The 54,640-nt window shown below is 66.4% G+C and carries 59 protein-coding genes and 1 tRNA gene (2 of these 60 cut by a window edge); 23 read left to right on the top strand and 37 right to left on the bottom strand.

From position 1 onward, the window contains the following. Nucleotides 1-663 carry the 3' portion of a Y-family DNA polymerase gene (locus tag KUL97_RS02910; RefSeq protein WP_217795451.1) on the top strand. It extends 615 nt beyond the left edge of the window, so only the last 663 of its 1,278 coding nucleotides appear in the window; its start codon lies beyond the left edge, outside the window; the stop codon is at nt 661-663. A gap of 3 nt (nt 664-666) precedes the next feature. On the opposite strand, the gene KUL97_RS02905 is transcribed toward KUL97_RS02910, so the two are convergent. After that, on the bottom strand, nt 667-951 hold the full coding sequence (locus tag KUL97_RS02905) for a hypothetical protein (RefSeq protein ID WP_254896095.1): 285 nt from the start codon (nt 949-951) through the stop codon (nt 667-669). Between the two features lie 34 nt (nt 952-985). Then, the gene (gene dnaG, locus KUL97_RS02900; protein WP_217795450.1) at nt 986-3,097 is read right to left on the bottom strand and encodes a DNA primase; all 2,112 of its coding nucleotides are present in this window, start codon (nt 3,095-3,097) and stop codon (nt 986-988) included. Between the two features lie 46 nt (nt 3,098-3,143). Between dnaG and KUL97_RS02895 the strand changes: the two genes are divergently transcribed. Beyond that, a complete protein-coding gene (locus tag KUL97_RS02895) occupies nt 3,144-4,016 on the top strand; it encodes a DMT family transporter (protein WP_217795449.1) in 873 nt (290 codons plus the stop codon). Here KUL97_RS02895 and KUL97_RS02890 read toward each other — a convergent pair. After that, the gene (locus KUL97_RS02890) at nt 3,991-4,446 is read right to left on the bottom strand and encodes a hypothetical protein (protein ID WP_217795448.1); all 456 of its coding nucleotides are present in this window, start codon (nt 4,444-4,446) and stop codon (nt 3,991-3,993) included. The two genes, KUL97_RS02895 and KUL97_RS02890, sit on opposite strands and share 26 nt — an antisense overlap. Nucleotides 4,447-4,468: 22 nt before the next feature. Here KUL97_RS02890 and ruvA point away from each other — a divergent pair, with 22 nt between their 5' ends. The 3 genes from ruvA to KUL97_RS02875 all read left to right on the top strand — a co-directional run bounded on the left by ruvA (nt 4,469) and on the right by KUL97_RS02875 (nt 5,876). After that, nucleotides 4,469-5,131: a Holliday junction branch migration protein RuvA gene (ruvA, locus tag KUL97_RS02885; protein WP_217795447.1), complete on the top strand. Its 663-nt coding sequence runs from the start codon at nt 4,469-4,471 to the stop codon at nt 5,129-5,131. Between the two features lie 61 nt (nt 5,132-5,192). Beyond that, nucleotides 5,193-5,462: a 30S ribosomal protein S15 gene (gene rpsO, locus KUL97_RS02880; RefSeq protein WP_010307963.1), complete on the top strand. Its 270-nt coding sequence runs from the start codon at nt 5,193-5,195 to the stop codon at nt 5,460-5,462. Between the two features lie 3 nt (nt 5,463-5,465). Next, nucleotides 5,466-5,876: a PAM68 family protein gene (locus KUL97_RS02875; protein WP_217795446.1), complete on the top strand. Its 411-nt coding sequence runs from the start codon at nt 5,466-5,468 to the stop codon at nt 5,874-5,876. Here KUL97_RS02875 and KUL97_RS02870 read toward each other — a convergent pair. The 9 genes from KUL97_RS02870 to KUL97_RS02830 form a co-directional block, all read right to left on the bottom strand. Beyond that, complete coding sequence (locus KUL97_RS02870) at nt 5,851-9,387, bottom strand: DNA polymerase III subunit alpha (RefSeq protein ID WP_217795445.1); 3,537 nt, start codon at nt 9,385-9,387, stop codon at nt 5,851-5,853. The genes KUL97_RS02875 and KUL97_RS02870 overlap by 26 nt on opposite strands. A 102-nt stretch (nt 9,388-9,489) precedes the next feature. After that, a complete protein-coding gene (gatA, locus tag KUL97_RS02865) occupies nt 9,490-10,950 on the bottom strand; it encodes an Asp-tRNA(Asn)/Glu-tRNA(Gln) amidotransferase subunit GatA (RefSeq protein ID WP_217795444.1) in 1,461 nt (486 codons plus the stop codon). A gap of 32 nt (nt 10,951-10,982) precedes the next feature. Next, a complete protein-coding gene (locus tag KUL97_RS02860; RefSeq protein ID WP_010307950.1) occupies nt 10,983-11,225 on the bottom strand; it encodes a DUF1816 domain-containing protein in 243 nt (80 codons plus the stop codon). Between the two features lie 52 nt (nt 11,226-11,277). After that, nucleotides 11,278-12,837 carry a 23S rRNA (guanosine(2251)-2'-O)-methyltransferase RlmB gene (rlmB, locus tag KUL97_RS02855; RefSeq protein WP_217795443.1) on the bottom strand — a complete coding sequence of 520 codons (1,560 nt, stop codon included), beginning with the start codon at nt 12,835-12,837 and terminating at the stop codon, nt 11,278-11,280. Next, the gene (locus KUL97_RS02850) at nt 12,834-13,205 is read right to left on the bottom strand and encodes a ribonuclease III domain-containing protein (protein WP_254896143.1); all 372 of its coding nucleotides are present in this window, start codon (nt 13,203-13,205) and stop codon (nt 12,834-12,836) included. Before KUL97_RS02850 ends, rlmB begins: the two co-directional genes overlap by 4 nt. Nucleotides 13,206-13,254: 49 nt before the next feature. Further along, nucleotides 13,255-13,602: an STAS domain-containing protein gene (locus tag KUL97_RS02845; RefSeq protein WP_217795442.1), complete on the bottom strand. Its 348-nt coding sequence runs from the start codon at nt 13,600-13,602 to the stop codon at nt 13,255-13,257. Between the two features lie 134 nt (nt 13,603-13,736). Then, nucleotides 13,737-14,879 carry a glutamine-hydrolyzing carbamoyl-phosphate synthase small subunit gene (gene carA / locus KUL97_RS02840; protein WP_217795441.1) on the bottom strand — a complete coding sequence of 381 codons (1,143 nt, stop codon included), beginning with the start codon at nt 14,877-14,879 and terminating at the stop codon, nt 13,737-13,739. 30 nt (nt 14,880-14,909) lie between these two features. Next, nucleotides 14,910-15,944 (bottom strand): anthranilate phosphoribosyltransferase, encoded by a 1,035-nt coding sequence (gene trpD, locus KUL97_RS02835; protein ID WP_217795440.1) that lies wholly within the window; start codon nt 15,942-15,944, stop codon nt 14,910-14,912. A 37-nt stretch (nt 15,945-15,981) separates the two neighbouring features. Further along, nucleotides 15,982-16,305: a DUF3288 family protein gene (locus KUL97_RS02830; protein WP_217795439.1), complete on the bottom strand. Its 324-nt coding sequence runs from the start codon at nt 16,303-16,305 to the stop codon at nt 15,982-15,984. 53 nt (nt 16,306-16,358) lie between these two features. Here KUL97_RS02830 and KUL97_RS02825 point away from each other — a divergent pair, with 53 nt between their 5' ends. The 7 genes from KUL97_RS02825 to KUL97_RS02795 all read left to right on the top strand — a co-directional run bounded on the left by KUL97_RS02825 (nt 16,359) and on the right by KUL97_RS02795 (nt 20,285). Next, complete coding sequence (locus tag KUL97_RS02825; RefSeq protein ID WP_217795438.1) at nt 16,359-18,125, top strand: ABC transporter ATP-binding protein; 1,767 nt, start codon at nt 16,359-16,361, stop codon at nt 18,123-18,125. Nucleotides 18,126-18,227: 102 nt separating this feature from the next. Then, nucleotides 18,228-18,482: a hypothetical protein gene (locus KUL97_RS02820; protein ID WP_217795437.1), complete on the top strand. Its 255-nt coding sequence runs from the start codon at nt 18,228-18,230 to the stop codon at nt 18,480-18,482. Between the two features lie 84 nt (nt 18,483-18,566). Beyond that, nucleotides 18,567-19,277 carry a peptide-methionine (S)-S-oxide reductase MsrA gene (gene msrA / locus KUL97_RS02815; RefSeq protein WP_217795518.1) on the top strand — a complete coding sequence of 237 codons (711 nt, stop codon included), beginning with the start codon at nt 18,567-18,569 and terminating at the stop codon, nt 19,275-19,277. A 7-nt stretch (nt 19,278-19,284) separates the two neighbouring features. Continuing rightward, entirely contained in the window at nt 19,285-19,575 is a 291-nt protein-coding gene (locus tag KUL97_RS02810; protein WP_217795436.1) for a hypothetical protein, read from the top strand. A 7-nt stretch (nt 19,576-19,582) separates the two neighbouring features. Beyond that, nucleotides 19,583-19,789: a hypothetical protein gene (locus KUL97_RS02805; protein WP_217795435.1), complete on the top strand. Its 207-nt coding sequence runs from the start codon at nt 19,583-19,585 to the stop codon at nt 19,787-19,789. Between the two features lie 47 nt (nt 19,790-19,836). After that, on the top strand, nt 19,837-20,196 hold the full coding sequence (locus KUL97_RS02800; RefSeq protein ID WP_217795434.1) for a Rho termination factor N-terminal domain-containing protein: 360 nt from the start codon (nt 19,837-19,839) through the stop codon (nt 20,194-20,196). A 15-nt stretch (nt 20,197-20,211) separates the two neighbouring features. Beyond that, nucleotides 20,212-20,285, top strand: a tRNA-Pro gene (locus KUL97_RS02795). 66 nt (nt 20,286-20,351) lie between these two features. On the opposite strand, the gene KUL97_RS02790 is transcribed toward KUL97_RS02795, so the two are convergent. Next, on the bottom strand, nt 20,352-20,603 hold the full coding sequence (locus tag KUL97_RS02790; protein ID WP_010307907.1) for a hypothetical protein: 252 nt from the start codon (nt 20,601-20,603) through the stop codon (nt 20,352-20,354). Nucleotides 20,604-20,707: 104 nt separating this feature from the next. Then, on the bottom strand, nt 20,708-21,616 hold the full coding sequence (locus KUL97_RS02785; RefSeq protein ID WP_217795433.1) for a 3'-5' exonuclease: 909 nt from the start codon (nt 21,614-21,616) through the stop codon (nt 20,708-20,710). A 78-nt stretch (nt 21,617-21,694) separates the two neighbouring features. On the opposite strand from KUL97_RS02785, the gene KUL97_RS02780 reads away from it, so the two are divergent. Beyond that, a complete protein-coding gene (locus tag KUL97_RS02780; RefSeq protein ID WP_217795432.1) occupies nt 21,695-22,159 on the top strand; it encodes a peroxiredoxin in 465 nt (154 codons plus the stop codon). Continuing rightward, nucleotides 22,156-22,881 (top strand): DUF1350 family protein, encoded by a 726-nt coding sequence (locus tag KUL97_RS02775; protein WP_217795431.1) that lies wholly within the window; start codon nt 22,156-22,158, stop codon nt 22,879-22,881. Before KUL97_RS02780 ends, KUL97_RS02775 begins: the two co-directional genes overlap by 4 nt. Here the strand turns inward: KUL97_RS02775 and acs are convergent, their stop codons facing one another. Beyond that, nucleotides 22,882-24,876: an acetate--CoA ligase gene (gene acs, locus KUL97_RS02770; RefSeq protein WP_217795430.1), complete on the bottom strand. Its 1,995-nt coding sequence runs from the start codon at nt 24,874-24,876 to the stop codon at nt 22,882-22,884. It lies immediately after the preceding gene. Between the two features lie 110 nt (nt 24,877-24,986). Between acs and KUL97_RS02765 the strand changes: the two genes are divergently transcribed. After that, entirely contained in the window at nt 24,987-25,661 is a 675-nt protein-coding gene (locus KUL97_RS02765; protein ID WP_217795429.1) for an HAD family phosphatase, read from the top strand. On the opposite strand, the gene sds is transcribed toward KUL97_RS02765, so the two are convergent. Genes sds through KUL97_RS02740 form a run of 5 tightly spaced genes read right to left on the bottom strand, consistent with a single transcriptional unit; the run spans nt 25,655 to nt 30,232 of the window. Beyond that, on the bottom strand, nt 25,655-26,626 hold the full coding sequence (gene sds, locus KUL97_RS02760; RefSeq protein WP_217795428.1) for a solanesyl diphosphate synthase: 972 nt from the start codon (nt 26,624-26,626) through the stop codon (nt 25,655-25,657). The two genes, KUL97_RS02765 and sds, sit on opposite strands and share 7 nt — an antisense overlap. 51 nt (nt 26,627-26,677) lie before the next feature. Continuing rightward, entirely contained in the window at nt 26,678-27,496 is an 819-nt protein-coding gene (gene murI, locus KUL97_RS02755) for a glutamate racemase (protein ID WP_217795427.1), read from the bottom strand. After that, nucleotides 27,493-28,569, bottom strand: a complete 1,077-nt coding sequence (locus tag KUL97_RS02750) for an N-acetylmuramoyl-L-alanine amidase (RefSeq protein WP_217795517.1) — start codon at nt 28,567-28,569, stop codon at nt 27,493-27,495. Before KUL97_RS02750 ends, murI begins: the two co-directional genes overlap by 4 nt. Nucleotides 28,570-28,608: 39 nt before the next feature. Further along, nucleotides 28,609-29,427 carry a carbon-nitrogen hydrolase family protein gene (locus KUL97_RS02745; protein WP_217795426.1) on the bottom strand — a complete coding sequence of 273 codons (819 nt, stop codon included), beginning with the start codon at nt 29,425-29,427 and terminating at the stop codon, nt 28,609-28,611. 49 nt (nt 29,428-29,476) lie between these two features. Continuing rightward, a complete protein-coding gene (locus KUL97_RS02740) occupies nt 29,477-30,232 on the bottom strand; it encodes a 2-phosphosulfolactate phosphatase family protein (RefSeq protein ID WP_217795425.1) in 756 nt (251 codons plus the stop codon). 60 nt (nt 30,233-30,292) lie between these two features. On the opposite strand from KUL97_RS02740, the gene KUL97_RS02735 reads away from it, so the two are divergent. Genes KUL97_RS02735 through glmU form a run of 5 tightly spaced genes read left to right on the top strand, consistent with a single transcriptional unit; the run spans nt 30,293 to nt 35,884 of the window. Next, entirely contained in the window at nt 30,293-31,837 is a 1,545-nt protein-coding gene (locus KUL97_RS02735) for a UbiD family decarboxylase (protein ID WP_217795424.1), read from the top strand. Continuing rightward, a complete protein-coding gene (locus tag KUL97_RS02730; protein WP_217795423.1) occupies nt 31,834-32,280 on the top strand; it encodes an Rrf2 family transcriptional regulator in 447 nt (148 codons plus the stop codon). Before KUL97_RS02735 ends, KUL97_RS02730 begins: the two co-directional genes overlap by 4 nt. Nucleotides 32,281-32,318: 38 nt before the next feature. After that, nucleotides 32,319-33,626, top strand: coding sequence for a 3-phosphoshikimate 1-carboxyvinyltransferase (gene aroA, locus KUL97_RS02725; protein WP_217795422.1), 1,308 nt, complete (start codon nt 32,319-32,321; stop codon nt 33,624-33,626). After that, nucleotides 33,607-34,506: a tRNA (5-methylaminomethyl-2-thiouridine)(34)-methyltransferase MnmD gene (locus KUL97_RS02720; RefSeq protein ID WP_217795421.1), complete on the top strand. Its 900-nt coding sequence runs from the start codon at nt 33,607-33,609 to the stop codon at nt 34,504-34,506. The genes aroA and KUL97_RS02720 overlap by 20 nt, the downstream gene beginning before the upstream one ends. Nucleotides 34,507-34,534: 28 nt before the next feature. Beyond that, entirely contained in the window at nt 34,535-35,884 is a 1,350-nt protein-coding gene (glmU, locus tag KUL97_RS02715; RefSeq protein WP_217795420.1) for a bifunctional UDP-N-acetylglucosamine diphosphorylase/glucosamine-1-phosphate N-acetyltransferase GlmU, read from the top strand. On the opposite strand, the gene KUL97_RS02710 is transcribed toward glmU, so the two are convergent. The 7 genes from KUL97_RS02710 to menD form a co-directional block, all read right to left on the bottom strand. Then, nucleotides 35,881-36,528: a Coq4 family protein gene (locus KUL97_RS02710; protein WP_217795419.1), complete on the bottom strand. Its 648-nt coding sequence runs from the start codon at nt 36,526-36,528 to the stop codon at nt 35,881-35,883. The genes glmU and KUL97_RS02710 overlap by 4 nt on opposite strands. A gap of 10 nt (nt 36,529-36,538) precedes the next feature. Next, nucleotides 36,539-37,903 carry a UDP-N-acetylmuramoyl-tripeptide--D-alanyl-D-alanine ligase gene (gene murF, locus KUL97_RS02705; protein WP_217795418.1) on the bottom strand — a complete coding sequence of 455 codons (1,365 nt, stop codon included), beginning with the start codon at nt 37,901-37,903 and terminating at the stop codon, nt 36,539-36,541. A 4-nt stretch (nt 37,904-37,907) separates the two neighbouring features. Further along, nucleotides 37,908-38,738, bottom strand: coding sequence for a hypothetical protein (locus tag KUL97_RS02700; RefSeq protein WP_217795417.1), 831 nt, complete (start codon nt 38,736-38,738; stop codon nt 37,908-37,910). A gap of 9 nt (nt 38,739-38,747) precedes the next feature. Next, complete coding sequence (gene glgA / locus KUL97_RS02695) at nt 38,748-40,286, bottom strand: glycogen synthase GlgA (RefSeq protein ID WP_217795516.1); 1,539 nt, start codon at nt 40,284-40,286, stop codon at nt 38,748-38,750. Nucleotides 40,287-40,327: 41 nt separating this feature from the next. Continuing rightward, on the bottom strand, nt 40,328-40,906 hold the full coding sequence (locus tag KUL97_RS02690; RefSeq protein ID WP_217795515.1) for a L,D-transpeptidase: 579 nt from the start codon (nt 40,904-40,906) through the stop codon (nt 40,328-40,330). Nucleotides 40,907-40,991: 85 nt separating this feature from the next. Further along, nucleotides 40,992-41,852 (bottom strand): 1,4-dihydroxy-2-naphthoyl-CoA synthase, encoded by an 861-nt coding sequence (gene menB / locus KUL97_RS02685; RefSeq protein WP_217795416.1) that lies wholly within the window; start codon nt 41,850-41,852, stop codon nt 40,992-40,994. Continuing rightward, on the bottom strand, nt 41,852-43,648 hold the full coding sequence (gene menD, locus KUL97_RS02680) for a 2-succinyl-5-enolpyruvyl-6-hydroxy-3-cyclohexene-1-carboxylic-acid synthase (protein WP_368656067.1): 1,797 nt from the start codon (nt 43,646-43,648) through the stop codon (nt 41,852-41,854). The genes menB and menD overlap by 1 nt, the downstream gene beginning before the upstream one ends. A 48-nt stretch (nt 43,649-43,696) precedes the next feature. Here menD and lepB point away from each other — a divergent pair, with 48 nt between their 5' ends. Together lepB and KUL97_RS02670 are read left to right on the top strand one after the other, a co-directional pair. Further along, entirely contained in the window at nt 43,697-44,299 is a 603-nt protein-coding gene (lepB, locus tag KUL97_RS02675) for a signal peptidase I (protein WP_217795415.1), read from the top strand. A gap of 29 nt (nt 44,300-44,328) precedes the next feature. Continuing rightward, on the top strand, nt 44,329-44,670 hold the full coding sequence (locus KUL97_RS02670) for a DUF760 domain-containing protein (protein WP_217795414.1): 342 nt from the start codon (nt 44,329-44,331) through the stop codon (nt 44,668-44,670). On the opposite strand, the gene KUL97_RS02665 is transcribed toward KUL97_RS02670, so the two are convergent. From KUL97_RS02665 to KUL97_RS02635, 7 genes are all read right to left on the bottom strand, one after another. Next, a complete protein-coding gene (locus KUL97_RS02665) occupies nt 44,671-45,840 on the bottom strand; it encodes a DUF4336 domain-containing protein (RefSeq protein ID WP_217795413.1) in 1,170 nt (389 codons plus the stop codon). Nucleotides 45,841-45,863: 23 nt separating this feature from the next. Beyond that, nucleotides 45,864-47,192 carry a lipase family protein gene (locus tag KUL97_RS02660; RefSeq protein ID WP_217795412.1) on the bottom strand — a complete coding sequence of 443 codons (1,329 nt, stop codon included), beginning with the start codon at nt 47,190-47,192 and terminating at the stop codon, nt 45,864-45,866. A 123-nt stretch (nt 47,193-47,315) separates the two neighbouring features. Beyond that, nucleotides 47,316-48,152 carry a metal ABC transporter permease gene (locus KUL97_RS02655; protein ID WP_217795411.1) on the bottom strand — a complete coding sequence of 279 codons (837 nt, stop codon included), beginning with the start codon at nt 48,150-48,152 and terminating at the stop codon, nt 47,316-47,318. Further along, nucleotides 48,149-48,901: a metal ABC transporter ATP-binding protein gene (locus KUL97_RS02650; protein ID WP_217795410.1), complete on the bottom strand. Its 753-nt coding sequence runs from the start codon at nt 48,899-48,901 to the stop codon at nt 48,149-48,151. The genes KUL97_RS02655 and KUL97_RS02650 overlap by 4 nt, the downstream gene beginning before the upstream one ends. Continuing rightward, complete coding sequence (locus KUL97_RS02645; protein WP_217795513.1) at nt 48,898-49,797, bottom strand: metal ABC transporter substrate-binding protein; 900 nt, start codon at nt 49,795-49,797, stop codon at nt 48,898-48,900. The genes KUL97_RS02650 and KUL97_RS02645 overlap by 4 nt, the downstream gene beginning before the upstream one ends. A 466-nt stretch (nt 49,798-50,263) precedes the next feature. After that, nucleotides 50,264-51,472, bottom strand: a complete 1,209-nt coding sequence (locus KUL97_RS02640) for a glycosyltransferase family 2 protein (RefSeq protein WP_217795512.1) — start codon at nt 51,470-51,472, stop codon at nt 50,264-50,266. A gap of 5 nt (nt 51,473-51,477) precedes the next feature. After that, the gene (locus KUL97_RS02635; protein WP_217795409.1) at nt 51,478-51,699 is read right to left on the bottom strand and encodes a hypothetical protein; all 222 of its coding nucleotides are present in this window, start codon (nt 51,697-51,699) and stop codon (nt 51,478-51,480) included. 45 nt (nt 51,700-51,744) lie between these two features. Between KUL97_RS02635 and KUL97_RS02630 the strand changes: the two genes are divergently transcribed. Continuing rightward, nucleotides 51,745-52,425: an SDR family oxidoreductase gene (locus KUL97_RS02630; protein WP_217795408.1), complete on the top strand. Its 681-nt coding sequence runs from the start codon at nt 51,745-51,747 to the stop codon at nt 52,423-52,425. Between the two features lie 106 nt (nt 52,426-52,531). On the opposite strand, the gene KUL97_RS02625 is transcribed toward KUL97_RS02630, so the two are convergent. The 3 genes from KUL97_RS02625 to KUL97_RS02615 form a co-directional block, all read right to left on the bottom strand. Next, nucleotides 52,532-53,203 carry an alpha/beta family hydrolase gene (locus KUL97_RS02625; RefSeq protein WP_217795407.1) on the bottom strand — a complete coding sequence of 224 codons (672 nt, stop codon included), beginning with the start codon at nt 53,201-53,203 and terminating at the stop codon, nt 52,532-52,534. Nucleotides 53,204-53,273: 70 nt separating this feature from the next. After that, nucleotides 53,274-54,350 (bottom strand): photosystem II q(b) protein, encoded by a 1,077-nt coding sequence (gene psbA, locus KUL97_RS02620; RefSeq protein WP_010307766.1) that lies wholly within the window; start codon nt 54,348-54,350, stop codon nt 53,274-53,276. Nucleotides 54,351-54,494: 144 nt separating this feature from the next. Then, nucleotides 54,495-54,640 carry the 3' end of a YcjF family protein gene (locus KUL97_RS02615; RefSeq protein ID WP_217795406.1) on the bottom strand. The gene runs 1,183 nt beyond the window's last position, so the window shows 146 of its 1,329 coding nt (coding positions 1,184-1,329); its start codon lies beyond the right edge, outside the window — the gene reads right to left on this strand; the stop codon is at nt 54,495-54,497.

The following is a 54,640-nucleotide window of genomic DNA, read 5'->3' as shown; positions in this document are numbered from 1 at the left end:
CAGCTGCGCGACATGGCCAGCGGCGAGCTGCGGGCCAAGGCTGGCGTGGTGGGCCTGCGGCTCCAGCTGGAGCTGCAGGGGGTGAGCTGCCTGCCCCTGGAGCAGGGGCCGAGCGCCAAGCGCGAAACCTGCGTGAGCCGCAGCTTCAGCCGGGCGATCGTCAGCGAAGACGAACTGCGCCAGGCCGTCGCCACCTACGTGGTGCGAGCTGCCGAGAAACTGCGCCGCCAGCAGCAGTGCAGCGGCCGGCTCACGGTGTTTGCCCGCACCAGCCCCTTCAGCCCCGGCTTCTACAGCCAGGCCGCCAGCACCGCCCTGGCGGTGGCCAGCAACGACACCGCCGCCCTGCTGCAGGCCGCCCTGCCGCTGGTGGCGGTGATCTACCGGCCCCACAAACGCTTTGCCAAAGCCGGGGTGCTGCTGCAGGAGCTGCAAAGCCAGGACCAGCTGCAACACCACCTGCTGGCACCGCTGCCGGAGCCGGAACAGCAGCGACGAGCGGCCCTGATGCAGAGCATCGATGGGCTCAATCGCCGCTACGGCCGAGGCACGGTGCAGTGGGCCGCCTGCGGCCTTGCACCCGGCTGGATGATGCGGCGCGAACAGCTCTCGCGCGCCGCCACCACCCGGCTCAACGATCTGCCCACGGCCTGGGCTCGCTAACGATCAAGGCTGCCCGTATTTCTGCAAGCTCTGCTTGCTGCAGAAGGTTTTGGCCTGTTCGATCGTCTGGCGCTTACCCACCTGCTCCACCACGCAGTTGCAGGTGTCAGCCACCATGCCGTCGGGCGGTGTTTTGCCAGCCTTCTGGAAGTCGTCGGCCATGGCCTCCGAGCACTTCTTGAAGATGATCTGGTCGATCATGCTGGCCTGGGCAGGAGCGGCCAGGACGGAGGCAGCGCTGGCAACCAGGCAGGCGCCGATCAAGCGGCGGATGGGGAAAGAAGGCATCCCTGTGTCTTACCAGAGCTGAGGCGCCAGACGCTCAGGCTGTGAGCGAATCCGCTTGCTCCTGCAGCACATCTTCAAAGCCAGCGCGGCGCTGCTGATCGAGGTGGGCGATGTGCTGGCGCTCGTTGTAATAGAGCTCCTGAAAGCGCAGAGCATCGCCGTTGAGATCGGCGAACATCGCCTCGATGCGCGCTTCCATATCCAGGGCGACGGGCTGCAGCGGCTGATCGGCAGCTGGCTCCGCTGGGGCGGCCTGGCCCTCCTCCAACAGGCGGGCGATGCAACGCTCCAGGGTTTCGAGGCGCTGGGAGCTCCAGGCATTGAGCAGGTGGCGGCAGCGCTTGAGGCTGCGCTGCCGCTCCAGCGACGCCGTGGCCCCCCGCAACTGCAACAGGGGGTTGGCCAACGCAAGGCGCTGCACATCGGTGGGCTCGAGCAGCGGCGTGAGCCGGGTGAGCAGATCCGACGGGCTCTCGGCATCGCTCAGCAACAGCTGATCGGAGAGCAACCGCGGCAGCTCCAGATCCGCCAGCTCCATCCCGGGATCGCTGCCTCGGTTGATCGCCTCCAGCCGACCCACGCCGAGGTTGTCCTCCTCGAGGGAGCTGATCGCCGCCCAGAGCTGGCGGTGGTGGGCGAGGGCGAAATCATCGAGCTCGCGGCGGCGCAGTTCGGCGCGGATCGTGCCCCGGTGCGTGGGGCAGTGCAGATACAGCCGCAAGAGCTCGGCTTCGGCCCGCTCCCGCAGGCCCGCCTCACCGGGCTGCTCCCAGCGCTGGGAGCGGCCGTGCCAGCGCTGGCCTTTCACCTGCTGGCGCAGGTCGTCTTCAAGCTGCAGGGCCAGGCGTGCCTGTCCGCCGCTGAGCCGCTCGGCCACCTGTTGGAGGTAGCGGGAGCGCACGGCGCTGGCGGGCAGCTTGCCCAGCAGCACCACCAGCTCGCTCACCGACTGCTGGAACTGATCGGAGCGGGCCAGGTCACGGCCCTCCAGCACCTGATCGATCTGCCAATCGAGCCAAAGCGGTGCCTGATCCAGCAGGGAGCGGTACTCGCCGGCGCCGTGCTCCTTGAGGAACTCGTCGGGGTCTTTACCGGCAGGCAGATGCAGCACCCGCAGCTCCAGCTGACCCTGCAGCGCCAGCTGCTCCACCTCACCGATGGCCCGCTGGGCGGCGCGCACCCCGGCGCGATCGGTGTCGAAGTTGAGGATCAGGCGCTTGCCATCGCAGCAGCGGCAGAGCTGGGTGATCTGCTGGCTGCTAAGAGCCGTGCCAAGGGCCGCCACGGCGTTGGTGATGCCGGCGGCGTGCAGGGCAATCACATCGAAATAACCCTCCACCACCACCGCGCGGTCGTCCTTGCGGATGGCGTTCACCGCCTTGTCGAGGCCGAAGAGGTGCTTGCCCTTCTCAAACACCTCCGTTTCCGGGGAGTTCAGATACTTCGGTTCGCCGCCATCGAGGCTGCGGCCACCAAAGCCGATGATCCGGCCTTGGCGATCACAGATCGGCACCATCACGCGATGGCGGAAGCGGTCGTAGAACCCATCGCCACCGCGGCGCGGCACCACCAGGCCCGCGGCCTCCAGCAGCTCGGGGGTGTAGCCCTCCACCTGTTGCAGGTGGCTGAGCAAGCCATCCCAACGCTCCGGCGCATAGCCGAGGCCGAAGCTCTCCAGGGTGGTTTCGCTCAGCCCCCGCTGCTCGCGCAGATAGGCGAGGGCGGAAGCACCTTCTGGGCTGCGCAGCTGGCTGCGAAACCATCCGGCAGCCAGGGCCAGCACCTTATGCAGCTGATCGCGGCGCGACAGCTGCTGCCGCAACCGCTCCTGCTGCGGCCCCTCCAGGGTTTCCACTGGCAGCTGGTATTTGCGCGCCAGCTCCAGCACCACATCGCTGAAACTCTGGCGCTGCAGTTCCATCAGGAACTTGATCGCGTTGCCGCCGGCCCCGCAGGAGAAGCAGTAGTAGAACTGCTTGGCCGGCGACACCGTCATCGACGGCGATTTGTCGTCGTGGAACGGACAGACCCCGACGAACTCGCGGCCCTTCTTCTTGAGCACCACGTGCTCACCCACCACATCAACGATGTCAGCGCGTTCCTTAACGGCCTCGATCGTGCGGGGATGGAGGCGAGGGGCTGACACGCTGCGCGCTCGGGTGCGGCTTCAGGATGGCAGGGCCGCCCTGTGGATGCTGTCCAGCGCCGTCAGTTTCAGCCTGATGGGGGTGTGCGTGAAGGCCGTGGGCGGCCGGATCCCCGTGGCGGAGGTGGTGCTGGCCCGCTCGGCCATCAGCCTGCTGCTCAGCATCGCGATGCTGCGTCAAGCCGGGTTGAGCCCCTGGGGCCAGCGGCGGGGCCTGCTGGTGTTACGCGGTGTGATCGGCACCGGGGCCTTGCTCTGCGTGTTTGCCGCCCTGGCCCAACTGCCCCTGGCGCCGGCCACGGTGCTCCAGTATCTGCAGCCCACCTTCACGGCGCTGCTGGCCTGGCTGCTGCTGCGGGAGCGGGTGGGGCCGCGGGTGCTGTTGGCGGCATTGCTGGGCTGGTTGGCGGTGGTGCTGCTGAGCAATCCGAGCGAATTGATGGGATTGCTGGGCCCGATCGCCAGCGGCTGGTTGGAGAGCACCGCCACGCCTCTGCCCCTGGCTGGGGTGCTGCTGGCGATCGGCGGCGCCCTGCTCTCGGCCTGTGCCTACGTGAGTGTGCGCGCCCTTGGGCGCACCGAACACCCCCTGGTGATCGTGTTCTATTTCCCGCTGGTGGGCTTGGTGCTCACCACTCCACTGGTGCTGCTGCAACCGGTGTGGCCGACGGCCTGGGAGGCCCTGGCCCTGGTGGGTGTCGGGCTGTTCACCCAGCTAGGGCAGCTGGGGGTCACCAATGGATTGCTGGGTCTCCCGGCAGCGCGGGCCACGGCCCTGAGCTACGGGCAAGTGCCCCTGGCGGCCCTATGGGGCTGGTGGTTCTTTGGCGAGGCGCTTGACCCCGACACGGCCCTCGCCATGGGGCTGGTGCTGGTGGCCACGCTGCTGAGCCTCAGGCGATCGGCAAAGGATCGATGATCCAGTCTTGGGTGGTGCCATCGCTGCTGCCGCTGGGCCTTGCCAAACGCCAGCTCTGACCGCGTTCGCCCCGTTGCAGATACAGATCGAAGGCGCTGTCAACGCGGATCGGATCACCCGGAAGGCGCCAATCGAAACGACCGGTGAGATGCAGCCCCTTGCTGCCACCGATCGTGAGGGGCTGCTGGGATTCGACCCGCACCCGGCTCACCTGGGGCATGCCCTCGGCGCTGCTGAGCTGCAGCGCATCCGCAATCGAGCGCTGGGTGAGATCAATCTGCAGGCCCAGGGCTGAGAGCAACACTTTCTGGGAGGGTTGAGCGCCGCCGCAGGCACTCAGCGTGAGGCTGAGCAGCACGCAAAGGCACAGCGCCACAACCCGGCGCAGCGCCACCAGCAGCGGGAACGGGGTTGTCGGAGCGGGCAGCATGGGGAGCAACAACGGTGTTCCCATGATCGGCTGGCTGCAAGGGCAACTCGCCGATCGGTGGCAACAGGCCAGCCGCTGCGGCCTCCTGCTGGTGTGCGGCGGAGTGGGCTACGAGGTGCAGATGCCGAGGCGCCAGTGGGAACGCCTGGGGGAGATCGGCAGTGCCCTCAGCCTGCACATCCATCAAGTGATCCGGGAAGACGCTTGGACCCTCTACGGCTTTGCCAGCCGCGCTGAGCGCGATCTCTTCCGGGAATTGGTGGCCGTGAGCGGCGTGGGTCCGCAGATGGCGCTGGGCCTGTTGGGCCAGTTGAGTTGCGAAGAGCTGGTGCGCGCCATCGTGCAGGCGGACCTGCGCCTGCTGACGCAGGCACCAGGGGTGGGCAAGCGCACGGCGGAGCGCCTGGCCGTGGAGCTGCGCACCCGACTGCAGGAGCGCTACGGCAGCACCGCCAACCCGGACGAGACCGCCGACCTCGCCCTGCCGGCCAGCAGCGGCGCGGAAGCCCTGCCGGGAGCGGTGCGCGACGAGCTGAACCTCACCCTCACGGCCCTTGGATACGAGGCCCTCGAGATCAACCGCGCCTTGCGAGCGGTGGCCACCACTGACCAGGATCTGGGGCCAGAAGCAGATGCCTGGCTGCGGGAGTGCCTGCGCTGGCTCTCCCGCAGCCAGGCGGCCTGAGATTGGGGTGACCACGAGGCGGTAAGTTGGATGTTTGCACCGTCAGGGCCAGACGCCGCGCATGTCGCTCGACACCACCAAGAAGCAGGAACTGATCAACGCTCATCAGACCCACGGCACCGACACCGGTTCTGTTGAGGTTCAGGTGGCCATGCTGAGCGAGCGCATCAGCAAGCTGAGCGGACACCTGCAAAACAACATCCACGATTTCTCGTCGCGGCAGGGTCTGCTGAAGATGATCGGTCGCCGCAAGCGCCTGCTCAGCTACCTGCGCAGCAACAGCGAGCAGCGCTACATCGCTCTGATCCAGAAGCTCGGCATCCGCGGCTGATCGATGGCAGGTAAGGGGAACAACCGCACCCGCTCCGGCGGCGGCGGTCTAGGACCACAACCCCCTGCCAGCCTGAACAGAACCAAAGCCAAGCCTCAGCAAACCATCCCCGATTACGTGGCCAATCGCATGGCCCGGCGGGTGGCGGTGGCGACCGGGATCCCCAGCTTTCTCGGGATGTCCACCTTTGTGGCGAGTTACCTGCTGGTGAGCAAAGGCGTGTTGGATATCCCCCCTGGCGTCACCTTGGTGACATCCGGGGGATTTTTTCTGTTGGGGTTGGTGGGGCTGAGCTATGGCGTGCTCTCGGCCAGCTGGGAGCCGGGCGCCGGCAGCCTGCTCGGCTTTGAGCAGATCGGCCTGAACATCGGCCGGCTGCGCAGCTCGATCAAGCGGCCACCAGCGGCGAGCTGAGGCGAGCCCGGAAGGCCTGGGCCGTAAGGCTGCTGAGCGCAGCCTCGCTATCGCGCACGCAGAACTGATGGCCAAGCCGCACAAAGCGGGTCTGCCCGTGGTGCCGCACCATCGCCACCACGGGCACCCGCACACCGGCCTCGTCCTTATCGGTGCGGTGCTGGTTGAGGCACTCGCGCAGCTTGTGCTGCACGGCGATATCGCAGGCCTCACTGCCTTCGAGCTCCACCAGCAGCACCTTGAGCTCATCGATCACGCGGCAGTCATCCACGATCAGCTGCACCTGCTCGTCGCGCCGGTCCACCGAGGCCCAGATCAGCAGGCGCGCATCCACCATCAGGAAATCGGCGAGGCGGGCGTAGGTCTTCGGGAACACCACAGCCTCACAGCTGCCGCTGAGATCTTCCAGCTGGAGCACCGCCATGCGATCGCCCTTGCGGGTGGTCACCGGCCGCAGGCCCGCCACCATGCCCACCACGCTCACGCGTGTCTTGTCGGCCTGCTCCTCGAGGCTGCCCAGGCCCACCGGTGAGAGCAGCTGCACCGGGCGAGTGAGCTGCTTGAGCGGGTGATCGGAGAGGTAGAAGCCCACCAGCTCCTTCTCCAGCCGCAGCTTCTCGGTGGGGGGGTAGTCGGGCACAGGAGGCGCCTTGGGGGCGGTGCTGAGGTCGCCACCGGCCACGGCCGCGTCGGCACTGGCATCACCGCCGCCGCCCAGCAGATCAAACAGGTTGCCCTGGCCGCTGGCGCGGTCGCGGGCGCGGGAGCTGGCCCAGTCGACGATCAAATCGAGATCGGCCATCAGCTGGGCCCGGTTGGCCTGGGGCTCCAGCGCATCGAGGGCGCCGCAATGGATCAGCGATTCGAGCGAGCGGCGATTGAGCGTGGTGCCGGGGATTCGGTCGCACAGGTCGGCCAGGGAACGGAAAGGGCCATCGGCGCTGCGGGCCTCCAGCAAGGCGCGGATGGCGCCATCACCGAGGTTGCGCACGGCCGAGAGGCCAAACAGGATCCGCTCGCCAACGGGCGTGAAGTCGATCCCCGATGCATTCACATCCGGTGGCATCACCTCGATGCCCATGGCGTTGCAATTGGAGATGTAGCGCTGCACCTTGTCGGTGGTGCCGGCATTCACCGTGAGCAGCGCCGCCATGTAGGCCACTGGGTAGTGGGCCTTGAGGTAGGCGGTTTGGTAGGTCACCGCGCCGTAGGCGGTGGAATGGCTCTTGTTGAAGCAGTATTCGGCGAACAGCACCATCTGCTCGAACAACGCCTCGGCGATCTTCGGGTCAACGCCGCGTTCGGTGGCGCCCTTCACGAAGATGCTCTGGTGCTTCTCCATTTCGCTCTTTTTCTTCTTGCCCATCGCCCGCCGCAGCAGATCGGCTTCCCCAAGCGAATAGCCGGCCAGATCCTGCGCGATGCGCATGATCTGCTCCTGGTACACCATGATCCCGTAGGTCTCCTGCAGGATCGGCTCCAGCTTGGCGTGGGCGAAATCGATCGCCTCACGGCCGTGCTTGCGGTTGATGAACTTGGGAATCAGGCCGGCATCGAGCGGACCCGGCCGGTAGAGCGCCAGGATCGACGAGATGTCTTCCAGCGATGAGGGCTTGAGATCGCGCACGATCTGGCGCATGCCACTCGATTCGAGCTGGAAGATGCCTTCAAGATCACCGCGGGCCAGCAGGCCGTAGGTGCCGGGATCATCCAGAGGCAGGGCGTCGGGATCCACCTTTTCACCGGTGCTCTGCTCCACCAGATCGATCGTCTTATCGATCATGGTGAGGTTCTTGAGGCCGAGGAAGTCCATCTTCAGGAGTCCCATCGACTCCACATCTTCCATGAAGTATTGGGTGATCACCTGGCCATCATTGTTGCGCTGCAGGGGCACCACCTCATCGAGGGGATCCGCGGCGATCACCACACCGGCGGCATGCACACCGAAGGTTTTGTTGGTGCCTTCGATGCGCATCGCCATGTCCACCCAGCGCTTCACCGCCGGGTCGCTTTGATATTTCTCGCGGAACTCCGGCGCCGGTGATTCCTCGCCGATCATCTCCTTGAGCTTGGCGGGCTTACCGCGCACCACCGGAATCAACTTGGCCAGACGGTCGGCATCGCCATAGGGGATATCGAGCACGCGGGCCACATCCTTGAGCACCGCCTTGGAGGTCATCCGGTTGAAGGTGATGATCTGCGCCACCTTCTCCTCGCCGTAGCGGCGGGTCACGTAGTCGATCACCTCACCACGGCGCTCGATGCAGAAGTCGGTGTCGATATCCGGCATTGACTTGCGTTCCGGGTTGAGGAAGCGCTCAAACAGCAACCCGTTCGTGACCGGATCGATGTTGGTGATCCCCAGGGCGTAAGCCACCAGCGAGCCGGCGGCCGAACCACGGCCGGGGCCCACGGGGATGCCGTTTTCACGGGCGAAGCGGATGTAGTCCCACACCACCAGGAAGTAGGTGGGGAAGCCCATCTGCTCCATCACCTGCAGCTCGAAGGTGAGGCGCTCGCCATACTCCGCCGTGAAAGCGGCATCCTCCGGCAGCTGCAGGCGGGCGCGGAGCCCCTGCTCGCTCACCTCGCGCAGATAGCTCACCGGCGTGTGCCCCTCCGGGATCGGGAAGCGGGGCATCTGATAGCGGCCGAGGATGTCGTAGTCCTCCACCTTCTCGGCCACCCGAGCCGTGTTCGCCACGGCCTCGGCCACCACCTCGGGCTCCAGGTGATCGGCGAACAGGCCGAGCATCTCCTGCTCACCTTTGATGTATTCGGTGCCCGTGTAACGCAGGCGCTTCTCGTCGGTGACGAGCTTGCCCGTGAGGATGCAGAGCAGCGCGTCGTGGGCTTCGGCGTCGTTGCTGGTGAGGTAATGGGCGTCGTTGGTGGCGATCAGCGGGATGCCCAGCTCGCGCGAGATCCGCACCATCTCCACGTTCACGATCCGGTCTTCCGGGGAGCCGTGGTCCTGGATCTCCAGGTAGAAGTCGTCGCCGAACACGCCCTGGTACCAGGCGGCCACCTCCCGAGCCACATCCGGGCGGCCCCGCAGGATCGCCTGGGAGAGCTCGCCACCGAGGCAGGCGGTGGCCACGATCAAGCCTTCGCTGTGCTTCTCGAGCGTGGGCTTGTCGATGCAGGCGCGCGAAAAAATGCCGCGCCCGCGCATGCCGCGCAGGTGGCTGATGCTGGTGAGCTTCACCAGGTTGCGATACCCCACCGCGTTCTTGGCCAGCACCACCAGGTGGTAGCGGCGCTCCTTCTTCGGGGGATTGGGGTCATCAAGCGAGCCGTTGATGACATACATCTCGTTGCCGATGATCGGCTTCACCGAGGTGCCCTTGCACAGCTTGAGCAGCTCGATCGCGCCGTACATCACGCCGTGATCGGTGAGCGCCAGAGCAGGCATCCCGAGTTCTTCGGCCCGCTTCACCATCGCCGGCAGCTGACTGGCCCCATCGAGGAGGCTGTAGTCGCTGTGGTTGTGAAGCGGGACAAAAGCCACAGGCGAGGCCACAGGGCGGTGCAGTAGCCCCAGGCTAAGGGGCCACCACCAGATTCAGGGCCTGGTCAACGGGATCTTGAAGGGCACACGCCAGGGATGGCGTTAGGGCACCAGGGCCGCAGCCGGACGGTTCTCCATCACGCGCGCCGCCTGCTCGTAATGCCAGGCCACCTGCAGCAGCCGCTCCTCCTCGAGCACGCCGGTGATCAGCTGCACGCCGATGGGCAGACCTGAACCATCAAAGCCGCAGGGCAGGCTGATGGCGGGCAGACCAGCCATGTTGGCGGGGATGGTGAGCAGGTCGGCCAGATACATCGCCAAGGGATCCTCGGCGTGGGCCCCAAAACCGAAGGCGGTGGTGGGGGAGGTGGGAGTGAGCAACACATCCACGGCGCCGAAGGCGCGGTCGAAGTCGCGGCGGATCAGGGTGCGCACCTGCTGGGCCTTCTTGTAGTAGGCGTCCACGTAGCCGGCGGAGAGGGCATAGGTGCCGATCAGGATGCGGCGCTGCACCTCATCACCAAAACCCTCGGCGCGGCTGCGCGAGGTCATCTCCGCCAGGCTGCCGGCATCGGCGGCGCGGTAGCCGTATTTCACGCCGTCGTAGCGGGCCAGGTTCGCTGACGCCTCCGAAGGGGCAATCACGTAATAGGTGGCGATGCCGTCGTTGAAGCGGGGGCAGCTCACCTCCACCAGCTCACAGCCGAGGGCCTCGAGCTGATGAGCCGCAGCCATCACCGATGCCTTCACCTCGGGATCGAGGCCTTCGGCTTCAAAGCACTCGCGCACGATGCCCACCCTGAGGCCCGCCACGGGCTGCTGCAGCGCCGCGGTGTAGTCGGGCACCGGGGCCTTGAGGCAAGTGGAATCGCGGGGATCTTCACCGGCGATCACCTGCAGCAGTTCAGCCGCATCAGCCACGTTGGTGGCAAAAGGCCCCACCTGATCGAGGGAGCTGGCGAAGGCCACCAGGCCGTAGCGGCTCACCCGGCCGTAGGTGGGCTTGAGGCCCACCACGCCGCAGAAGGCGGCGGGCTGACGAATCGAACCACCGGTGTCGGAGCCGAGGGATCCCACACACTCACCGGCCGCGACAGCAGCGGCGCTGCCGCCGGAGCTGCCACCGGGCACCTTCTCGGGGTTCCAGGGGTTGCGGCTGGGGCCGAACACCGACGTCTCGGTGGAGCTGCCCATGGCGAACTCATCGAGGTTCGTTTTGCCCAGAAGCACCGCACCGGCACCCCAAAGGCGCCCGGTGACGGTGGATTCGTAGGGAGGAACGAAGGTCTCCAGCATGCGGCTGGAGCAGGTGGTGCGCACCCCTTTGGTGCAGAGGTTGTCTTTGATGGCCAGGGGCACGCCGGCCAGAGGAGGCAGCTCCTCACCGGCGGAGCGGGCGGCATCGATGCGATCGGCGTCGGCTCGGGCGCGCTCCGCTGTGATCTCGGTGTAAGCGTTGATGCTGGGCTCAACCGCCTCGATGCGGCTGAGGTGCTGATCGGTGAGCTCCCGGGCGGACACCTCGCCGCGCTTGAGCTGCTCGCGCCACTCGGCGATCCCCATCAACCCTGTTGCAAGTCCAGGGGTCGACGCTATCAGTCAGCACTGATGGTGAAGGGCTCGCCGCGGCGCGCACGCAGCAGGGCGTGGTTCACCTCCGCGGCCCCTTCACTGCGGAGGTCCGCCAGGAAGGGGGGCAGGGCCTCCTCGAGGCTGCTGCGGCGCACGTAGGGCCCGAACCAGTAGGTCACATCCGGCTGGCGCGTCTCCACCCGCGCCCACCAGGCCAGACCAAGCCCATTGGCAACGCTGCGCAGGGGCTGGAACAGGGTGGTCATGGGGCGATGGGCAGTGCATTCATTGTGGCCGCGAAAGCGGCGGACGCAGCCATCAGAGCTTGATATCGCCGGAGAAATCCACAGGGTTGCCGGGGGCCAGGCCCAACACAAGCTCGGGCTCGGGCTCCTTGGGAACGCTGAGCTCGGCCACCACCTGCTCCACCAAGGCTTGGGCCGCCTCGGTTTCCTCGGGGCTGAAGGTCTCCAACTCGGCGCTGATGAGGGGCTCCTCCTGCAGCTCCGGCTCAGCGGCAGGGGCTGCAACAGCAGCGGGCGCCGAAGGGATCTGCGGCCGCACGATGCGCGGGGCCGGGGCCGACCCGGTGATCTGTTTCATCCAGCCACGCCGGGCCACCTCGTAGAGCACCATCGCCGTGGCCACCGAGGCGTTGAGGCTGGGGGTGGCGCCCCGCAGGGGAATGCGCACCAGCTGGTCGCAATGCTTGCGGGTGAGCATCGACAGCCCCGATCCCTCCGAACCGGTCACGATCACGAGGGGGCCATCGAGATCGGCCTCACTGAGGGCCACGCCCGCTTCACCCGCCAGACCGATTACGCGGTAGCCCTCGTCCTTGAGGGTTTCCAGGGAACGGTTGAGGTTCACCACCCTGGCCACGGGAAGGTGTTCGAGGGCGCCAGCTGCCACCTTGGCCACCGATCCGGTGAGGCCGGCGCTGCGGCGCTGGGGCAACACCAGGCCATGGGCACCGAGGGCCTCAGCGCTGCGCACGATCGCGCCGAGGTTGTGGGGATCGGTGATGCCATCAAGGGCCATCAACAGCGGAGGCTCGCCGATGGAGCGGCAGCCATCGATCAGGCTGCCGAGATCAAGCGTGTCGGCGGCAGCGGCCTGGAGCACGATCCCCTGGTGCACAGCACCATCGGTGAGCTGCCCAAGCCGCGCCCAGGTCACCTCCTCCACCAGCACGCCGCCGGCCTTTGCTTCACGCAGCAGCTGCATGAAGCGGGGCTGGAAGCGCATCTCCGGCGTGCACCAGATGCGATGAATGGGGCGATCGCTCTCGAGAGCCGCCTGGGCCGCGTGGCGGCCCCAGATCAGATCGTCGGCCGGGCCGGCATTGAAGCGCTCGGATTCACCACTGGGCGCATCAACGATCACCGGGCGGCTGGCGGCCGCCTGATCGCGATCCCCCCGCAGGGGCCGACGCTCAAAGCGGCGCTCTTGGAATGAGGGGCGCGCCGAGGAGAAACGACCCTGACCGGCCTGGGGGCGGCCGGGGCGGCGCTCACTGCGGCTGCCACTGCCGCGGGCGCCTTCGAAGCGAGGACGGTCGCCGCTCGGGCGGTCCGAACTGGAGCGCTCAAAACGGGGGCGCTCACTGCCGCCGCGGCGGGCACCATCAAAGCGACGCTCAGGGCGCCCCCGATCCCGATCACCAAAACGCTCGGCGCGATCACCCCGCTCGGGCCGGCGGCCGAAGGAGGGGCGATCGCCGCCCTCACCACCACGCTCGGGGCGCCATTCCCCACGGGGGGCAAAGGGACGCCGCGACCCGCCGCGGGCATCGGGGCGTGCTGGACGCCCTGGGCGCGATCCCGCAGCCCCCGAGCCCTGGCCTTGGTCCCTACGGCGATCAAAACGGGGGCTCATGCGTCAACGGGCAAAGGGGTTATCGGGTCGGCGTTCTCGAGGTGTGCCAGCAGCTGGGCAAGGCGGCTGGGGTCTTGAAGAAAGAGCCAGCCCACCATTGTCTCAAACCCCGTCGCCCGGCCATAAATGCCGGCCTCTCCTTTGCGGGGTCCACGGCCGGCACGGTTGCGGCCTTTCCGTACCAGCTCTAGCTCCTCCGGCGTCAGTAGGCCATCGCGCTCCAGCACCGCCAGGGCGGCAGCCTGGGCATCGGCACGCACTTCAGCCACCACGGCACGGTGCAAATCACCACTGCGGCCCGGCTGGCGGCAGCGGCGCAAGCGATGGTGGAGCTCCCACACCGCATCCCCCAGCCAGGCCAGCTGCAGCGGGCCGAGGTCAGCGGTGCTGGAGCTGGCCGGAATGGCCGCCAGCCAATCAGGCAGCGATGGATCCGAGGGCGGTATCGAGGTCGGGCTGGAGATGGAGGAACTGCTCAAGCCTCACCAGTTTCACCGTCTGCACCACCCGTGCATTGCCCACCACCAGGAACTGCATGGCCTGGTCATTGCAGTGCTTGGCCATTTGCACCAGGGCACCGAGGCCGGAGGAGTCGATGAAATCGATCTTGCTCAGATCGATCACCAGCGGCTGGGGAGTGCTGGTGAGGTGATCGGTGATGAAGGCGAGAAATTGCTTCTCGGAGTAGGCGTCGAGCTGGCCGGTGAAGCTGAACAGCAGACAGCCGTCCTGCTGCTGAAAGCCACCGCGCAGAGACACGGTCAATCGCTGCAGATCAGTGATGGCTCCTGACCTCTGACGTTTGGGGCGCCTGCAGTGTAATGACGGTTTTCGGAACGAACAGGACCGCAACAAAGCTGCATCGATGCGGCACAACCCGGGGCGCCGCCAGGGGTGCCCTAGGCGCGCCGCTCAGCCATCAAGGCCGCAAAGCGAGCGAAGTGGTGGTCGGCGTCGTGGGGACCAGGGCTGGCTTCCGGGTGGTACTGCACCCCAAACACAGGCTTCTGGCGGTGGGCCAACGCCGCCACCGTGCGGTCGTTGAGATTGAAGTGCGTGACCTCCACCGCATCGGCCGGCAGCGAGGCCGCATCGATGGCGAAGCCATGGTTCTGGCTGGTGATCTCCACCACACCGGGGCTGCCGCAAGGGTGGTTGAGGCCGCGGTGGCCGTAACCGAGCTTGTAGGTGCTACCACCCATCGCCAAACCCAAAATCTGGTGGCCCAGGCAGATGCCGAACACCGGCAGGTTGCTCTGGGCCAACAGGCCCCGCGCCAGCTCGATGCCGCTGGTCACTGCCGACGGATCTCCAGGGCCATTGGAGAGGAACACACCCTCAGGCTGCAAAGCCAGCACCTGCTCGAGGGTGGCATCGGCGGGAAGCACGGTGATCGCGCAGCCATGGGCAGCCAGGCGCTCGAGAATGGCGCGCTTGATGCCGAAATCAATGGCCACCACCCGATAAGGAGTGGCGGGATTGCTCTGCAGGCGCTGATCAAACGCGGCAGGGCAAAGGCTGCTCCAGTCGTAAGGCGCGGCGGTGCTCACGGTTTGAGCGAGATTGAGGCCTGCCATCGAGGGTGCGGAGCGCACCTGATTGAGCAGCTGTTGGGGGCTGCTGCCGTCGGTGCTGATGGCACCGTTGATGGCGCCCCCTTCGCGCAGATGGCGCACCAAGGCGCGCGTGTCGATGCCGCGGATGCCCACCACGTTGTGGCGTTGCAACCAGGCCTCCAGCGTGTCTTCACAGCGCCAGTTGCTGGGCACCGGCGCCAGTTCACGGGCGATCACCCCGCGCACGTGGGGCGCATCGGCTTCCTGATCAGCGCTGTTCACGCCGGTGTTACCCAGTTCCGGATAGGTGAAGGTCACCAGCTGACCGGAGTAGCTGGGGTCGGTCATCACCTCCTGATACCCGCTCATCCCGGTGTTGAACACCACCTCACCCACCGCCGTGCCGCAGGCGCCAAAGGATTCGCCGCGCAGCACCAGGCCATCGGCCAGCACGAGCAGGGCGGGGGATGGGGAAGCTGTCGTCATGCACCCATCATCCCCTCCAACGGATCCGTGTTACTGCGGGGCCAAGGCTGCGCGCAAGCGCTCAAACCGTTGCCAGGCTTCACCGCCAGCCATGGCCCCTAGGGCCATCGGCACGGCGGCTGCCACGGAGTCGGCGCAACCGGCAGCCCAAACCACCAAGGCGGCGTTGAGGGCGACCACATCGCGCTGCGCAGCCGTGCCACGCCCCTGCAGCACCGCCTCCAGGATCGCCTGGTTCTCAGCCAGCTCACCGCCCACCAGGGCCTGCATCGGCGCGTCTGCCAAGCCCAGCGCAGCCGGTGTGATCGTGTCGCGGCGAACCGAGCCCGCCTCGATCAGGCGCAGCTCACTGGGGCCTGAGAGCGACGCCTCATCAAGACCGCCGTGGCCGTGCACCACCACAGCCCGCCGCAGGCCCAGGCGAGCCAACGCATCTGCCATGGGATCGAGCAGATCAGCAGCGCCCACCCCCAGCACTTGGGTATCCGGGCGGAGTGGATTCACCAGCGGGCCGAGCAGGTTGAACACCGTGCGCACCCCTAGGGCGCGGCGCAGCGGAGCCAGCCCCACGAGTGCCGGGTGCCAGCCGGGGGCAAACAGAAAGGTGACACCCGCCGGCTCCAGCGCCGCCACCACCTGCTCGGGCGGGGCTTTGAGGTTGAGCCCCGCCGCCTCGAGCACATCAGCGGAGCCCACCTTGCCGCTAGCGCTTCGGTTGCCGTGTTTGGCCACATGGGCGCCACAGGCCGCCGCCACAAAAGCAACGGCCGTGGAGATGTTGAACGTGTTGGCCCCATCCCCTCCAGTGCCGCAGGTATCCACCAGGGGCAGATCGGGGCGAGGCCCAGGCAAGGGGCAGGCCTGCCGCAGCACCTGGGCCATGGCGGCAAGCTCCTCACCGTTCACCCCCTTGGCCCGCAAGGCAGCCAGCAGGGCACCGGTGAGCACCGGCTCCAGCTCTTCGGCGAGCCAGGCCTGCATCAGGGCTGTGGCCTGGTCTGCCTGCAGCGACTCCCCCTGCAACAGCTGCTCCAGCAGCGCGGGCCAGGACGAAACAGCGGCCATGGGGAGCACTCAGATGGGGCTGATGTAGCAGAAACCTTCAGGGACTGTCCTGATCGGCCGTATCAAAGCCCGAGCCCACGGCCTGCTCCTGCGCCTCAGCACCAGGGCGGTAGCCAGAGGCCCAGATCGCGCGGCAGCGTTGATTGAGTTCCGCGTGGCTCAGACCCCAGAGGCGCAGGGTCTTCTCCAGGTCGTCCTGAAGATCGATGGCACCGGGGAAGCCGGCATAGCGCATCAGCAGCCGGCCCAGATCCACCAACTGGCCATCGGCTGGCTGCTCGGTGGCCAGCAAGGCGTCGACCAACTCACGATCCGATGCATACAAAGGATGCTGTTGCTCGGGCTGATCGCTGGCGGGCATCAGAACGCGCTGCTCGGCTGGCTCCCTAGGTTGGCAGCTTCCTGCGGTGTGACATGGCAGCCATCCGGTTCGGATTGATCGGGCGCTACCTGCGGCCCTATCGCCGCACGGTGCTGCTGGGTGTGGCGGCGTTGGTGGTGGTGAACCTGCTCAGCGTGGCGCTGCCACTGCTGGTGCGGGGTGTGATCGACGACCTGCAGGATGGCTTCACCTTCAGCGATGTGCTGCGCCAGGCCGCGCTGATCATCGTTCTGGCCACCTTGATGGGGGGGGTGCGCCTCTGGTCGCGCATGTTGGTGTTCGGCGTGGGGCGCCAGGTGGAGGCAAGCCTCAAGCAACAGATTTTTGAGCACATGCTCCGCCAGGAGCCGGGCTGGGTGCAGACCACCGGCAGCGGAGAAGTGATCAGCCGCGCCACCAGCGACGTGGAGAACGTGCGGCGCCTGCTGGGTTTTGCGGTGCTCAGCCTCACCAACACGGTGCTGGCCTATGCCCTCACCCTGCCGGCGATGCTCGCCATCGACCCCCTGTTGAGCCTGGCGGCAGTGGGGCTGTACCCGTTGATGCTGGTGACTGTGCGCCTGTTCGGCGGGCGCATGATGCGCCAGCAGCGGCGCCAGCAAGAGGCCCTAGCGCAGCTGAGCGATCTGATCCAGGAAGACCTCTCCGGGATCAATGCCATCAAGATCTACGGCCAGGAAGCCACCGAACGCCTGGCCTTCGAAAGCCGCAATCGCCGCTACCGCGACGATGCGCTGCAACTGGCTCGCACCCGCAGCACCTTGTTCCCGCTGCTGGAGGGCATCTCCTCGGTGAGCCTGCTGCTGCTGCTCGCCCTGGGCAGCGGCCAACTGGAAACCGGGCGGCTGAGCATTGGCGATCTGGTGGCGCTGATCCTTTATGTGGAGCGCCTGGTGTTCCCCACGGCGCTGCTGGGCTTCACCCTCAACACCTTCCAAACCGGCCAGGTGAGCCTCGAGCGGGTGGAAGAGCTGCTGCGGCGCAAACCGCGGGTGACCTCACCGCCGCAACCCGTGGAGGTCGCGCCGCCTCAAGTGGCCGGCCGCCGCGCCGCCGCTGTGGAGGCCCGCAACCTCTGCCTGCGCTACCCCGAGGCGGAGCGCCTGGCCCTCGATGGCGTGAGCTTCCGGCTGGAGCCTGGCGAACTGGTGGCGGTGGTGGGGCCCGTGGGCTGCGGCAAAACCACCCTGGCCCGGGCCCTGGGCCGCATGGTGGAGGTGCCGGAGGGAACGCTGTTCCTCAACGGCACCGACATCACCCAGGTGGAGCTCCAACAGCTGCGTCACCAGGTGGCTCTGGTGCCCCAAGAGGGGTATCTGTTCACGGCCACCCTGGCCGACAACCTGCGCTACGGCGAACCCAACGCCGGCCAAGAGCAGGTGGAAGCAGCAGCGATCCAGGCGCGGCTCGAGGGCGATATCCGCGGTTTCCCCGATGGCTACAGCACGCTCGTGGGCGAACGCGGCATCACCCTGAGTGGTGGTCAGCGCCAGCGCACGGCCCTAGGCCGGGCCCTGTTGGTCCAGGCGCCTCTGCTGGTGCTCGACGACGCCCTCGCCAGCGTGGACAACAACACCGCCGCCGACATCCTGCAATCGGTGCGCAGCCAGCAGGACCGCACGATCCTGATGATCAGCCACCAGCTCTCGGCCGCCGCCGCCTGCGATCGCATCCTGGTGATGGATGGCGGCCGTCTCGTGCAACAGGGCCACCACAACGAGCTGGTGCAACAAAGCGGCACCTACCGGCGCCTGTGGGAGCGAGAGCAGGCGGAGCAGCAGTTGAGCCGGGCTGCTTAACAGAACCGGCAAGCCTCCCGCGCATTCGGTCACACTCTGTGCCTGTCACCAGACAAGGCGCTCAGCCGTGGCTTAGCTGGTGGAACGCTCCGCGCCGCTGCCATGACCACCGGTGTGCCCTATCGCCTGCGCTGCACCCTCACCTTCGGCGATATCTACGGCCAGATCCTGATTTGGATGCTGGTGATCTTCGTGAGCCTGGCCGCTGGCCTGGCACTGATGGGCGCCAGCAAACCCTTGTTTGCCCTGGTGGGTGTGGGGTTGATCCTGGTGCTCTCGCTGCCCTTTCTGCTCTTTGCCTTCACCACCACCCTGCTCAACCACATCGCCCTGGAGCCGGGCGCACCACAAGGTTGAGCGCCGTAGGCTGACCTCACCACATCGGCTGCGGCATCAGTGTTCGGACTGTTTCAGGGACTGGGCGGAACCAAGGGCGCGCTGATCGCTCCCGATGCCGCCCTACCCGGCCGCAGCACCCCCATCGCCACGGCCGATCGCCATGTGGTGCTCGGCACAGCCCTGAAAGCACCGCTCAGCACAAGCCAGCAGGAAGCCCTCTTCGGCTGCGGCTGTTTCTGGGGCGCGGAGAAGGGGTTCTGGCGCCTGCCCGGTGTGATCAGCACCGCCGTGGGGTACGCCGGTGGCTACACCCCCAACCCCACCTATGAGGAAGTGTGCTCCGGCCGCACCGGGCACACCGAAGTGGTGCGGGTGGTGTGGGATGTGAATGCCGTTGATTTCAGCGATCTGCTGAAGCTGTTCTGGGAATGCCACGACCCCACCCAGGGCATGGCACAAGGCAACGACACGGGCACGCAATACCGCTCGGCCGTCTATGTGATGGAGCCTGAGCTCCTCCGGATCGCCAAAGCCTCCTGCGATCGCTACCAGGAGCTGCTCAACGCCAACGGCAAGGGAGCGATCACCACGGAGATCGCAACCGGCAAACCCTTTTTCTTCGCGGAGACTTACCACCAGCAGTATCTGGCTCGCCCCGGCAGCCGCCCCTACTGCTCCGCTCGCCCCAGCGGTGTGCTGCTGGATGCCTTCGAAGGCAGCGCCTACAAGTTGCCCGCCTCGGTGTGGAGCCACTACGACTGGTCGATCGATCACTGCGTGCTGCGCGGTGACAACGCTCCCATCCGCTTGTAACGGCGTTGTGATTGCTCTATTGCTGCCATTGCTGGCCCTCAGCAGCCCCTGGTGGGAGGACTACGACACCCGCGAGCGCTTCCTGTGTGGCGATCAGGGTGTGCTGGTGGTGGAGCGCAACGATGCCCAGGCGTCGTTGATCAGCGGTCGCAACCGCTTCACCCTCTTTCGCGTGGCGAGCAGCCAGCCTGGTGTGCGCTACGGCAGCGATGCGATGGAACTGATCCTCTGGGGCGACAGCCTCACCCTGGAGCAGGGCCGACGCAAGCTCCAGTGCACCCGCACCGATCAAGCCTGAATCCCGGATGAATCCCCTACCCGACCGCACCGTGATCCTCGGGATGCTGATCACCCTGGGGTTGGTGTTTGCCCTGGTGTTCTGGTTTGTGCGGCTGGCGCCATCGCCGGAACCCGCCCTGCAATGGCGTGATGCAGCCCCCCTTTCACCCAAATCAGCGCCTGCCCCGCAACAGCCACGGCTACCGGGCCAAGGCAAGGCCGAGTTGATCTGAGCCAACAAGATCCCAGGCTCGTGGGTGACAATGCCCCGGCGGCATGGATGCCGCGCCCATCCCTCAGCAACAGCGTGGATCCGAAGCCTCAGCGCCAGCTCCATCCGCTGCCCAAGGGACTGGTGGAGCTCTACGGCCTGCTGGCCGTGCTGTTTGTGCTCGTGCCCGAATGGATGGCCGATGGAGCCCTCGCAGGCCTACGGGGCGGGCGAAGCGGCAGCGAGCTGCCGATGACCAGTTCCGCCTGGCAGCGCGTTCCAGAACTGCGGCTGGCGGCCATGACGCTCCGGGAGCTCCGGGAGCTCGCTCGGGCGCTGCGCCTCTGGGGTTACAGCACCCTCAACCGGGAGGAACTCACCGCCTCCCTTCTGCGCAAAATCCAGGCCAGGCGCGGGAAGGCGCTGTGATAATTTCTTTCTCGCCGGGGCGTAGCGCAGCTTGGTAGCGCACCACTTTGGGGTAGTGGGGGTCGTGGGTTCAAATCCCGCCGCTCCGATTGCAACCGGCTCTCAACCACCCCTCGGGGTGGTTTTTTTATGCCTTCGCAGCGATCACGCAGCGTTTACTGCAACCGGGTGTGCACCCGATAGCAAGCCAGCCAACGGTTCACACGCGGGCGAAGGCTGGGGGGCACTTCCTCCAGCAACTGCGACAACTCCAGCGCGCCTAGACGGCGCAGGTCGCGCACATCCACATGCCAAAGCGCCTCGGCTTCACGGATGAGCCGAGCCCAGGTGCGGGTGTCTTGCCAGCGCTGCACCCGCTGATGCACTGGGGGGGGATGGCGGGGGTGTCCGCGGGCGGAAACGGCCATCGCACACAACCTCGAAGCTTCATCCACACCATGGCCGCAAATGCCCAGGGCAATGAAAAGCAGCGTTTCACCTTCCTATAGATGAAGGAAAACCAGTGGAGCGCTTAGGCCGAACGGCGTTGCTGCTCCCCCTCCACCGGCACCACAGGGAAACTGAGCAACGCCGCCTCCCGCTCCGACAGGCGACGGCTCCAGGCCCCACTCACCGGCTCATTCCAGCGGAACCCGGCTTCGCGAGCTTTATGACGCTCCTCATAGGACAAGCGGGCGCGGTAGAGCCGACGGGGCTCCAGGCCCTGTTGGAGCAGCTGCTCAAGATCGCTGCAACGCTCAAACACCTGGGCCAAATAGATGCAGTCGGTGAGGGCGCGATGGGCGGCCCACACCGGCACGCCATAGGCGAGCGCCAGATCCCGCACCGATGGGTTCGAGCGGAGGTGGCGATCCGCAGGCCAGCGGATGTCCTCCATCGAGCAAAGCCAAGGCTGATGGATCGCGGGCAGGGGAGCAATCCCAAACCACTGGCGATCAAACGCCGCGTTGTGCGCCACCACCACATCGGCAGCAGCCAATAAAGCCTCAAACCAATCAAGGCCCTGCTGCCAGGGTTGGGGCTGCTGGGTGAGTACGGGATCAATGCCGTTCACCGCCTGGGCAGGATTGTGCTCGCAGGGCAGCAGGAAAGACACCTGGGCCAGCACAGAACGGCGGGGCACATCGAACAGCACCGCGCCCACCTCAATGCAACGGTCGCGCTGCGGGTCGAGGCCGGTGGTTTCCGTATCAAGGATCAAGAGCCGCTGGGGCACAAGCGGCGAGCCGATCTCAGGCGGCGCTTCAGCTTGGGGCGCTGGATCAGGCTCGGCGCGAGGTTCAGGGTCAGCGACGGGCTCGGGCTCGGGCTCGATCACGGGCTCGATCTCAGGCTCGAGCGCCTTCTTCTCGGTCGGAGCCTGCATCAGGCTCAGCAAGTCCACCTGCTCCCAGGGTTGCGGGGGTTCGGCCGGGTCCATGGAGCGCTGCGCGTCGGCTTCATGATCCCAGGCCGCGCCAGGCCCTGCCTAGGGTTTCGCCAGCCTCTCCCAACCGTCTTGGCAGCAGCCCTGAGCCGCGGCGATCGCGCACCCCTCATTGCCCTCACCGATCAGAACGGCACCGAACAACGCAGCGATCAACTCGGCGGCAAAGCCCTGGTGCTGTTCTTCTATCCCAAGGACGACACCCCCGGCTGCACCATGGAGGCCTGCGCCTTTCGCGACAGCTACAGCGATCTTCAGGCCCTGGGGGCCGAGGTGTGGGGGGTGAGCGGCGATGACGCAGCCAGCCATCAACGCTTTGCCCAGCGCCACAACCTTCCCTATCCCCTCCTGGTGGACAAAGGCAATCAGCTGCGCAAGGCCTTCGGAGTGCCCAGCGTGCTGGGACTGCTGCCGGGCCGCGTCACCTACGTGATCGATGGCGACGGTGTGATTCGGCATGTGTTCAACAACCTCCTCGATGGGCCGGCCCACCGCCGCGAGGCCATCGAGGCCCTCAAGGCCTTGCAACAGCCATGAGCTGGCGCCAGCGGGGCAGCCTTTGGTGTCTGGAACCTGAAGGGGGAGCCCCCCTCGGGCTGGTGCAGTTCATCGGTGGCAGCTATCTGGCCGCCACGCCGCAACTCAGCTACCGCCGCCTGCTGGAGGCCCTCAGCCGGCGCGGCCTGGCGATCCAGGCCTGGAGTTATGTGCCGGGCTTTGATCATCAGGCCCAGGCCAACGAGGCCTGGAAACTGTTCCGATCCGCCCGCCCTGAAAGCCTGGCTGCCCTGCGCTTGGGCCACAGCCTGGGCTGCAAGCTTCACCTGCTCGCCCCCGACAATGGCCGCGGCTGCAGCGGCCTGGCGGCACTGAGCTTCAACAACTTCTCAGCCGAACGCAGCGTGCCACTGTTGGCGGAACTGGGGCCGCGGCTGGGCATCCAGAGCGAATTCAGCCCCTCCCCCAGCGAAACCCTGCGGCTGGTGGGTGCGAACTACCGACAGCCCAACAACCTGCTGGTGCGCTTCAACCGCGATGGCATCGACCAGTCGCCGAGGCTGCTGGCGGTGCTGCAACAACGGCCTGACGATCACTCCGAGCTGCTGGAGCGGCCGGGGGATCACCTCACGCCAGCCAGCGCTGGCCTGCGCCAAAACCTGCTGGGCAGCTGGGCCGATGATCCGGCCCGGCAACGGCAGATCGACTCGCTCGCGGAGACGATCTGCCGTTGGTGGCAACCGGCGCGTCGCCAACCCTGATCAGACGCGCAGTGCGTCGAGCACGGAGCGATCCTCAAGGGTGGAGGTGTCGCCGCTCACCTCCTGGCCCGCAGCCAACGAACGCAGAATGCGGCGCATGATCTTGCCACTGCGGGTTTTCGGCAGGGCATCGCTGAACTTGATCACATCGGGGCGTGCGATCGGCCCGATCTCCTTGCCCACATGGCCGCGCAGGTCAGCGATCAGGGCGTCGTCTCCGCTGCGGCCGGCCTCCAGGGTCACAAAAGCCACAATCCCTTCACCCTTGAGCTCATCAGGCCGGCCCACCACGGCCGCTTCGGCCACGGCCGGATGGCTCACCAGGGCGCTCTCGATCTCCATCGTGCCGAGGCGGTGGCCGCTCACGTTGATCACGTCGTCCACGCGGCCCATCACCCAGAAGTAGCCATCGCTGTCACGGCGAGCACCATCGCCGGCGAAGTAAAGCCAGGAGCCATCGGCGGGGCGAATCTCCTCCCAGTAGCTCTTGCGGAAGCGATCGGGGTCACCGTGCACGGTGCGCATCATTCCTGGCCAGGGACGGCGGATCGCGAGGTAGCCCCCCTGATCAGCGGGCTGGGAGTTGCCGTCGTGGTCGACGATGTCGGCCTGGATGCCAGGCAACGGTAGGGTGGCGGATCCGGGCTTGGTGGGGGTGGCGCCCGGAAGGGGGCTGATCATCACGCCGCCGGTTTCGGTCTGCCACCAGGTATCCACGATCGGGCAGCGGTTGCCGCCGATCACATCGCGATACCAGATCCAGGCCTCGGGGTTGATCGGCTCACCCACGGTGCCGAGGATGCGCAGCGAACTCATGTCGTATTGGTCCGGCACCTCGCGGCCGCTCTTCATGAAGGCGCGGATCGCCGTGGGGGCGGTGTAAAAGATCGTGCACTTGTGCTTCTGGATTACCTCCCAGAAGGCACCGGGCTTGCTGGGGCGCGGCGCACCCTCGTACATCACCGTGGTGGCGCCGTTCGACAACGGGCCGTAGACGATGTAGCTGTGCCCCGTGATCCAGCCCACATCGGCGGTGCACCAGTGGATGTCGTTCTCCTTGAGATCAAAAATCCACTGGAAGGTGAGATGGGCCCAGAGGTTGTAACCAGCAGTGGTGTGCACCACCCCTTTGGGTTTGCCCGTAGACCCTGAGGTGTAGAGCACGAACAGCCGGTCTTCACTCGCCATGGGCGCAGCGGGGCAGTCGGCGCTCTGGGCGTCCACCACGTCGTGCCACCAGTGGTCGCGGCCGGTCTGCATCGGGCAATCGCTCTCGATGCGCTTCACCACCAGCACGTGCTCAACGCTCGGCGCACCACCGTTGCTGCCGAGGGCCTCATCCACGGCGGGCTTGAGCGGCACTGGCTTGTCCTTGCGGAAGCCGCCATCGGCGGTGATCACCGCCTTGGCCTCGCCATCGATCAGGCGATCACGCAGGGCGTCAGCCGAAAACCCACCGAACACCACGGAATGGGGCGCACCGATGCGGGCGCAGGCGAGCATGGCGATCGCCGCCTCCGGCACCATCGGCATGTAAAGCGCCACCAGATCGCCCTTGCCGATGCCGAGCGCCTTGAGCGCATTGGCCGCCTTGCACACCTCGGCGTGCAGCTGCCGGTAGGTGAAGGTGCGGGTATCGCCGGGTTCTCCTTCCCAGATCAGCGCTGTCTTGTCGGCGCGGGGCCCCTCGAGATGGCGATCGAGGCAGTTGTAGCTGAGGTTGGTGGTGCCGCCTTCAAACCAACGCGCAAACGGGGGATTGCTCCAATCGAGCACCGTGTGAAACGGTTCGAACCAGTGCAACTCACGCCGGGCGGCCTCGCCCCAGAACTGATCCGGGTCCTGCTGAGCCTGCGCGGCCACCTGTCGGTAGGCCTCCAGCGACCCGATCGCGGCACCGGCCGCCAACGCGGCCGGCGGCTCAAACACCCGCTGCTCCTGCAGCACCGATTCGATCGTGGTGGAGGCAGCGGGGCTGGTCTGGGCCTCAGACATGCGGGCAGGGGCAGGCGCGCCCATTCAAGCGAGCCAGCAAGGGGCTTGAGCGCTCAAGCGGCAGGCCTGTAATGGGCGCAGGCGGATCGGTGCTGATTCAGGATGGGTGGATGGTCCGCCCCGCCGCCTGCCTGTTCGATCTCGACGGGCTGCTGCTCGACACCGAACCGCTGCATGCGGAAGCCTGGCAGCAGGCCTCCAGCCATTTCGGCAGGCCCCTGACTCCCGCTGAGCTGTTGGCCCTGCGGGGTCGCCGCCGCCACGACTGCGCCGATCAGGTGCGGCAGTGGATCAGCGCGGATGGTGCCAACCCGGCCCCCAGCCGCGATGCCCTGCTGGCCGTGCGCCAGCCCATCGCCGAGGCGCTGCTGGTCCAGGCCGCACCGATGCCAGGGGCACCGGAGCTGGTGGAACGCTGCGGGGCCTTGGGCATTCCCATGGCCCTGGCCACCAGCAGTTCCAAGGCCGCCGTGGCCCTCAAGGCGTCACCCCATCCCTGGCTGGCCGCCATCAGCGTGCGGGTGCACGGCGATGACCCCCATCTGGGCCAGGGCAAACCGGCACCGGATGTGTTCCTGCTGGCGGCTGAGCGATTGGGCGTGGATGCCCAACACTGCTGGGCCTTTGAAGATTCACCAGCAGGCGTGCAGGCGGCCCGTGCAGCGGGATGCCACGTGCATGTGCTGCCCCCCAACCACCTCAATGCTGAGCAACGCCGTGCGCTGTATCCCGGGATTGACCGCTTCCTCGTCAGCTTGGCTGAGGTGATCGCGGCGCTTCAGTAGAGCCGGCTGAGCACAAACTCCGGCAGCGCCAGCAGGGCACTGCGGCAATCCGAGGCGGGCAGCCAGCTAATGGACTCACGCGCCTCGTTCGCGAACCCTTCAGCGAGAGCACGGGAGCGCTGGATGGCCTGGCTGTTGCGCACAAGCTCGAGGGCTTGATCGAGATCGCCGTCTTCGCTGAACTCCCGCTCAATCAGCCCGGCCAGTGCAGGGTGCTCCTCGAGGGCATACAGGGCTGGGGCGGTGAGATAACCCGTGGCCAGGTCACTGGCGGCGGGTTTACCCAGCTGCTGATCGCTGCCGGTGAAATCGAGAATGTCGTCGACCACCTGGAAGGCCAAACCCAGCTGGCGGCCGAAGCGGTACAGCTCATCGAGCTGGTGGGCGGGAAGGCCGCTCAGCACACCTGCAGCGCGGGCGCTGTTGGCGATCAATGAGGCGGTTTTGCAGTAGCTCTTTTCGAGGTAGGTCTCGAAGCTCTGGCCGGTGTCGTAGCGGAACAGGCCCTGCTTCACCTCACCGTCGGCGAGGTCCATGATCACGCGGGACAGCAGCTTCACCACCTCGAGGTCATCGAGGTTGGCGAGATGCCAGCTGGCCTGGGCAAATAGAAAATCGCCGGCCAACACAGCCACCCGGTGGTTGAAGCGGCTGTGCACGGTGTCCACACCGCGACGGGTACTGGCTTCATCCACCACGTCGTCGTGCACGAGCGAGGCGGTGTGGATCATCTCAGTGATCTCCGCCAGGCGCCGGTGGCGTGCGGTGAGCTCGCCATCGGCGGCCAGCGCTCGTGACACCAGCAGCACGATGCCGGGGCGCAGGCGCTTGCCTCCGGCGCTGAACAGATGCTCTGCAGCAGCCTGAAGGATCGGGTGCCCCGCTCCGATCAGGCTGCGCAGATCGCTCAGCAGGGCCTCGAGGTCGGCCTCGACGGGCTGAAGCAGCTCTGCAACCGTGGCCATGACCCCCTGCGGTGGCCGAATCCTAGGAGGCGCACCCTGGCTGGCGCTGGCTCATCTGTGATGCAAATGCCCCTGATGCCAGACCAGGGGCTGACTGATGCAACGGGCACCCACCAGCCGGGCCACCGCGCGATCAAACCGCTCGGGTTGGGCGCTCGTGAAAAAGCGCAGCTCCCGCCCGCCGGAGCCGCCGCTCAGCAACCCCTGAGCAGCCAGCACCTCTCCCAGATGGCGTGCCACAGCTGGGGCTGGATCCAGCACAGCCAGGCCAGGCCCAACCAACCGTCGAATCGCCTCAATCACAAACGGGTAGTGGGTGCACCCCAGCACGATCGTGTCGGCGCCGGCCTTGAGCATTGGGTTGAGAAAACTGCGCAGCAGGGCATCACAGCGTTCCCCCTCCAGCTCGCCCATCTCCACAAGATCGGCCAGGCCAATGCACACCTGCTCCACCACCTGCACATCACCGGCCCAGCGCCCCACGGTGGCTCGGTAGAGCTCACCCTGGAAAGTGGCCGGTGTAGCCATCACTCCCACCACACCGCTGCGCGTGAGCTCCACAGCGGGCTTCACAGCGGGTTCCAGCCCCAGGATCGGCAGCTGCGGAAAGGCCCCACGCAACGGCTCCAGCGCCACGGCTGAAGCGGTGTTGCAGGCCACCACAATCGCCTTGCAGCCCATGCTGATCAACTGCGCCGCAATCTCATTGCAGTAGGCCTGGATCTCCTCAGCCGATCGCTGCCCGTAGGGCACATGGGCCTGATCCGCCAGGTAGATCACCGATTCACCAGGCAGGTGATGCACCACCTGCCGCCAGACACTCAAGCCCCCCAAGCCGGAATCAAAGATGCCGATGGGTGCGCCGCTCATGGATTGGCGACCAGGTAATTGAGCAAGCCGGTGGCAATGGCCACGGCCATCCGCCGCCGGAACGCAGGGTCCGCCAGGCGCGGCGCATCGAGCTGACCCGTGACAAAGCCCATCTCCGCCAGGGCCGCCGGCATCACGGTGCGGCGAATCACAAAGAAGCGACCCGGGCGTGCGCCCCGATCAGGGCTCCCCGGGGACACCCGCAGCATCTGCAGCTGCACCGCCTCCGCCAGCCGTTTGGAGGGCCCGTCTTGGAAATAGAAGGTTTCGATGCCGTTCACATCCGGGCGCGACATGCTCAGCGCATTGGCATGAATGCTCAAAAACAGATCAGCCCGGTTGTTGTTGGCGAGGGCCACCCGGGGCGGGAGATCAACATCCACTTCCGAAGTGCGGGTGAGCAGCACCTGCACACCTTTGGCCTGCAGGATCTGCGCCACCTGCAAGCTCACATCGAGCACCACATCGGTTTCCCGCAAGCCCTTGATGCCCACAGCCCCGGGGTCAGGGCCGCCATGCCCGGGATCAATCACCACCTTGTAGCGATCGCGCGGCACGCTGGGCAGCCCTTCCAGCGAGGGCATCGGCCCGGTGGGCACCCCAGCGCCCGGTGGACGCGCCCGCCAACTCGGCGTGGATGGCGCATCCAGGTCACCCTCACCGAAGGGGTTGATGCCACTCACCACCTCACCCAGCTGCATCTGCCAGCGGTCGGCGCTGGTGCCCACCAAACGCAACTCCGCGGGGTCGAGCTTGGTGCCCGGACGAAATTCCACCACCAGCCGCGTGGTGTTGTCAGTGGGCCGACCGACCCGCACTTCACGAATGGCGCCATTGCCGCGCACGCTGCGGCTGCGGGAGGGGGCACCCGGCAGATCCAGCCAGAGCTTGGGGCCCACCAGGCCACGACCCTCCTCAAAGAAGGCTTCGATGCTGGTGCCAGGTGGCGTGCGCAGCTCAAGCGCACCAGAGCGGTTGATCCGCCAGGCGGCCAGGGCACTGCCCGCCCACGCTGGCAACGCTGAAGCCAGGCACACGATCGGAACTGAAGCGGCCAAGGCCAGCCCCGACAAACGCGCCCACAGGCGGGAGGAGAACAACGCCCTCACAGCTCAGAACAGGGCCGGGCGCCGGTGCTGCAGGCTCGGCATCTGGGCCTGAATGCGCTGGCGGTGTTGCACATCCACCGGTGCCACAGCCTGACCGGGAGCGCTGCCCGCATCCGAGAGCACCGTTCCCCAGGGATCGATCACCAGGGCATGGCCGTGAGTCTGGCGGCGGCCGCCGTGATGACCGGTCTGGGCCGGAGCCAGCACGTAGGCCGTGTTTTCAATGGCGCGGGCCTGCAGCAGCACCTGCCAGTGGTCCTTGCCGGTGAAAGCGGTGAAGGCCGCCGGAATGAACAACACATCCGCACCGGCGCTGGCCAGATGCCGGTAGAGCTCGGGGAAGCGCACGTCGTAACAGATAGAGAGACCCACGCGGCAGAGGCCAGGCACATCCACCACCGGCGGCAGCGCGTCGCCGGGCTGCACCGTGGCCGACTCCCGGTAGGTGTTGCCGTCGGGGAGGTCCACATCGAAGAGGTGGATCTTGTCGTAGCGGGCGAGGATCTGGCCGTCTTTGCCCACCAGCTCGGCGCGGTTGCTGGTGAGCCGCTCTCCAGCCGGCACGGGGTAGCCACCGCCCAGGAGCGTTACCTGGTAGCGGCGGGCCATGGTGATCAAAAACTGCTGGGCCCGCTCGGCCAGCTGAGGGGCGATCTCGAGGCGGTGCTCGTCATCGCCCATGAAGGCGAAGTTTTCGGGCAGCCCCACCAGTTCGGCGCCGCGGCGAACCGCCAGATCGATCTGCTCCTCCGCCGCCGCGAAGTTCGCGTCGGGATCAGCGGTGCTGGTGAGCTGGATCGCTGCTGCCAGAAAGCTTGTCACCGCTTGCGTTTTACCGATCCGCGCACTGTAAGGGTGCCGGCAAGGGCCCTCAGGCCCCCTGGAGCACTCCGGGGCTGGTCTGGGTGGGCACGATCGTGAGGTTGTCCACAGCGGCGCAGCAGGCGAAGTCGACGTCGTGGTTGCCGATGCCGATCAGGCGTTGGCCGTGGCTGGCGGCCCGCAGGCAGGTTTCGGTGTCGGTGTGCCATTGCTGCCAGAGGGCCAGGGCCGCCAGGGCCTCATCGTTGGCGCAGCGCACACCCACGTGGGGCGACACCGCCAGCTCCAGCGCCGCCGACACCACAGCACCAGCCGCCAGGCTGTCTTCCAGGGAGTAATCGCCTTCCCAGCCGCTGCCCACGATCCACACCTGGCGGCAATCGCGCTCGATCAGGCGGCGGGCCACGGCGGTGCGGTTGGGCAGGCAGGCCGTCACCAGCAGCGGCACGGCTTTCACCGCCTCCAGCGAGCGGGTGCCATTGGTGGTGCTCATGAAAATGCGCTTGCCCCCCACCAGCTCCGGCGTCACCGCCAACGGGGAATTGCCCAGGTCGTAGCCATCCACCCGCTTGCCGCCGCGCTCACCGGCCCGCAGGCGGCGCTCCGCCGGCCAAGCGGCCGCCGTGGCATCCAGTTCGCCCAGATCAGCAAAGGCCTGGATCGCCTCCGCACCGTTCTCCAGCGACCAGGCAATCGTGGTGGTGGCCCGCAGCACATCGATCACCACCGCCGCATCGGGGCCGCCCTCGGCCACAGGGCGCACGGCCGGCACGCACTCAGAGGTGTGGAAATAGGAGATCTGCACGGCCGCAGTGGCGGAAGGGGTGCGTCACAGTAGGCACCACACGGTGGCGCTTTGCAGGCAATGGGTTCGCAGCGCGACCTGCGCGGGTTTCTGAAGCTGCTGGAGGAGCGCGGTCAGCTGCGCCGCATCACGGCTCCAGTGGATCCGGATCTGGAGTTGGCGGCGATCGCCGACCGGGTGCTGAGCTGCGGCGGGCCGGCGCTGCTGTTCGAGAACGTGATCGGCAGCGCGATGCCGGTGGCGATCAATTTGATGGGCACCCAGGAGCGGGTTCTCTGGAGCATGGGCATGGAGCGGCCCGAGGAGCTGGAGGCGCTCGGTGAGCGCCTGGCCCTGCTCCAGCAACCGCGGCCTCCCAAAGGCGCCCGTGAGGCGTTGCGCTTCGGCTCGGTGCTGCTCGACGTGCTGAAGGCACGCCCCGACCTTGATCTCACGCCCCCCTGCCGCCAGGAGGTGTTCAAGGGTGAGGCGGTGAACCTCGATGCGCTGCCCCTGCTGCGCCCCTGGCCGGGCGATGGCGGCCGCATCCTCACCCTGGGCCTGGTGATCACCAAAGACCCAGAAACCGGCACCCCGAATGTGGGGGTGTACCGGCTGCAGCAGCAGTCGATCAACACGATGACCGTGCACTGGCTGAGCGTGCGCGGCGGTGCGCGCCACCTGCGCAAGGCGGCGGCCCTCGGCAAGAAGCTGGAGATCGCCATCGCCATCGGCGTGCATCCGCTGCTGGTGATGGCGGCGGCCACACCGATCCCCGTGCAGCTGAGCGAGTGGCTGTTTGCCGGCCTCTATGCCGGCGAAGGCGTCCGGCTGGCCAAGTGCAAAACGGTGAACCTGGAAGTGCCCAGCCACAGCGAAGTGGTGCTCGAAGGCACGATCACGCCGGGGGAGGAGCTGGCTGATGGCCCCTTCGGCGATCACATGGGCTTCTACGGCGGCGTGGAACCCTCACCGCTGGTGCGCATCCAGTGCGTCACCCAACGGCGCAACCCGATTTACTTCACCACCTTCAGCGGCCGGCCTCCCAAGGAGGACGCGATGCTCGCCATCGCCCTCAACCGCATCTACACGCCGATCCTGCGGCAGCAGATCCCGGAGATCGTGGATTTCTTCCTGCCGATGGAGGGCCTCAGCTACAAGCTGGCCGTGATCGCGATCGACAAGGCCTACCCCGGCCAGGCCAAGCGCGCCGCCATGGCGTTCTGGACGGCCCTGCCCCAGTTCACATACACCAAGTTCGTGGTGGTGGTGGACAAATCCATCAACATCCGCGATCCACGCCAGGTGATCTGGGCGATCAGTGCCCTGGTGGATCCGCAGCGGGATCTGATCGTGGTGGAGGACACCCCCTTCGACACCCTCGATTTCGCCAGCGAGCAGCTGGGCCTCGGTGGCCGCCTGGCGATCGACGCCACCACCAAGCTCGGCCCTGAGCGCAACCACCCCTGGGGTGAACCCCTCAGCCGTCCGGTGGAACTGGAGGCGCGCCTGGATGCGCGCTGGGCCGAACTGGGCCTGGCCGATGTGGGCCAGAACGATCCCGATCCAGCGCTGTTCGGCTACGCGCTGGAACAGGTGCTCGAGCGGCTGGCCAAAGCGGGATGACCCTGCTGCGCCGCAGCGGACAGCAGGCCCTGCAAGCGCTGCTGGAGCTGGCTGAAGCACCGCAGCAATGGCGTTCCGTGACTGAGATCGCCGCCGCTCAGGCCTTGCCGGCCCCGATGCTCGAGCAGTTGCTGCTGCAGCTGCGGCGGGCCGGCCTGGTGGAGGCCCGCCGCGGGCGCTTGGGGGGCTACCGGCTGCAACGGCAGCCCGCCGCCATCGCGGTGGCCGAGGTGCTGGCGGCTGTGGGAGCCGACATCCAGCTGATCGAACCCGACGTCCCTGACAGCAACCGGGCCGAGGAGCAGGTGCTGCGCTCCATGGCCCGGCGCCTGCAGCGGGCCATGGAGCGGGAGCTGCTGCAGTTCAACCTCGAGGAACTGCTATTTGATCTGCGCAGCTGCCGCGAAACCCTCAGCGGCGACGGCGGCTTGATGCTCGGCTGAGGCCGATGCCTACGCTCGCTGCACTCCACGCGTCAGCCATGCCCCTCGCCCTGGGAACCTCCGCAGGTCGCAGCCTCAAGGGCACGGTGCGCGTACCGGGCGACAAATCGATTTCTCACCGCTCGCTGCTGTTCGGCGCGATTGCTGACGGCACCACCACCATCGAGGGCCTGCTTCCAGCGGAAGATCCCCTCAGCACCGCCGCCTGCCTGCGGGCCATGGGGGTGGAGGTGTCGGCGATCGAAGCCGGTCAGATGGTGACGGTGCAAGGCGTGGGGCTCGATGGCTTCCAGGAGCCGGAGAGCGTGCTCGATTGCGGCAACTCCGGCACCACCATGCGGCTGATGCTGGGCCTGTTGGCGGGCCGAGCCGGGCGCCACTTCGTGCTCACGGGCGATGAGTCCCTGCGGCGCCGGCCGATGAAGCGGGTGGGCGGCCCGTTGGCGGAGATGGGGGCCACGATCGCCGGCCGCAGCGGCGGCAACCTGGCACCGCTGGCGATTCAGGGCCAGAGCCTGCGCGGCAGCACCATCCGCACTCCGGTGGCTTCGGCCCAGGTGAAGAGCGCCATCCTGCTGGCCGCCCTCACCGCTGATGGTCCCACCACCGTGATCGAACCGGTGCAAAGCCGTGATCACAGCGAGCGGATGCTGCGGGCCTTTGGCGCTGAACTCAGCGTTGGCGGCCCCGGCAACACCGAAGTCACCCTGACCCCCGGCCAGCGCCTACGCGGCCAGGCCGTTGTGGTGCCCGGCGACATCAGCTCGGCGGCCTTCTGGCTGGTGGCGGGTGCCATCACCCCTGGAGCTGATCTCACCGTGGAAAACGTGGGGCTCAACCCCAGCCGCACCGGCATCCTCGATGTGTTGGAGCAAATGGGTGCCCGCATCGAGGTGCTCAACCAGCGGGATGTGGCCGGCGAACCGGTGGGCGATCTGCGGGTGACCCACGGCCCGTTGCAGGCCTTTGAGATCGGTGCCGATCTGATCCCGCGCCTGGTGGATGAAATCCCCGTGCTGGCGGTGGCGGCTTGCTGCGCCGAAGGGGTGAGCCGCGTCAGCGGCGCGGAAGAACTGCGGGTGAAGGAAACCGATCGCCTGGCGGTGATGGCCCGCCAGCTCGGCGCGATGGGCGCCCTGATCGAGGAGTTCGACGACGGCATGACAATCCAGGGCGGGGTGCAGCTGCGCGGCGCCGAGGTGGACAGCGAAACCGATCACCGCGTGGCGATGAGCCTGGCGGTGGCCGCGCAAATCGCCACGGGAGCCACCCAGCTCCACCGGCCGGAGGCGGCAGCGGTGTCGTACCCCGAGTTCTGGAGCGACCTTGAGCGGCTCCAGGCTTGAACCGCGGCGCACGGCCGACGGCAGCTTCAGCCTGTTCAGCCGCGAAGTGGGCGAAGGCTTCCACAGCGGCCTTGGCGCCCTGAGCGAAGCACAGGCCAAATTCGTAGCCCCAGCTCAGCTCGAGCGCTGGAGACCTGGCAGCACCCTGCAGGTGCTCGATGTGTGTGTGGGCACGGGCTGCAACACCGCTGCGCTGCTGGAGGCCTGCACCGCCCGCGGGCTCCAGCTCAACTGGTGGGGCCTGGAGCTCGACCCTGAACCCATCGCACTGGCCCTGGCCGATCCAGGCTTCTGCAACCAATGGCAGCCCAAAACCCTGCAGCAGCTGGCGGAGCTGAGTCAAAGCCCGCAGATGCTCTGGGGCGATGCCCGCCGCCAGCTGCCCCACCTGCTGGATGGTCAGCGGGGCTGTTTCGATCTGATCTTGATGGATGCGTTTTCCCCCAGCCGCTGCCCGCAGCTGTGGGCCCTTGAATTTCTAGGCGGGTTGGCGGCGCTCCTGCGGCCCAGCGGCCGTTTGCTCACCTATTGCAGTGCGGCCGCGATCCGGCGATCGCTGCGGGAGGCCGGGTTGGAGATTGCCAGCATCAGCGCCCCCTCAGGCCTGCTGAAACAAGCCAACGACTGGAGCGGTGGCACCGCTGCCAGCCCGAGCTCGCTGGAAGGGGCGGCCCAATTGCGGCCCCTGAGCGCGATGGAGGAGGAGCACCTCCACACCAATGCGGCCGAGCCCTACCGCGATCCCAGCGGCAGCAGCGATCGAGCCACGATCCTGCGGGAGCGGCAGCTGGCTCAAGCAACAGCGATGGCTGCCGGTGGCATTGAAGCCACCGGCGCCTGGCGGCGACGCTGGGGGTTGAGCTCCAGCAACCACCAGTAGATTCCCGCCCAGTTGTGCTCCACCGCTGATGCTCGCCGTTGCCGTGTTGGCCGCCGGAAAGGGCACCCGCATGAAGAGCGATCTACCGAAGGTGCTCCAGCCGCTGGCGGGAGCCACCCTGGTGGAGCGGGTGCTGGCCAGCTGCACGGGTCTGGAGCCCCAGCGGCAGATCCTGATCGTGGGGCATCAGGCTGAACGAGTGGAGCAGTCGTTGGCCCATCGCCCAGGGCTCGAGTTTGTGCTGCAGCAGCCCCAAAACGGCACGGGCCATGCCGTGCAGCAATTGCTTGAACCCCTGGCCGGGTTCGACGGCGAACTGCTGGTGCTCAACGGCGACGTGCCGCTGCTGCGGGACGAGACCATCGCCAACCTGCTGGAACGGCACCGCAGCAGCGGTGCGGCGGTGACGCTGCTCACGGCCCGGCTGAGCGATCCCACCGGCTACGGGCGCGTGTTCGCAGGCAGCGATGGCCAGGTGTCGGCGATCGTGGAGCACCGCGACTGCAGCGAGGCCCAGCGCGGCAACAATCTGATCAATGCCGGCATCTACTGCTTCAACTGGAAGCAGCTGGCGGCGGTGCTCCCCACCCTCAACACCAACAACGACCAAGGCGAGCTCTACCTCACCGACACGGTGGGGATGCTCAGCCCGGCCATGCATGTGGAGGTGGCCGATGCCGATGAGATCAACGGCATCAACGATCGCTATCAGCTCTCCCAATGCGAAGCCGTGATCCAGGACCGGCTGCGGCGCCACTGGATGGCCGAGGGGGTGAGCTTCGTGGATCCCGCCAGCTGCACCCTCAGCGATGGCACCCGCTTTGGCCGAGATGTGGTGGTGGAGCCCCAGTGCCATTTCCGCGGTGAGGCCGTGATCGGCGAGGGCTGCCGCATTGGCCCCGGCAGCCTGATCGACAACGCCCGCATCGGCGATCGGGTGGAGATCGTCTACTCCGTGGTGCGCGATGCCGCCGTGGCCAGCGATTGCGCCATCGGCCCCTTCGCCCAGCTGCGCCCCGGCGCCGATCTGGCTGAGGGCTGCCGCGTGGGCAACTTCGTGGAGATCAAAAAGAGCACCCTGGCGGCGGGCTGCAAGGTGAACCACCTCAGCTACATCGGCGATGCCGAGCTGGGCGCTGATGTGAATGTGGGGGCCGGCACGATCACCGCCAATTACGACGGCGTGAACAAACACCGCACCGTGATCGGTGCCGGCAGCAAAACGGGCGCCAACAGCGTGCTGGTGGCACCGATCACCCTGGGGGCCAACGTGACCGTGGGCGCCGGCTCCACCCTCACCAAAGATGTGGCCAGCGGGGCTCTGGCCTTGGGCCGCGCCAAGCAGCTGGTGAAGGAGAACTGGCAGCCGCCCGCCTAGGCCAGCCGCAACTGACGCTGCCAGTCGGCCAGGGGGCGCTCCCAGCCCTCCTCCAGCTTCTGGGCGATCAAGCACTCGGCCTTGAGACCGAGCTCAAAACCCCGGGCCAGGGCGGAGAGCAACGGTTCGAGCGGCTCATCGTTCTGCAGGGCCGAAAGCATGCCACCAAAGATCAGCAGCACCGCCAGGGGTGAACGGTTCTGCGCCAAGTTGAACGCCTGCAGCCCCAGCTCACCGGCACCATCCACCCCGAAGCCGGTGAGCACGTGAACGATGTCGTGGGTCTCGCGCAGGCGGTGGGTCACATAGTCCTGCGGGCTGGTGATCGGGTTGGGATCGATCAGGCTGTTGGGCGTGAGGCCCAGGCTGCGCAGCTGGTGGGCATAGGTGTGCCCGAGGCTGCCCTGCGGCAGCTGCTCCAGCGCCTCCAGATCGATCGGCGCCGGACGCCACTGCTGAGCCACCAACGCCGCCATCGCCGGCTGGGTGAGCAGATGCCGGAACATCTGCGCCGAAAGGGCGCTGTTCTTCAGGCTGGCCGACACCTTGAACACACTCTCAAGCGAGTCGGGTTGCTTGAGGAACTCGGCCAGGCCGGCCACCATGCGCAACGACTGGAGGCGTTGCTTCAGGTTGAACAACACGGCGTTCGGCTCAGATCTGCTCCGGTAGTAGCGGAATCAGTTGCTCCAGCGCCACCCCGCGGCTGGCCTTGAGCAGCAGCACATCACCGCGCTGCAGCCAGGCAGCGAGCGGCTCTGCGGCCTGCTCTGGCTGTGCCACCACCGCCAGGCGGCTCAGTGGAGCCGCCGCCGCCGCCATCGCCTCTGCTTCGGCGCCCTGGCTCACCACCACCAACCCATCGAGCCCCAGGGCAACGGCACGCTCGGCCACCTGGCGATGCAGAGCCACACTCTGCTCGCCAAGCTCCAGCATCGTGCCGAGCACCGCGAAACGACGGCCCGGTTGAGCCGCCAGTAGATCGAGGGCCGCCAGCACCGCTTCCGGGGAGGCGTTGTAGGTCTCATCCAGCAGCGTGAGTCCGCCGCGTTCGAGCCGGCGGTTACGGCCGCCTGGCACCTCCACCTGCAACTCAGCCAGGGCGGCGAGCGGCACCCCGAGCTCCCGCGCCACCGCCAGCGCCACCAACAGATTGCGGGCGTTGTGTCGCCCCGCCAGCGGCAGCTGCAGCCACTGGCCCTCCAGCTGCAGTTGCTCACCGGCCGGATCCAGGCCACCGATCAGATCAGCCTGCTCAGCGGCTGGCTCATCCCTGAGCGCCACCCGGCAGACCCTGCCGCTCCACACCCGGGCCAGCGCGGCCTCCAACAGGGGATCCCCGGCAGGGATCACCAGCAGGCCATCGGGCTTGAGCTGGCTGGTGATCTCACACTTCGCGGTGGCGATTGCCTCGCGGCTGCCCAAACGGCCGATATGGGCGGTGCCGATGTTGGTGATCACCGCCACATCCGGTTCAGCGGCGGCGCTGAGGCGCTCGATCTCGCCCAGGCCGCGCATGCCCATCTCCACCACCACGGCCCGGTGTTCAGGGCCGGCCTTCAGGAGCGTGAGAGGCACGCCGATGTCGTTGTTTTCGTTGCCGCTGCTGGCCATCACTGGCCCCAAGGGCCCCAGGGCGGAGCGAATCAGCTCGCGGGTGGTGGTCTTCCCCGCCGAGCCGGTCACGGCTACCACCGGTGCGGACAGTTGACGTCGGTGCAGCAACGCCAACTGCTGGTAGGCATCGAGGGTGTCATCCACGAGCCAATGGAGCAATCCAGGGGGAACGTCTCCTGCGCGGTCACGTTGCACCACAGCCGCCTGCACCCCTAGGGCAGCTGCCTGCGCCAAAAAGTGGTGACCATCAAAGCGCTCACCCACCAAAGGAATAAACAACTCCCCGCCCTGCAGCTGGCGGCTGTCGGTGCAGATGGGGCCCACTGGCGCTGCAGGGTCGAGCGCAGCGCTCTGAGCTCCGCCGGGTTCACCCCAGCATGCGATCAAAGCGCCAAGCTGCATCGGACTAGGGGCTGGACAACGGATTGAGCACGATCATGCCGGCGCCCACCAACGCATCTCGGGCCAGCAGGCCAGCACGGGAATCGCGCAGCTCCACGTGGTCATATCCGAGATCCGCAGCCCACAGCTGCCACTGCTCGGCATAGCGCTGCTGATCTGCCGTGGGTAGGGCCGTAAAACCGCCTGCCACCTGGAACACCAAGGTGAGCTGATCCTCGGAGGCCAGCGCGTTGATCAACAAGCCATCGGCGCCGGGCCGCTGCACGAGCTCTGCCAGGGCATCCAGCGGTTCTGGCGCAACGGCAGGCTCCGCTTCCAACGCCTGCAGGGTTTCCTCCGGCGTGGTGAGCGGCTGCTTCTGTGGGGAAGCGGATGCCTCATCCGCTAAGCGCTCAGGCTCTGTTTCAGCCGGTTGTGCAACAGCGGGCTCTGCTTCAGCAAGCTCTGGTTCGGGCCCGATCGAGGGAGCCTCCACCTCGAGCGATGCGGGGCTGCTCGACGCGCTACCTGGGGTGTTGCTGGGAGTGTTGAACCGCCGAATCGCAGCGCCCCCCAGAAAGCCCAGCCAGAGCAGCAGCGCAAGCGCGAGTGCCAGCACGAGAGGCCAGAACAGCGGCGCCAGATCCACCGGCCACCAACCGGGCCGCCAAAGGCTGCCTTGGCCATTGCGCCGCAGGAGTTCCTGCAGGCGCAACCGAGAATCGGCTGCCACCGCCTCGAGGTTCTCGCCCAGGGTGGACCAGGGGTTGCGGTAGGTGGCCGGCAGATCGCGCTGGGCGGACTGCTCGGATTCGGATGGCAGCTGGGACGGGCCCTCAGGCGGTGACAGGGCCATCCCAGAGCATCAACGTCCGCCGCGGCGGCGCAGCAGAGAAAGCGGATTCAGCAAGCCGCTGCCCGCAGAAGCGGCCCCAACCTCAGCGGGAGGCTGACCGCCGCCCTGGAGGCTGGGGTCGGCGTCCTGGCCGCGGGAGAACTGCTCCACCGCCTCGGCATCGGGGGTGGGTTCCTTCACACCCTTCACCTCCTTGTACATCCGGTCGTACTCAAGAGCAGAGCGATCCCAGCTGTAATCGGCGCTCATCGCCCGCCGTTGCAGCTCACGCCAGCTTTCACCATGGCGATACGCCTCCCAGGAGCGCACGATCGAGGTGTAGAAGTCGAGCGGGTCGTAGCGATCGAAGCAGAAGCCCGTGCCAGTGTGATCGTTGGGCACATGGGGTGGCACCGTGTCCACCAGGCCGCCCACACGCCGCACCACGGGGATCGAGCCATAACGCATCGCCAGCATCTGGCTGATGCCGCAAGGCTCGAAGCGGCTCGGCATCAAGAAGGCATCACTCCCGGCGTAGATCAAACGCGACAGGGCGTCGTCGTAGGTGAGGAACACGGCGAAGCGGCCCGGATGGCGGGCTGCCATCTGCCACAGACCTGACTCGATGTGGCGATCACCCGTGCCCAGCACCACGAACTGGGTATCGGAGTAAGCGAGCACCCGGTCGGCCACCTGCAGCAGCAGATCCACGCCCTTCTGATCCACGAGCCGGCTCACCAGACCCATCAGGTAGGTGTCGGGATTCACCGCCAGGCCCATGCGTTCCTGAAGCACCCGCTTGCACTCGGCCTTGCCCGCTAGATCACCAACGCTGAAGTTGGCAGGAAGGGTGGAATCGGTGGCGGGATTCCAGGCGGCCTGATCGATACCGTTGAGGATGCCGCGCAGCTTGCCGCTGATGTAATTCAGCAATCCCTCGAGCTGCTCGCCGTATTCGGAGGTGCGGATCTCCTGGGCGTAGGTGGGAGACACCGCATTCACCCGATCGGCATAGAGCAGCGCCGCCGCCATGGTGTGATCGCCCTGCATATACCAGGGGCACCAGGTCATCCGGTCGAGCTTCCAGCGCCAGGGACCCTGGTATTTGAGGTTGTGGATGGTGAAGACCGTGCTGATCTCCGGGTCTTGGTGCATCCACACCGGGATCATGCCGGTGTGCCAGTCATGGCAATGGAGGATGTCGGGCTTCCAGTGGTTCCAGGCGAACTCGGCGGTAGCACTGGCGAAGAAGGTGAAGCGCCAGTCTTCGTCTTCGCCGCCGTAGATGCGTTCGGGATCGAACACTGGATGGCCCACCAGATAGAGCGGCAGGCCATTGCTGGGGTGGCGGGTTTCGTACACCGCAAAGTCGGTGCCCATGGTGTGGCCGCGCCAGATGGGCTCGCCGGGGATGTCGAGCTGACTCCAGAGCCGGCCATAGCCCGGCATGATCAGGCGCACGTCATGGCCGAGGGGCGTCAGGGCCGGCGGCAGGGAACCCACCACATCGCCCATGCCCCCCACCTTCACCATCGGGGCGCATTCGGCTGCGGCAAACAGCACCCGCATGGGGAATCCGGCTGAAAGTGCGCGCAACTCTACGGGTGGTTTCAGGGCAGCACCGTCACCGGTGTGCCTACTTGAACCAGCTCAAACACCTCCTGCACGTTCTCCTCAAACAGCCGCACGCAACCATGAGACACAGCGCGGCCGACGGTCCAGCGGTGGGGCGTGCCGTGGAAGCCCGCCACGGTGCAGCCATCCACGCTCAGATAGCGCTCGCCATCCCAGGCGTTCTGGCGGGGGGTGCAGTCGCGGTAAAAGCCGATCCAGCGGGAGCCGAGGGGATTCTTCGGGCCGGGTCCCACCTGCTTGCCATTACCCGGATGCTCCCAGATCGGTTCGGCCACCATCTCCAGCACCTGATGGCGCCCCGCCGGCGTTTCCCAGCCCTCGGTGCCCACCGCGGCGGGATAGCGGCGCAGCATCCGGCCATCCTTGAGCACCATCAGTTGGCGGGTGCGGCGATCCAGCACCAGGTGCAGCCCCTCGTCGTCCATCAGGTCGGAGGGAATGCGGCTGAGGGCCACGTCGTCGCTGATCACCGGCGCCGGCGGGGGAATCGGATCGGGCTCACGGGCGAGAGCAGGAGAGGCCAGAGGAAGCGCACTGGCGGCGAGGGCGGCCAGCCAGAGCGGCCGACGGCGATCAGACAAACGACGTGCTGTCACAGCAACAAGAGCACTCTCACCAACTGCTAGCCAGCCCGGCGCCCTAAGGCAGCCAAGGGGAATCGGAAAAATCCGGAGCTCGCTTCTCCAGGAAGGCGTTACGCCCCTCCTGCCCCTCTTCGGTTCGATAGAAAAGATGGGTGGCCTGGCCCGCCAGCTCCTGAATGCCGGCCATGCCGTCGGTTTCGGCGTTGAAGGCGGCCTTGAGGCAGCGGATCGCCGTGGGGCTGTGCTGCAACACCTCGCGGGCCCAGCGCACGCCTTCAGCCTCCAGCTGCTCCAGCGGCACCACCGCATTCACCAGGCCCATCTCCAGAGCCTCAGCCGCGCCGTACTGCCGGCAGAGGAACCAGATCTCGCGCGCCTTGCGCTGCCCCACCAGCCGCGCCAGATAACCGGCACCGAAGCCGCCATCGAAGCTGCCCACCTTCGGGCCGGTCTGTCCGAACACGGCATTCTCCGCCGCCAGGCTCAAATCACAGAGCAGATGCAGCACCTGGCCGCCGCCGATGGCGTAGCCGGCAACCAAGGCGATCACCACCTTGGGCAGGCTGCGGATCAACCGCTGTAGGTCGAGCACATTCAGCCGCGGCAGGCCGTCGTCGCCCACATAGCCGCCATCGCCGCGCACACTCTGATCACCGCCGGCACAGAAGGCATAGCCGCCATCGGCGGCGGGACCGGCACCGGTGAACAGCACCACGCCGATCCGAGGGTTATCGCGCACGCGCGAGAACGCATCGAACAGCTCCATCACCGTCTGGGGACGGAAGGCGTTGCGCTTGTGCGGGCGGTTAATCGTGATCCGGGCGATGCCCTCATTGCTGAGGTCGAACAGGATGTCGGCATAAGAGCCCTGGGGCTGCCATGCGATTGCCGGCTCGGCTGAGGGTGTTGCCGCCATCAAACCCCTGGTGAATAGAGGCCATTGTGCGGCGGCATGGCGCGGCGAAGCTGGTGCCGCAGCGCCGCATCGGCCTGGCGATCGGTGCGCAGATGCAGCAGAGCCATGGGCTGTTGGGCGGCCCACTGCAGGCCAGCCGCGAGCTGATCAAGGCTGGTGATCGCCCGGGCAGGAATGCCGTAGCCGGCGGCCAGGGCGCTGTGATCGAGCTGCTGCGGCATGGCAAACAGCCGCTCGAAATCCAGCTGCGGACCCGTGCGGATCGGCAGCTGCTCAAAAATGCCGCCGCCGGCGTTATCCACCAGCACCACGGTGAGCCGTGCCTGTGCAGCTGCCAGCACCTCACGCCAGAGCCAGCCGTTGGCGTCGTGAAGCAGCGCCAGATCACCACTGAGCAAGGTGGTGCAGCCAAGGCTCATGGCCAGCCCGGCGGCCATGGACAGCGTGCCATCGATGCCGGAGGCACCGCGAAAACCAAACACCGGCCGCTGGGGTGCATCGGCGGCTGCAAAGCTCTCCCAATCGCGCACGGGGCTGCTGCTGGCCAGCATCAGCGGTTCAGCCGCGGGCAGCAGGCGGCTCAGGGCCCGGGCCAGGGCGGGTTCACACACGGGCTTCATGGCGCCATCGGCCAGCCAGCGCTGATCCAGTTGCTGTTGCAGCTGCTGATCGGCCGCCAGCCACGCCGCGCAGAACGCCTGGCTGGTGGCACTGGGGGAACCATCGCTCAGGCCATCGAGCCATGCCGCCAGCCCGCCCGCGATCTGCTGGCTGGCGGTGCCGGTGGCATCAAGGTTGCGTGGGTCGCCCTCCGTGATCAGCAGCTGCGGGCCAGAGCTGGCGGCGATCCACTGTTGGAGGCGCCGGCTGGCGGGCATCGAACCGAGCCGCAGCAGTTGCGGTGCCGCCGGAATGGCATGGCCTTCGCCGAGCAACAGGTCGTAGCCATGCACCAGCTGCAGCCCAGGCCAGCCCCGCAGGCCTGACAACCCATCGGCCAGCACCGGCCAACCACTCCGCCGCTGCCAGCGCAGCAACGCCTGGGCGAAGGGCTCGAGCAGGGCTGCCGGCGCCCGCCAGGGGCCAACCACCACGGCCCCAGGCTGATCGGGATCCAGCACATCCGCAGCACGCTCCACGGGCTTCTCAGCGACAGCCGCCGGCGCCTGCTCCCAAACAACGGAGGAGGCGTCGCAGCGGGCCCACTCCGCATCGATCTGCTGCGCCGATGCATGCAGCGGTTCATCGAACGGAAGATTGAGATGCACAGGTCCCACCGGTGCAGCCAGGGCGGCGGCCCAGGCGCGCTCGGCCAGGGCGCAGAGGCGTTGGGCTGACATGGCCGCCAGACCGCGGGGGTCGCCGGCGGCCATCCAACGGCAACAGGGCGCCAGGAACGCCTCTTGATTCACCGTTTGATTGGCACCGCAGCCCTTCAGGCGGGCCGGGCGATCGGCGCTAAGCAGCAGGAGCGGCACCGCACCGTGATCGGCTTCCACCACGGCGGGCAGGAGGTTGGCCACGGCACTGCCGGAGGTGGTGACTACCGCGGCCGGCACCCCATCAGCCCGGCCAAACCCCAAGGCCAGAAACGCCGCCGAGCGCTCATCCACCGCCGGAATCAAGGCCAGGCCTCGGCTCTCCAGCAGCCCGGCGGCCACCGCCAGAGGGGCCGAACGGCTGCCTGGGCAGAGCACCAAGCGGCGCAACCCCAGGCGCTGCAGGGTGTCCAGCAGGGTGAGGGCAGCCCTGAGGTTGTCGCCGGCGCTGCAACGGTGGGCTGGAGGGGTGGGCACCGGCGGTGCGTTGTTCAGGATGTGGCGATCATGCTCACCGAAGCGGCCATGAAGAGCAGCTCCAGCGATCCCTCTCCTGCGGGGGGATCAGCGCTGAAGGGTTGGCGGTCTGTGCTGCTTTGGTTGGCCGTGGCCGTGCTGCTGCGCTGGCTTGTGATCGAACCGCGCTGGATTCCCTCCGGCTCGATGCTGCCCACGCTGCAGTTGCAGGACAGGGTGTTGGTGGAAAAGCTGCGGCCGCGGCTGGAGCGGCCCCTGCCCAACGGCACGATCGTGGTGTTTCATGCACCGCCGGTGCTGGTGGAGGCGGGGTACGACCCCCAAGCGGCGCTGATCAAGCGGGTGGTGGCTCAGCCGGGTGATGTGGTGGAAGTGCGCGATGGAGCGCTGTTACGTAACGGCCTGGCTGTGGCGGAACCATGGCGCCAGGAGCCGATCGACTACCGCTTCGGTCCGCTGACCGTGCCGGATGGAGAGCTGCTGGTGCTGGGGGACAACCGCAATGCCAGCCTCGATTCCCATGTGTGGGGTCCGCTACCGCGCCAGGCGGTGATCGGCACCGCCGTGTTCCGCTACTGGCCGCTGGATCGCCTCGGTCCGATTCGGTTCTCCGACCTCAACGGTCTCGAACGAGACGAAGAGCTGGGGTAGGGTGCAGCCGTGACGCGGAGCACACCGGAATGTTTAACCCGGAGTTCCTGACGAGCGACAGCGAAGCAATCAGCACCAATTCGCTGATTCAGTACCTGCAGGAACAATCGCCGGATGTGCTGCAGCGCGTGGCTCGCTCCGCCAGCAGCGATATCCAAGACATCATTCGCCACAACGTGCAGGGCCTCCTCGGCGTGCTGCCAGGCGAACACTTCGACGTGAAGATCACGGCCAACCGTGACCACCTGGCCGGTTTGCTCGCCTCCGCGATGATGACCGGCTACTTCCTGCGTCAGATGGAACAGCGCATGGAACTGGAAGCCACCCTGTTCCCTGAGGCCGACGCTGATCCCGGGGAACTAAAGCTCTAGTCAGCCTGCTTCCGGCTGCTCGGGCACAACACCCAGCCGCAACAACAGCTGATCGATCCCGGCGAGGTAAGCCCAGTTGCCTTCACTGGGTGCCCAGTCCCGCTGCTCTAGTTCATCGGCCAAGGCCTGCAGGCGCTCTGCGCTGCAAGCCACCGGTGCGTCGTAGTGGGCCGGCACCACCCAGCGCAGATCCTCCAGGCGGGCCAGTTGGCGCAACCAGGCCACGATCAGGCCCTGGGTGCGGGGGAACACCAAACGCTCTAGAACCGGCGCGATGCGCAGACCGCCTGGCTGGGGCTGGAGCTCTGTAAAGGCTTCTGTTGAGCTGGAGCTCCAGTGGAATGGATAGATCCCGAAATAGCTGCGCGGATTGCGGCAACCGGGCCGGAACGCCTGCTGCAGCAACGTGCTCAGCCGCGGCACCTCCAAGGCAGCGGGCCTGAGGTAAGAGGCGAAGAGCGCCAGTCGCTGCCAGCCCCGCAAGCGCAGTTCCGGCGTGTCCTCCATGGGCTGATCACCCCGGTCACGGGCGTGGAACAACAGGGGCGCGGGGTCGAGCTCGAACACCTCAGGCGGCTCGGTATTGATCGCCACCAGGGCATCGGTGAGCAGCAGGGCACCGCTAGGCCGATGCAAACAAGCCAACTCCTGAAAACGACCCAGCCCCAGATCAATCGGGCCCAGGGAGATCCACTCCAGTGCATCGCTGTGGGGTGTGCCGTCCTCACCCAGAACCCGTATCCGCCGGGCCGGAAAACCCAGCCAAGCCAGGGGCAACTGCACGGGAAAACTCCATTGGCCCGGCGTGACCCACACCTCAGCCTGCGGAAAGGCGCGCGCCATCGCCGGCACCGGCAGCTTGTGCTCGAGGCCAGAGGCGGTGGGCAGAACGATGCTGCGCACCGGCCCATGGCGCTGCTCCAGATCCCGCAACGCCTGCAGCACCTCCCGGGTGGGGGGCACCGGGGCGTAGAGCATCAGCCCACCTGGCACCCGCGCCACCGTCATCCGGATCGGCACCGCCACATAGAACACACCCTGGAGCTGCTCAAAGCTCCAGAGCTGATCTGGAATCAGCTCGCGCACCAGCGTGCGGCGCCGGCCATAGGGGTAGAGGGGCAGCAGCGGCCACCAGTTCCAGCGTTGTTCAGCGATGGAACTGGTGGACATGGCCGTGCGCTTTCAGCAGCACATCATGCAGGCGGACAACCGTTGGCCACGGGCTTGCCCGCGAAGCGATCGGCGATCCAAGGCAGGAAGTAGGGCTGCGAAGAGGCCGGTGTACTGAAGTGGGTGTTGTTGCCCGGCAACTCAATCCGGCTCATCACGGCACCCTGCTTGCAGGCCGCTTCGAAGTAGAGCTTGTGCATCTCCGGCGGCACCACCGTGTCTTGGTTGCCCCAATAGATCACCACGGGGGCAATTGGCTTAAGCCCAGGGGAGAGATTCTTGATCGTATTCAACCAAGCCAACGCATTGGTGGGCTTCGACTTCAACAGAGAAGGATACGCATCGGCATACCAATAATTCATGGTGGCACTCAACTCATGCATACACTTGCGCTGCATCATGCCGTTGAGCGCAGGCACAGCCTGCTCTGTAAACAGATCACTCAGCTTGAGGGAAGGATTCGCCGCCGCTGCACCCCAATACATCATCGCCAGATGGGTGAAATTAAACACATTGGTTCCCAACTGCTGATTCACTGTCTGTAGTTCCCGCGACGCCTCAGCCTCCGTGTTTACGGCCGCCATCTCAACACCGAAATCCTCTGGTGCCATCGCCACAAATCCGAGAATGTCGAGCGGAGCCACGGCATCGGCTCGCTTCACATACTCCACCAAGCCAGCCGCACCAATCGTGGCCCCGCCGCCCTGACTCCAGCCATACACCACAGCGCGTGGCCCAGCAGCCGCAGGCTTGAAGTCGCGCGCGGCGCGCAGCGCATTGATCACATCCATGCCATTGCTCGCCGGCAAGGCGTACTGATGCTCTCCAGGACCGCCCAAGCCCTGGTAATCGGTGGCCACAATCACGTAGCCCTGCTTCAGCAGTGGCTCCATGGCGGGAAGGCCCACATCACTCCAGGTGGTGCCTGTGGGCAGCAGGTATTGATTGAGGGGTTGAGCCGGTTGTTGATACTGCGATGGGCCGCAGCGGCGGGCCGTGCCGGTGGTGCCATGGGCCCAGGCCAGCAGCTTGCGGCCACCCGCCGGCGCCGGACCATCCGGCACCACGATGAAGCCGGTCACCACATGGCGGCGCCCGGCCGGATCGCTCGACACATACGCCAGCCGCCAGGCCTTGGAGCCCGGCACCTGAGAGCTCACGGGCTCAGAAGCGAGCACGGTGCCCAGAGGCTTGCCCTTCGGATCGAGGCGATCGGTGGCTTTGTAGAAGGGCGGCAGATAAATCGAAGGACTGGTGGCTTCAGCCGCACTCGGCTGGGTGGCGTCCACACCAGGGAACGCACCGGCAGCCAGGCTTGGCGGCAGCGAGGTGAGCGGCAGCAAGCCAGACACGACGGCCAGAAGGGCACGCGTTGCAATCGGGTTCACCAGGCTGATGGCACAAACAACTGCTTCTTAGCCACGGGGAAGACAACAATTACCAGCTTTTAACAATCCAGTTGCTGGCAGGGCTCGTCAGGCCTGGGGCTGATGGCCCCGGAGAATGCCGTAGCGGGGCGCGAACAGGAAAGCAAGCAGGAACAGGGCCGTCTGCGCCAGCACGATGCAGCCGGCGGTTGAGCTGTCAGTCCAGTAGCTCACATACACGCCCAGCAGGCTGGAGAGCACGCTGCTGGCGATGGCGAGCAGCGTCATCCGATCGAAGCGATCTGTGAGCAGATAGGCGGTGGCACCGGGGGTGACCAGCATCGCCACCACCAGGATCACGCCCACGGTCTGCAGACCGGCCACAGCGGTGAGCGAGAGCACCGACAGCAACATGTAGTGCAGCAGGCCGGTGTTGATGCCGATCGAGCGGGCGTGGGTGGGGTCGAAACAGAACAGCAGCAGGTCACGGCGAAACACCAGCAGCAGCGTGATCACCAGGGCGGAGATCAGCAGGGTCTGCTGGATATCAGAACCCGAGATGCCGAGCACATTGCCAAACAGGATGTGGGTGAGATCAATATTGCTGCGCACCTTCGACACCAACACCAGGCCGAGAGCAAAGAACCCGGTGAACACCAGGCCGATCACCGTGTCCTCCTTGATGCGCGACTTCTGCTTCACGAAACCGATCGCCGCCACTGAGCCCACACCGAACACGAACGCTCCAAGCGAAAACGGCAGCCCCAGGGCATAGGCCACCACCACACCCGGCATCACCGCGTGCGACACGGCATCGCCCATCAGAGCCCAGCCCTTGAGCGTCATGTAGCAGGAGAGCAGACCACACACCCCTCCCACCAGGGCGCTCACCAGCAGGGCCTTCACCATGAAGGCGTGGCTGAGGGGTTCGAGCAGCCAAGTCATGACTTGGGCACCATCCCGCCGAACGCGCGCGCCAGATTTTCCGGAGTAAACACGGCACTGGTTTCGCCATAGGCCAGCACGGTGCGGTTGATCAGCACCACCAGATCACAGAAATCACGGATGTGGCCCAGATCATGGGTGGAGATCAGGATCGTGCGGCCCTCCTGGCGGAACTGCAGAAACAGCTGGGCCATCAACTGCTCCGTGCGCACATCCACGCCGTTGAACGGTTCATCCAGCAGCAACACCGAGGCCCGCTGGGCAATGGCCCGGGCCAGAAAGGCCCGCTTGCGCTGACCGCCCGAGAGCGCCCCGATCGGGCGCTGGGCCAGATCGAGCAGATCCACCCGCTGCAGGGCATCGCGCACGGCCACCCGGTCGGATTGCCGGGGCCAGCGCAGCACGTTCATCGAGCCGTAGCGGCCCATCATCACCACATCCCAAACCGAAATCGGGAAGTTGCAGTCGATCCCTTCGCTCTGGGGCACGTAGGCCACCGCCTGATCGCGCTGAGCGGCCAGCACGGGCTGGCCATTGATGCGGATGCGGCCATGGGAAGGGCGCACGAATCCGGTGAGCGCCTTGAACAGAGTGGATTTCCCGGCGCCATTCATGCCCACCAACCCGCAAATGCAGCCGGCGGGGAGGGTGAGATCGGCGTCGTAGAGCGCCACAGTGCCGTTGTAATCCACGCACAACTGCTCCACCTCAATCCGGGGGGCAGCTGCTGGGACGTAGCGCACGCTCATGGCGCTGGCCTCGCGGCAGGCGGTCGGCTCAGACCTTGCACGATCAAGTTCACGTTGTGGCGTTGCAAAGCCAGAAGGCTGGGGGCTGGGCCGCCGCTCCCCGAGAGGGAGTCCACGTAGAAGGTACCCCCGAATTGGGCGCCCGTAGCCCTGGCCACTTCGCGCTGCGCCTCAGCGCTCACGGTGCTCTCGCAAAACACGGCGGGCACCTGCCGCTGCTTCACCGTGTTGATCAGGCGGACCAATCGCCGCGGGGTGACCTGGGTTTCAGCATTCACCGGCCAGAGATACGCCTCATCGAGGCCGTAGTCGCGGGCGAGGTAACTGAAGGCGCCTTCACAGGTGACCAACAGCCGCTGACTGGGGGGCACACCGGCCAAGGCCGATCGCAGCTCGGCATCGAGGGCGCGGAGCTTTTGCTTGTAGGCCAGCCCCCGGTCCCGAAAACCAGGAGCACCGGCGGGATCCAACTGACTGAAGCCCTCCACCAGCCGATCCACGTAGTGCTCAGCCCGCTTGGGCGACATCCAGGCGTGGGGGTTCGGCTTGCCGGCATACACATCCCCTTCGATCAACAACGGCTCCAACCCCTGGCTGAGGGTGAGGGTTGTGGCCTGTCCGGAGGCGGCCACGAAGCGGGCGGCCCAGCGCTCCAGACCCAAACCGTTTTCCACGATCAAATTGGCGCCCTGAGCCGCCTCAAGATCGCTGGGGGTGGGCTCATAGCCATGGATCTCAGCGCCAGGCTTGGTGATCGAGCGCACCTCCAGGCGATCACCGGCCACCTGCCGGGCCATGTCGGCCAGCACCGTGAAGGTGGCGAGCACCACGGGCTTTTGAGCTGCACCAGGCTCAGCCGTCGGGGATCGCGGAGCGGGCGTTGAGCAACCCACCAACAACCCGACCAAGAGTGCGGGTACACCCCGTGCGGCAACAGCTGCAAACACTGAAGCCAAAGGGTGGATCAAGCGCTTGGGTGATCTTAAGTAGCGGATCTCACCAAACGCGGCGGCAGGGAGAGGCCGCAACAATCAGCCGGAGGGCGATGCTGATTTGGGGTACTTCTGACCGAGACGCCACAGCTCATTGCAGGTTTGCCCAGGCTCAACGGAGCGGAGCTGGCACACCAGGTTGAACACATCCTGCTGCGATAACTCTCCATCCGATTGCCACTTCAAGCTGGCGGGCTGGATGGAACGATCCACTTCGGAACAGGGTTGATCCGACACCGAGGCATTGCTGGAACGGCCCAACGCTAAGGAGCCCAAAGCGTTGTGGACTGGCCCCGCAGCAGCGGATGAGCGGAAGATTGTCTGAAGCTGTCGCTGTTGCTACCTGTCCGGGTGATCTGCTGCTGCGCCATCAAGCGAGGGATCGTCCTTTCCAGGTCCAGCCGCGGCCCGTGAGAGTGCGCCACACCGATGTGGGACCCAGGGCACCCACCACCAGGCCGCCGGCCCCCATCAACCACCACAGCCGGAGCGGCACCTGAAACTGGCGCCGGCTCCACAGACGCAGGGCTAGCTGCAGAAGTACGCCAGATCCCGAAAGCATCACCACACCAAGCCACCAGCTGCCCTGCAGCGGCATCCACCAACGCAGCAACAAGCCAGCGCCGAGCAACAACCACGGCCCGCTGAACATCAACACCACCACGCCGGCAGCAGCTAAGGCTTTTGGAACGCTGGAATCCAGCCCGAGGAACCAGTTTTTGCTCCAGCCCTCCCAGAGAGCAGCGAAGTTGGGATACATGTTGAGCTCAGCCACATCGAGCCCGAGCAGATAACGCAGCCTGAGACCCTGCGCTTTGATTCGGCGTGCCAGGGCCAGATCCTCCACCACCTCTGCGGCGAGGGCGCGATGCCCGCCGATCTCCGCGTAAGCCGAGCGGCGGAACAACATGAACGGCCCGGCGGCAAACGCCACCGGGCTGGCCGGATCGTTGGCGGCCTGAATCGGAAAACCCAGGCCCAGCAGGCTGGCCATGATCGGCTGCACCATCCATTCGGCCAAACAGCTGCATCCCAGCCGCGGCGCCAGGCTCAGCAGATCCGCCTGGTCGTGCTGGGCCTGCACCAGGGCGCGCCGCAAAGCATCCGGCTGCAAGCGCACGTCAGCATCGATGAACAGCAGCCAGTCGCTCTGGGTCTGCTCGGCGGCCTGGGTGCAGGCCCAGTTCTTACCCACCCAGCGTTGACCGGCCGGCCTGGGCCCGGCCTGCAGCACACGCCATCGCTCCGGCGGGCAACCGCTGGCAGCAGCTGCGGCTGCCGCGAGGGAGGCCGTCGCATCCGTGGAATCGTCGTCGACCACCACGAGCTGCCAGGAGGCACACGGCGCTGCACTGGCCAGCACATGGCTCACGCAAGCCTCGATCGTGGCGGCCTCGTTGTAGGCCGGGATCACCACCGTGAGTGACACGGCAGGTCCTTGCTGATCAGCGGGCACCACAGACAAACGCGGAGCCACCGCAAACACGCGCTGGAGCCCAGCCAACAGGATCAACAGACCAAGGCAGGCGGCTACGGCCAAGCCCACCAGCACAAGCGGAAGCAGAAGAGTGGTTTTCAGAGCGCTCACGCGGGTCTCCCCAGCCAACGCAACAGACCCACTGATGGCGGCTCTGGCAGGGCCGGTGGGCGGCGTTGGGGCGGGTGCAGCAACGGCGCCAAGCTGCTGAGCCCAAGCATCACAAACGAGAAGGCCCCCAGCAACGCCAACAGGCGAAGCCCCAGGGGCCGTCCCCGATCCACGGGCCAGTCGCCGTCGTCGGGCTCATGGGGATGCCAACGGTTCATACCGAGCCGCGATACTGCCTTCCTATTGCACGCCATCTGGCCGCCATGTCTCGCACGATTGCCGTGAGTGGAGCCTCGGGCAAAACCGGATGGCGCATTGCCGAGGAGCTACTGCGCGCTGGGGATCAACCGCGGTTGCTGCTGCAGGAGCACTCGCAGGTGCCGGAAGCACTGCGGGATTGTCCGGTGGTTCGGCTGCGCTTGAGCGATCGAACAGCTCTCGATGCAGCTCTTCAGGGCTGCCACGGCTTGGTGATCGCCACGGGTGCTCGACCCTCGGTGGATCTCAGCGGGCCGATGCGGGTGGATGCCTGGGGCGTGCAGCATCAAGTGGAGAGCTGCCAGCGCCTGGGCATCCGGCGGGTGGTGCTGGTGAGCTCCCTGTGTGCAGGCCGCTGGCGCCATCCGCTCAACCTGTTCGGCTTGATCCTGGTGTGGAAGCGGGTGGGGGAGCGCAGCCTTGAGCGCAGCGGGCTGGATTGGACTGTGATCCGACCCGGAGGCCTATCCGAACGGGAGGCGGATCTGGAGCAGGAGGGCATTCGCTACAGCCCAGCGGACCAGCAGGACAGCGCCTCGATTCCGCGGCGACTGGTGGCGCGCTGCTGCGTGGAGGCGCTGGCCACGCCGGCCTCGATCGGCCGGATCATTGAAGTGACCAGCTCGGCTGACCTGCAGCCCATCAGCCTGGCCAACGCGCTGGAGGCCTTCCCGCAAGTCGCCTAGGCTGCATTAACACTTCGTTACGCCGCCATGCAGACCGACTACAGCACCGCGATCACCGCCATGGTGCTGATTGGCCTGGCCCTTACCGGCGGCGTGCTGTTCGTGCTCAGCCGCCCGAGCGATCTCGACAACACGAAGTCATGAACTGATCGGCGGCAGCGATGGCCTGCTGCAGATTGCCGCTCTCGCTGAAACCAGAGCGCTTCGTGGGTTTAAAGCTGTGGTCGCCATCGGCGATCCACTGCACTTGAACGGCTGGGCTCAACGCATAAGCCTCCACCTCCGCGCGTCGCCCAAAGGTGTCGCGCTCCCCCTGCAGCACCAGGCAGGGATGCCGCAGGGTTTGCAGATGCTCGATCCGGAGCGCATCTGGCTTCCCCGGGGGATGAAAGGGATAGCCAAAGCACAGGCAAGCCAACACCGGATTCGCCGCCGCCAGCTCATCGAGCACCAGGCTGGCCATGCGCCCGCCCATGGATTTACCGCCGATGAACAGGGGTCCATGGTCCGCCGCACGAGCCACCTGATCGCGCCAGCTCTGCAGCAGAACGGGTTGCCTGTCGGGAGCGCGGCGCTGGCCGAGGCGGCGAGCCTGGGCCATATAGGGAAATTCAAAGCGCAGCACCTGCCAGCCCCGCTCGGCCAAGCCGGTGGCGATGGTCTGCAAGAAGGGGCTGTCCATGGGCGCGCCAGCGCCATGGGCAAGCAGCAGCGTGGCGGGAGCCGCATCCGGCCCGTCCACCAGGCAGGGATTGTCGAGGGAAGGGGCGTCGGGCATCGAGGCATTAAAAAACCCCCGCCGCAGCGGGGGCACAACAGCCGGGCCATCGGCCCGAGCCGGAACTGGATCAACCGATCGCCGGAGCGGTGAGAGCCACGGGGATCGACTGGGTGGCAGCCAGATCCAGCGGGAAGTTGTGAGCGTTGCGCTCGTGCATCACTTCCATGCCCAGGTTGGCGCGGTTGAGCACGTCAGCCCAGGTGTTGACCACCTTGCCCTGGGAATCCAGGACTGACTGGTTGAAGTTGAAGCCGTTCAGGTTGAACGCCATGGTGCTCACGCCCATGGAGGTGAACCAGATGCCCACCACAGGCCAGGCACCCAGGAAGAAATGCAGGCTGCGGCTGTTGTTGAAGCTGGCGTATTGGAAGATCAGGCGACCGAAGTAACCGTGGGCAGCCACGATGTTGTAGGTCTCTTCCTCTTGGCCGAACTTGTAGCCGTAGTTCTGGCTCTCCGTTTCGGTGGTTTCACGCACCAGGGAGGAGGTCACCAGCGAACCATGCATGGCGGAGAACAGGCTGCCGCCGAACACACCGGCCACACCCAGCATGTGGAACGGGTGCATCAGGATGTTGTGCTCAGCCTGGAACACCAACATGAAATTGAAGGTGCCGCTGATGCCGAGGGGCATGCCATCGGAGAAGGAGCCCTGACCGAAGGGATAGATCAGGAACACCGCAAAGGCAGCCGACAGCGGAGCGCTGTAGGCCACACAGATCCAGGGGCGCATGCCCAGGCGGTAGGAGAGCTCCCACTGACGACCCATGTAGCAGGAGATGCCCAGCAGGAAGTGGAACACCACCAGCTGGTAGGGGCCGCCGTTGTACAGCCACTCATCGAGAGAAGCCGCTTCCCAGATGGGATAGAAGTGCAGGCCGATGGCATTGCTGCTGGGGATCACAGCGCCGGAAATGATGTTGTTGCCGTAGATGAACGAGCCGGCAACGGGCTCACGAATGCCATCGATGTCCACCGGCGGAGCGGCGATGAAGGCAACGATGAAACAGATGGTGGCCGACAGCAGGCAGGGAATCATCAGCACACCGAACCAACCCACATAAATGCGGTTGTCGGTGCTGGTGACCCACTCACAGAATTGTGACCAGGAGCTGGAGCGGCCGCTGCGAAGGGCAGTGGTCATGAATCAGCTGACTCTTACGAGCCGAAGAGAGCGTGTGCCACAGATGTGGCACGGCCACGCTACGGAGCTCAGAAAAAGATTCCCGGAAGCAAAAATTAAGTTCAAAGCAACTCACACAACTTCATGAAGCAGTTCATGAAGCCTTCATGAAGTTGTGTGAGTTGCTTGGGTGCCGCTCTGTTGCAGCCACTGCTGCGCCTGTTGGAGGAAACCTGTCCAATCGAGTTTTTCCTCCTCGGCTGCTCGGGCCACCAACACCGGCGCCTGCTGCTGCAACAGCCGCTCCAACT

Source organism: Synechococcus sp. HK05 (assembly GCF_019104765.1).
In the GTDB taxonomy this organism is placed as follows: Bacteria; Cyanobacteriota; Cyanobacteriia; order PCC-6307; family Cyanobiaceae; genus Vulcanococcus.
The sequence above is the reverse complement of the archived record's forward strand: the minus strand, read 5'-3'. Positions and strand labels throughout refer to the sequence as shown.

Excerpts from the sequence above, each read along its gene's own strand:
- KUL97_RS02905 (WP_254896095.1), bottom strand. The coding sequence starts at position 951 with ATGCCTTCTTTCCCCATCCGCCGCTTGATCGGCGCCTGCCTGGTTGCC.
- KUL97_RS02895 (WP_217795449.1), top strand. The coding sequence starts at position 3,144 with ATGCTGTCCAGCGCCGTCAGTTTCAGCCTGATGGGGGTGTGCGTGAAG.
- KUL97_RS02890 (WP_217795448.1), bottom strand. The coding sequence starts at position 4,446 with ATGCTGCCCGCTCCGACAACCCCGTTCCCGCTGCTGGTGGCGCTGCGC.
- ruvA (WP_217795447.1), top strand. The coding sequence starts at position 4,469 with ATGATCGGCTGGCTGCAAGGGCAACTCGCCGATCGGTGGCAACAGGCC.
- rpsO (WP_010307963.1), top strand. The coding sequence starts at position 5,193 with ATGTCGCTCGACACCACCAAGAAGCAGGAACTGATCAACGCTCATCAG.
- KUL97_RS02875 (WP_217795446.1), top strand. The coding sequence starts at position 5,466 with ATGGCAGGTAAGGGGAACAACCGCACCCGCTCCGGCGGCGGCGGTCTA.
- gatA (WP_217795444.1), bottom strand. The coding sequence starts at position 10,950 with ATGGGGATCGCCGAGTGGCGCGAGCAGCTCAAGCGCGGCGAGGTGTCC.
- KUL97_RS02860 (WP_010307950.1), bottom strand. The coding sequence starts at position 11,225 with ATGACCACCCTGTTCCAGCCCCTGCGCAGCGTTGCCAATGGGCTTGGT.
- rlmB (WP_217795443.1), bottom strand. The coding sequence starts at position 12,837 with ATGAGCCCCCGTTTTGATCGCCGTAGGGACCAAGGCCAGGGCTCGGGG.
- carA (WP_217795441.1), bottom strand. The coding sequence starts at position 14,879 with ATGACGACAGCTTCCCCATCCCCCGCCCTGCTCGTGCTGGCCGATGGC.
- trpD (WP_217795440.1), bottom strand. The coding sequence starts at position 15,944 with ATGGCCGCTGTTTCGTCCTGGCCCGCGCTGCTGGAGCAGCTGTTGCAG.
- KUL97_RS02830 (WP_217795439.1), bottom strand. The coding sequence starts at position 16,305 with ATGCCCGCCAGCGATCAGCCCGAGCAACAGCATCCTTTGTATGCATCG.
- KUL97_RS02825 (WP_217795438.1), top strand. The coding sequence starts at position 16,359 with ATGGCAGCCATCCGGTTCGGATTGATCGGGCGCTACCTGCGGCCCTAT.
- KUL97_RS02820 (WP_217795437.1), top strand. The coding sequence starts at position 18,228 with ATGACCACCGGTGTGCCCTATCGCCTGCGCTGCACCCTCACCTTCGGC.
- KUL97_RS02805 (WP_217795435.1), top strand. The coding sequence starts at position 19,583 with ATGAATCCCCTACCCGACCGCACCGTGATCCTCGGGATGCTGATCACC.
- KUL97_RS02800 (WP_217795434.1), top strand. The coding sequence starts at position 19,837 with ATGCCGCGCCCATCCCTCAGCAACAGCGTGGATCCGAAGCCTCAGCGC.
- KUL97_RS02790 (WP_010307907.1), bottom strand. The coding sequence starts at position 20,603 with ATGGCCGTTTCCGCCCGCGGACACCCCCGCCATCCCCCCCCAGTGCAT.
- KUL97_RS02785 (WP_217795433.1), bottom strand. The coding sequence starts at position 21,616 with ATGGACCCGGCCGAACCCCCGCAACCCTGGGAGCAGGTGGACTTGCTG.
- KUL97_RS02775 (WP_217795431.1), top strand. The coding sequence starts at position 22,156 with ATGAGCTGGCGCCAGCGGGGCAGCCTTTGGTGTCTGGAACCTGAAGGG.
- acs (WP_217795430.1), bottom strand. The coding sequence starts at position 24,876 with ATGTCTGAGGCCCAGACCAGCCCCGCTGCCTCCACCACGATCGAATCG.
- KUL97_RS02765 (WP_217795429.1), top strand. The coding sequence starts at position 24,987 with ATGGTCCGCCCCGCCGCCTGCCTGTTCGATCTCGACGGGCTGCTGCTC.
- sds (WP_217795428.1), bottom strand. The coding sequence starts at position 26,626 with ATGGCCACGGTTGCAGAGCTGCTTCAGCCCGTCGAGGCCGACCTCGAG.
- murI (WP_217795427.1), bottom strand. The coding sequence starts at position 27,496 with ATGAGCGGCGCACCCATCGGCATCTTTGATTCCGGCTTGGGGGGCTTG.
- KUL97_RS02735 (WP_217795424.1), top strand. The coding sequence starts at position 30,293 with ATGGGTTCGCAGCGCGACCTGCGCGGGTTTCTGAAGCTGCTGGAGGAG.
- KUL97_RS02730 (WP_217795423.1), top strand. The coding sequence starts at position 31,834 with ATGACCCTGCTGCGCCGCAGCGGACAGCAGGCCCTGCAAGCGCTGCTG.
- aroA (WP_217795422.1), top strand. The coding sequence starts at position 32,319 with ATGCCCCTCGCCCTGGGAACCTCCGCAGGTCGCAGCCTCAAGGGCACG.
- glmU (WP_217795420.1), top strand. The coding sequence starts at position 34,535 with ATGCTCGCCGTTGCCGTGTTGGCCGCCGGAAAGGGCACCCGCATGAAG.
- murF (WP_217795418.1), bottom strand. The coding sequence starts at position 37,903 with ATGCAGCTTGGCGCTTTGATCGCATGCTGGGGTGAACCCGGCGGAGCT.
- KUL97_RS02700 (WP_217795417.1), bottom strand. The coding sequence starts at position 38,738 with ATGGCCCTGTCACCGCCTGAGGGCCCGTCCCAGCTGCCATCCGAATCC.
- glgA (WP_217795516.1), bottom strand. The coding sequence starts at position 40,286 with ATGCGGGTGCTGTTTGCCGCAGCCGAATGCGCCCCGATGGTGAAGGTG.
- menB (WP_217795416.1), bottom strand. The coding sequence starts at position 41,852 with ATGGCGGCAACACCCTCAGCCGAGCCGGCAATCGCATGGCAGCCCCAG.
- lepB (WP_217795415.1), top strand. The coding sequence starts at position 43,697 with ATGAAGAGCAGCTCCAGCGATCCCTCTCCTGCGGGGGGATCAGCGCTG.
- KUL97_RS02670 (WP_217795414.1), top strand. The coding sequence starts at position 44,329 with ATGTTTAACCCGGAGTTCCTGACGAGCGACAGCGAAGCAATCAGCACC.
- KUL97_RS02665 (WP_217795413.1), bottom strand. The coding sequence starts at position 45,840 with ATGTCCACCAGTTCCATCGCTGAACAACGCTGGAACTGGTGGCCGCTG.
- KUL97_RS02655 (WP_217795411.1), bottom strand. The coding sequence starts at position 48,152 with ATGACTTGGCTGCTCGAACCCCTCAGCCACGCCTTCATGGTGAAGGCC.
- KUL97_RS02650 (WP_217795410.1), bottom strand. The coding sequence starts at position 48,901 with ATGAGCGTGCGCTACGTCCCAGCAGCTGCCCCCCGGATTGAGGTGGAG.
- KUL97_RS02635 (WP_217795409.1), bottom strand. The coding sequence starts at position 51,699 with ATGAACCGTTGGCATCCCCATGAGCCCGACGACGGCGACTGGCCCGTG.
- KUL97_RS02630 (WP_217795408.1), top strand. The coding sequence starts at position 51,745 with ATGTCTCGCACGATTGCCGTGAGTGGAGCCTCGGGCAAAACCGGATGG.
- KUL97_RS02625 (WP_217795407.1), bottom strand. The coding sequence starts at position 53,203 with ATGCCCGACGCCCCTTCCCTCGACAATCCCTGCCTGGTGGACGGGCCG.
- psbA (WP_010307766.1), bottom strand. The coding sequence starts at position 54,350 with ATGACCACTGCCCTTCGCAGCGGCCGCTCCAGCTCCTGGTCACAATTC.